At 64.6% G+C, this 57,247-nt stretch carries 51 protein-coding genes, 1 tRNA gene and 1 pseudogene; 25 read left to right on the top strand and 28 right to left on the bottom strand.

Features of this window, described 5'->3' with window-relative positions:
- Nucleotides 1-112 precede the first annotated feature (112 nt).
- From fdxA (J8I29_RS23305) to J8I29_RS23265, 9 genes are all read right to left on the bottom strand, one after another.
- Nucleotides 113-451, bottom strand: coding sequence for a ferredoxin FdxA (gene fdxA / locus J8I29_RS23305; RefSeq protein ID WP_105865397.1), 339 nt, complete (start codon nt 449-451; stop codon nt 113-115).
- A gap of 146 nt (nt 452-597) precedes the next feature.
- On the bottom strand, nt 598-948 hold the full coding sequence (gene fdxA, locus J8I29_RS23300) for a ferredoxin FdxA (RefSeq protein ID WP_209433477.1): 351 nt from the start codon (nt 946-948) through the stop codon (nt 598-600).
- 71 nt (nt 949-1,019) lie between these two features.
- Complete coding sequence (locus J8I29_RS23295) at nt 1,020-3,020, bottom strand: CocE/NonD family hydrolase (protein ID WP_209433476.1); 2,001 nt, start codon at nt 3,018-3,020, stop codon at nt 1,020-1,022.
- Between the two features lie 71 nt (nt 3,021-3,091).
- Entirely contained in the window at nt 3,092-4,717 is a 1,626-nt protein-coding gene (locus J8I29_RS23290; protein ID WP_105865399.1) for an ABC transporter ATP-binding protein, read from the bottom strand.
- Between the two features lie 10 nt (nt 4,718-4,727).
- Nucleotides 4,728-5,561 (bottom strand): ABC transporter permease, encoded by an 834-nt coding sequence (locus J8I29_RS23285; RefSeq protein ID WP_105865400.1) that lies wholly within the window; start codon nt 5,559-5,561, stop codon nt 4,728-4,730.
- Nucleotides 5,562-5,570: 9 nt separating this feature from the next.
- Nucleotides 5,571-6,521 carry an ABC transporter permease gene (locus J8I29_RS23280; RefSeq protein ID WP_105865401.1) on the bottom strand — a complete coding sequence of 317 codons (951 nt, stop codon included), beginning with the start codon at nt 6,519-6,521 and terminating at the stop codon, nt 5,571-5,573.
- A gap of 127 nt (nt 6,522-6,648) precedes the next feature.
- Entirely contained in the window at nt 6,649-8,223 is a 1,575-nt protein-coding gene (locus J8I29_RS23275) for an ABC transporter substrate-binding protein (RefSeq protein ID WP_181161369.1), read from the bottom strand.
- Between the two features lie 292 nt (nt 8,224-8,515).
- Entirely contained in the window at nt 8,516-9,829 is a 1,314-nt protein-coding gene (locus J8I29_RS23270; protein ID WP_209433475.1) for an ammonium transporter, read from the bottom strand.
- A 50-nt stretch (nt 9,830-9,879) separates the two neighbouring features.
- Complete coding sequence (locus J8I29_RS23265; RefSeq protein WP_068293571.1) at nt 9,880-10,218, bottom strand: P-II family nitrogen regulator; 339 nt, start codon at nt 10,216-10,218, stop codon at nt 9,880-9,882.
- Nucleotides 10,219-10,508: 290 nt separating this feature from the next.
- Here J8I29_RS23265 and J8I29_RS23260 point away from each other — a divergent pair, with 290 nt between their 5' ends.
- On the top strand, nt 10,509-11,267 hold the full coding sequence (locus J8I29_RS23260; protein ID WP_209433474.1) for a thermonuclease family protein: 759 nt from the start codon (nt 10,509-10,511) through the stop codon (nt 11,265-11,267).
- A gap of 21 nt (nt 11,268-11,288) precedes the next feature.
- Nucleotides 11,289-12,740, top strand: a complete 1,452-nt coding sequence (locus J8I29_RS23255) for a M48 family metalloprotease (RefSeq protein ID WP_209433473.1) — start codon at nt 11,289-11,291, stop codon at nt 12,738-12,740.
- A gap of 12 nt (nt 12,741-12,752) precedes the next feature.
- On the opposite strand, the gene J8I29_RS23250 is transcribed toward J8I29_RS23255, so the two are convergent.
- Both J8I29_RS23250 and J8I29_RS23245 read right to left on the bottom strand, forming a co-directional pair.
- Nucleotides 12,753-13,607: an amidohydrolase family protein gene (locus tag J8I29_RS23250; RefSeq protein WP_209433472.1), complete on the bottom strand. Its 855-nt coding sequence runs from the start codon at nt 13,605-13,607 to the stop codon at nt 12,753-12,755.
- 93 nt (nt 13,608-13,700) lie between these two features.
- Nucleotides 13,701-15,188, bottom strand: a complete 1,488-nt coding sequence (locus tag J8I29_RS23245) for an aromatic amino acid lyase (protein WP_209433471.1) — start codon at nt 15,186-15,188, stop codon at nt 13,701-13,703.
- Between the two features lie 114 nt (nt 15,189-15,302).
- Between J8I29_RS23245 and gloB the strand changes: the two genes are divergently transcribed.
- From gloB to J8I29_RS23195, 10 genes are all read left to right on the top strand, one after another.
- Nucleotides 15,303-16,070 (top strand): hydroxyacylglutathione hydrolase, encoded by a 768-nt coding sequence (gene gloB, locus J8I29_RS23240; protein WP_209433470.1) that lies wholly within the window; start codon nt 15,303-15,305, stop codon nt 16,068-16,070.
- 80 nt (nt 16,071-16,150) lie between these two features.
- Nucleotides 16,151-16,585 carry a cupin domain-containing protein gene (locus J8I29_RS23235; protein WP_209433469.1) on the top strand — a complete coding sequence of 145 codons (435 nt, stop codon included), beginning with the start codon at nt 16,151-16,153 and terminating at the stop codon, nt 16,583-16,585.
- Nucleotides 16,586-16,654: 69 nt separating this feature from the next.
- A complete protein-coding gene (locus tag J8I29_RS23230) occupies nt 16,655-16,885 on the top strand; it encodes an AbrB/MazE/SpoVT family DNA-binding domain-containing protein (protein WP_105865410.1) in 231 nt (76 codons plus the stop codon).
- 5 nt (nt 16,886-16,890) lie between these two features.
- The gene (locus J8I29_RS23225) at nt 16,891-17,292 is read left to right on the top strand and encodes a PIN domain-containing protein (RefSeq protein WP_209433468.1); all 402 of its coding nucleotides are present in this window, start codon (nt 16,891-16,893) and stop codon (nt 17,290-17,292) included.
- Nucleotides 17,293-17,502: 210 nt separating this feature from the next.
- Nucleotides 17,503-17,601, top strand: a complete 99-nt coding sequence (gene kdpF, locus J8I29_RS23220; RefSeq protein ID WP_209433467.1) for a K(+)-transporting ATPase subunit F — start codon at nt 17,503-17,505, stop codon at nt 17,599-17,601.
- 189 nt (nt 17,602-17,790) lie between these two features.
- Complete coding sequence (gene kdpA, locus J8I29_RS23215; RefSeq protein ID WP_209433466.1) at nt 17,791-19,500, top strand: potassium-transporting ATPase subunit KdpA; 1,710 nt, start codon at nt 17,791-17,793, stop codon at nt 19,498-19,500.
- A 130-nt stretch (nt 19,501-19,630) separates the two neighbouring features.
- Nucleotides 19,631-21,682: a potassium-transporting ATPase subunit KdpB gene (kdpB, locus tag J8I29_RS23210; RefSeq protein ID WP_209433465.1), complete on the top strand. Its 2,052-nt coding sequence runs from the start codon at nt 19,631-19,633 to the stop codon at nt 21,680-21,682.
- A gap of 152 nt (nt 21,683-21,834) precedes the next feature.
- Nucleotides 21,835-22,437, top strand: a complete 603-nt coding sequence (kdpC, locus tag J8I29_RS23205) for a potassium-transporting ATPase subunit KdpC (protein ID WP_209433464.1) — start codon at nt 21,835-21,837, stop codon at nt 22,435-22,437.
- A gap of 76 nt (nt 22,438-22,513) precedes the next feature.
- The gene (locus J8I29_RS23200) at nt 22,514-25,180 is read left to right on the top strand and encodes a sensor histidine kinase KdpD (protein ID WP_209433463.1); all 2,667 of its coding nucleotides are present in this window, start codon (nt 22,514-22,516) and stop codon (nt 25,178-25,180) included.
- A 129-nt stretch (nt 25,181-25,309) separates the two neighbouring features.
- Nucleotides 25,310-25,990: a response regulator gene (locus J8I29_RS23195; protein WP_209433462.1), complete on the top strand. Its 681-nt coding sequence runs from the start codon at nt 25,310-25,312 to the stop codon at nt 25,988-25,990.
- Nucleotides 25,991-26,313: 323 nt separating this feature from the next.
- On the opposite strand, the gene J8I29_RS23190 is transcribed toward J8I29_RS23195, so the two are convergent.
- Nucleotides 26,314-26,913, bottom strand: a complete 600-nt coding sequence (locus J8I29_RS23190; RefSeq protein WP_209433461.1) for a LysE/ArgO family amino acid transporter — start codon at nt 26,911-26,913, stop codon at nt 26,314-26,316.
- A 240-nt stretch (nt 26,914-27,153) separates the two neighbouring features.
- Here J8I29_RS23190 and J8I29_RS23185 point away from each other — a divergent pair, with 240 nt between their 5' ends.
- From J8I29_RS23185 to J8I29_RS23175, 3 genes are all read left to right on the top strand, one after another.
- A complete protein-coding gene (locus J8I29_RS23185) occupies nt 27,154-28,038 on the top strand; it encodes a LysR family transcriptional regulator ArgP (protein WP_209433460.1) in 885 nt (294 codons plus the stop codon).
- Between the two features lie 91 nt (nt 28,039-28,129).
- Complete coding sequence (locus J8I29_RS23180) at nt 28,130-29,167, top strand: aldo/keto reductase (RefSeq protein WP_245197280.1); 1,038 nt, start codon at nt 28,130-28,132, stop codon at nt 29,165-29,167.
- A 281-nt stretch (nt 29,168-29,448) separates the two neighbouring features.
- Nucleotides 29,449-29,859: a hypothetical protein gene (locus tag J8I29_RS23175; protein ID WP_209433459.1), complete on the top strand. Its 411-nt coding sequence runs from the start codon at nt 29,449-29,451 to the stop codon at nt 29,857-29,859.
- A 38-nt stretch (nt 29,860-29,897) separates the two neighbouring features.
- Here the strand turns inward: J8I29_RS23175 and J8I29_RS23170 are convergent, their stop codons facing one another.
- Both J8I29_RS23170 and J8I29_RS23165 read right to left on the bottom strand, forming a co-directional pair.
- Entirely contained in the window at nt 29,898-30,629 is a 732-nt protein-coding gene (locus tag J8I29_RS23170) for a haloacid dehalogenase type II (RefSeq protein ID WP_209433458.1), read from the bottom strand.
- 194 nt (nt 30,630-30,823) lie between these two features.
- The gene (locus J8I29_RS23165; protein WP_105865426.1) at nt 30,824-31,360 is read right to left on the bottom strand and encodes an HNH endonuclease; all 537 of its coding nucleotides are present in this window, start codon (nt 31,358-31,360) and stop codon (nt 30,824-30,826) included.
- 421 nt (nt 31,361-31,781) lie between these two features.
- Here J8I29_RS23165 and J8I29_RS23160 point away from each other — a divergent pair, with 421 nt between their 5' ends.
- Together J8I29_RS23160 and J8I29_RS23155 are read left to right on the top strand one after the other, a co-directional pair.
- Complete coding sequence (locus J8I29_RS23160; RefSeq protein WP_209433457.1) at nt 31,782-32,111, top strand: hypothetical protein; 330 nt, start codon at nt 31,782-31,784, stop codon at nt 32,109-32,111.
- A gap of 278 nt (nt 32,112-32,389) precedes the next feature.
- A complete protein-coding gene (locus J8I29_RS23155; protein WP_245197278.1) occupies nt 32,390-33,814 on the top strand; it encodes a DHA2 family efflux MFS transporter permease subunit in 1,425 nt (474 codons plus the stop codon).
- Nucleotides 33,815-33,836: 22 nt separating this feature from the next.
- Here the strand turns inward: J8I29_RS23155 and J8I29_RS23150 are convergent, their stop codons facing one another.
- On the bottom strand, nt 33,837-34,745 hold the full coding sequence (locus J8I29_RS23150) for a hypothetical protein (protein ID WP_209433455.1): 909 nt from the start codon (nt 34,743-34,745) through the stop codon (nt 33,837-33,839).
- Nucleotides 34,746-34,894: 149 nt separating this feature from the next.
- Complete coding sequence (locus tag J8I29_RS23145; RefSeq protein ID WP_105865430.1) at nt 34,895-35,314, bottom strand: DUF983 domain-containing protein; 420 nt, start codon at nt 35,312-35,314, stop codon at nt 34,895-34,897.
- A 158-nt stretch (nt 35,315-35,472) separates the two neighbouring features.
- On the opposite strand from J8I29_RS23145, the gene J8I29_RS23140 reads away from it, so the two are divergent.
- The 3 genes from J8I29_RS23140 (at nt 35,473) to J8I29_RS23130 (ending at nt 40,495) form a co-directional block, all read left to right on the top strand.
- Complete coding sequence (locus J8I29_RS23140; RefSeq protein ID WP_209433454.1) at nt 35,473-36,894, top strand: PLP-dependent aminotransferase family protein; 1,422 nt, start codon at nt 35,473-35,475, stop codon at nt 36,892-36,894.
- Nucleotides 36,895-37,242: 348 nt separating this feature from the next.
- The gene (locus J8I29_RS23135) at nt 37,243-38,415 is read left to right on the top strand and encodes a DUF2778 domain-containing protein (RefSeq protein WP_245197276.1); all 1,173 of its coding nucleotides are present in this window, start codon (nt 37,243-37,245) and stop codon (nt 38,413-38,415) included.
- Between the two features lie 592 nt (nt 38,416-39,007).
- A complete protein-coding gene (locus J8I29_RS23130) occupies nt 39,008-40,495 on the top strand; it encodes a nucleobase:cation symporter-2 family protein (RefSeq protein ID WP_209433453.1) in 1,488 nt (495 codons plus the stop codon).
- A gap of 86 nt (nt 40,496-40,581) precedes the next feature.
- On the opposite strand, the gene J8I29_RS23125 is transcribed toward J8I29_RS23130, so the two are convergent.
- The 6 genes from J8I29_RS23125 to J8I29_RS23100 all read right to left on the bottom strand — a co-directional run bounded on the left by J8I29_RS23125 (nt 40,582) and on the right by J8I29_RS23100 (nt 46,649).
- A complete protein-coding gene (locus J8I29_RS23125) occupies nt 40,582-41,487 on the bottom strand; it encodes an aminoglycoside phosphotransferase family protein (RefSeq protein ID WP_209433452.1) in 906 nt (301 codons plus the stop codon).
- Between the two features lie 197 nt (nt 41,488-41,684).
- Nucleotides 41,685-43,064 (bottom strand): porin, encoded by a 1,380-nt coding sequence (locus J8I29_RS23120; RefSeq protein WP_209433451.1) that lies wholly within the window; start codon nt 43,062-43,064, stop codon nt 41,685-41,687.
- Nucleotides 43,065-43,427: 363 nt separating this feature from the next.
- The gene (gene arsK, locus J8I29_RS23115) at nt 43,428-44,618 is read right to left on the bottom strand and encodes an arsenite efflux MFS transporter ArsK (protein WP_105865435.1); all 1,191 of its coding nucleotides are present in this window, start codon (nt 44,616-44,618) and stop codon (nt 43,428-43,430) included.
- Between the two features lie 19 nt (nt 44,619-44,637).
- Nucleotides 44,638-45,045 (bottom strand): arsenate reductase (glutaredoxin), encoded by a 408-nt coding sequence (gene arsC / locus J8I29_RS23110; RefSeq protein WP_209433450.1) that lies wholly within the window; start codon nt 45,043-45,045, stop codon nt 44,638-44,640.
- Nucleotides 45,046-45,241: 196 nt separating this feature from the next.
- Entirely contained in the window at nt 45,242-45,730 is a 489-nt protein-coding gene (locus tag J8I29_RS23105; protein ID WP_209433449.1) for a heme-degrading domain-containing protein, read from the bottom strand.
- A gap of 148 nt (nt 45,731-45,878) precedes the next feature.
- Entirely contained in the window at nt 45,879-46,649 is a 771-nt protein-coding gene (locus J8I29_RS23100) for a DUF899 domain-containing protein (protein ID WP_209433448.1), read from the bottom strand.
- 439 nt (nt 46,650-47,088) lie between these two features.
- Here J8I29_RS23100 and J8I29_RS23095 point away from each other — a divergent pair, with 439 nt between their 5' ends.
- A complete protein-coding gene (locus J8I29_RS23095; RefSeq protein ID WP_245443631.1) occupies nt 47,089-48,438 on the top strand; it encodes a M20/M25/M40 family metallo-hydrolase in 1,350 nt (449 codons plus the stop codon).
- A gap of 72 nt (nt 48,439-48,510) precedes the next feature.
- Here J8I29_RS23095 and J8I29_RS23090 read toward each other — a convergent pair whose 3' ends face one another.
- A complete protein-coding gene (locus J8I29_RS23090; protein WP_105865440.1) occupies nt 48,511-50,046 on the bottom strand; it encodes a BCCT family transporter in 1,536 nt (511 codons plus the stop codon).
- A 520-nt stretch (nt 50,047-50,566) separates the two neighbouring features.
- On the opposite strand from J8I29_RS23090, the gene J8I29_RS30110 reads away from it, so the two are divergent.
- A complete protein-coding gene (locus J8I29_RS30110; protein ID WP_245197274.1) occupies nt 50,567-50,719 on the top strand; it encodes a hypothetical protein in 153 nt (50 codons plus the stop codon).
- A 523-nt stretch (nt 50,720-51,242) separates the two neighbouring features.
- Nucleotides 51,243-51,557, top strand: a pseudogene (locus J8I29_RS30335) (DsbA family protein); the annotation flags it as partial.
- A 33-nt stretch (nt 51,558-51,590) separates the two neighbouring features.
- Here the strand turns inward: J8I29_RS30335 and J8I29_RS23070 are convergent.
- From J8I29_RS23070 to J8I29_RS23060, 3 genes are read right to left on the bottom strand one after another with little or no spacing between them, the layout of a single operon-like run.
- Nucleotides 51,591-52,325 (bottom strand): SDR family oxidoreductase, encoded by a 735-nt coding sequence (locus J8I29_RS23070; RefSeq protein ID WP_209433445.1) that lies wholly within the window; start codon nt 52,323-52,325, stop codon nt 51,591-51,593.
- A 39-nt stretch (nt 52,326-52,364) separates the two neighbouring features.
- A complete protein-coding gene (locus J8I29_RS23065; RefSeq protein WP_209433444.1) occupies nt 52,365-53,219 on the bottom strand; it encodes an oxidoreductase in 855 nt (284 codons plus the stop codon).
- A 51-nt stretch (nt 53,220-53,270) separates the two neighbouring features.
- Nucleotides 53,271-53,645 carry an Atu4866 domain-containing protein gene (locus J8I29_RS23060; RefSeq protein ID WP_245197273.1) on the bottom strand — a complete coding sequence of 125 codons (375 nt, stop codon included), beginning with the start codon at nt 53,643-53,645 and terminating at the stop codon, nt 53,271-53,273.
- 132 nt (nt 53,646-53,777) lie between these two features.
- On the opposite strand from J8I29_RS23060, the gene J8I29_RS23055 reads away from it, so the two are divergent.
- Both J8I29_RS23055 and J8I29_RS23050 read left to right on the top strand, forming a co-directional pair.
- On the top strand, nt 53,778-54,686 hold the full coding sequence (locus J8I29_RS23055) for a LysR family transcriptional regulator (RefSeq protein WP_209433443.1): 909 nt from the start codon (nt 53,778-53,780) through the stop codon (nt 54,684-54,686).
- 182 nt (nt 54,687-54,868) lie between these two features.
- Nucleotides 54,869-55,753 (top strand): class I SAM-dependent methyltransferase, encoded by an 885-nt coding sequence (locus J8I29_RS23050; protein ID WP_209433442.1) that lies wholly within the window; start codon nt 54,869-54,871, stop codon nt 55,751-55,753.
- A 207-nt stretch (nt 55,754-55,960) separates the two neighbouring features.
- Here the strand turns inward: J8I29_RS23050 and J8I29_RS23045 are convergent, their stop codons facing one another.
- Nucleotides 55,961-56,950 carry a DUF808 domain-containing protein gene (locus J8I29_RS23045; RefSeq protein WP_209433441.1) on the bottom strand — a complete coding sequence of 330 codons (990 nt, stop codon included), beginning with the start codon at nt 56,948-56,950 and terminating at the stop codon, nt 55,961-55,963.
- A 220-nt stretch (nt 56,951-57,170) separates the two neighbouring features.
- A tRNA-Met gene (locus J8I29_RS23040) sits at nt 57,171-57,247 on the bottom strand.

Raw genomic sequence — 57,247 nt, 5'->3', positions numbered from 1 at the left:
GCATGCCCGCAGGCACCTCGACGGCGGCTTGCCCCCAAGGCCCTGAAAGCGGGCGGTGAGGCCGCCCGCGCAGTCGTGTCGAACCGGCTCGGATATGGCCCGGATCCAGCGGTTAGGCGTCGCCCTGGCCCGGTTCCGGCGAGAGCAGCGGCAGCTTGTCCGGCTTGCCGTCCCACTCCTTGGAATCAGGGAAGCTGTCGCGCTTGACGGTGATGTTGGGCCAGCTCTGCGCGAATTTGGCGTTCAGTTCGAGCCAGGCCTCCAGGCCCTTTTCGGTATCGGCCTTGATGGCATCCGCCGGACATTCGGGCTCACAGACACCGCAATCGATGCATTCGTCGGGATGGATGACGAGAAAATTCTCCCCCTCGTAGAAACAGTCCACCGGGCAGACTTCCACGCAGTCCATATATTTGCACTTGATGCAGTTCTCAGTGACCACGTAGGTCATGCCAGAAAATCCCGAAAGTTTATAATCTTGCTAAAACTGCCTAGCCGAACTGTGCCGACGGTTCAAGGCGCGCCTGCACAGAGCAGCCATTCGCGGCGGTAGAGGCTTGCCTGAGTTCACCACAGCCAAGACGCCCGGCCTGTCCTCTACCCGGCCTGTCCTGCGTCTCCGGCGCCCGGCCGAGGCGATAACAAGGCGAGCTTGCCCGGCCTGCCGTCCCACTGCCTGGCATCGGCCGCGGGCTCGCGCCGCACGGTGATCTCCGGCCAGAGATGGGCATACCGTGCGTTCAATTCAACCCAGGCCTCCAGCCCGCTCTCGGCACCGGAGCGGATGGCATCCGCCGGACAGGCCGGTTCGCAGATGCCGCAATCGATGCATAGCAAGGGGTCGATAACGAGCATGGTCTCGCCTTCCCGGAAGCAATCCACCGGGCACTCGGTCACGCAATCCATATATTTGCATCTGATGCAGTTCTCAGTGACCACGTAAGTCATGGCGGCCATTCCATTCAGGAGGGGTTCCTAATGGAATGGCCCGATATGGCGCGCCCAAGGCGCAATTGCGGTCACAAGAGATCGCGCGGGATTTTCTCATACCAGCGGCGCTCGGCCGCCATCTCGCCATTGGCCGAGGCCTTGAGTTCACCCTCCAGGATGAAATCGGTGGCGGTCGCCTGCATCGCGGTCTTCACCTCGATGCGGATCTGCCAGCCCTCGCGCCCCATCTGATAGCTCTCGGTGAGGCGGTAGCGCGCACTGAGAGGATCATCGCCCCTGACGGTCAGCTCGCGCCGGAGGCTGTGGGAGAGCGTGGTGTCGATCTCGTCGAAGCGCAGCACGCCCTCGCCGAACAGCCCGCCCTCCCCTTCCGTGACATAGGTCGCCGTGTCAGTGAGGAGGTCGAGCGAGGTGGTGCGCGCCATCCGTCCCTCTGCGACCTTGGTCGTCGGCGTACGGGCCGCGCTCAGCGCCGGTTCGAAGGCAATGACGACGTCATCCGCGCGGGCCCTGCGCACGGGCAGGGTTAACCGGCCGGGGCAGCGCAAGGTGAGCGTCACCGGCTCGGGTACCGGCCAGATCAGCGGCCAATAGGCCGTGGACAAGGCCAGCCTGAGGCGATGGCCCGGCGCGAGGGCATAGCCGCAATCGCTGAGCTTGAGACGGATGGGATGGAAGCGGCCGGGTACCAGGGCTTCGGGCTCGGCATGGCTGTCGCGATGGGTCAGGTTGAGCACCCCATAGGCGATACGGCGCGAGGAACCATCCGGGGCGACGTCGCAGAGCCGGGCGCAGAGCTGGGCTAGGGGCTTGTCGGAGGCGAGCTCCACCTCGATCTCCGGCGCGCCGAGCAATTCAAGCCGTTCGGTCAGGACCTCGCCATCGAAGCAGCAGGAGAAGGCATCGTCATGGCGCTGATCGGCCGGTTCCTCGCCGGCGACGCCGGTGCCCATCCATTCGCCTGCCGCCGCTCCCGTCCAGGCCGGCGAGGTGAAGGCGATTTCGCTGGCCCGGCCGGGCTCGGCCGCCAAGGCGCCCGGCGCCAGATGGACGGCCCTGGCGACGATCTCCGGCGACGGCCATGTCGTCTCGCCGACAAAGCGGCCGGGCACCGGATCGCGATGGCCCGGCGGTGTCCACTCCTCGACGAAGGCCCGCATCATCGGCTCGGCCATGATGCCGCGATCCACCCCCTTCAGCCAGTGATCCCACCAGCGCGTGGCCTCCTGCAGGAAGCCGATGGCCGGCCCCGGCACGCCGTCCTGCGGATAGATATGCGCCCAGGGCCCGATCAGGCCGAGCCTGGGCACGGTGAGCCCCTCGAGCAGGCGGGGAATGGCATTGGTATAGGCATCGCCCCAGCCGCCGACAGCAAAGACGGGACATTGCACAGCCGAGAAATCCTCGCAAATCGAGCCGTGCCGCCAATAGGCGTCGCGCCTTTGATGCGCGAGCCAGAGCGCCGGGAAGAAGGGCAGATGATCGAGGCGATGCTGCCATTGCGCCCGCCAGGCCTCGCCGACCAGCGCCGGATCGGCCGGCCGGGCCTGATAGGCCAGCATGATCGAGCCCCACCACAGATTGTCGTTGAGCAGGGTGCCGCCCATGAAATGGATGTCGTCGGCATAACGGTCGTCGGTGGAGCAGACGGTGATGACGGCCTTGAGGGTCGGCGGGTTGAGCGCCGCGACCTGCAGGCAATTGAAGCCGCCCCAGCTCTTGCCCATCATGCCGACGGAACCCGTGCACCAGGGCTGGGCCGCCAGCCAGGCGATCACCTCGCAGGCGTCATCGAGTTCCCGCTGCAGATATTCATCCTCGAGCAGGCCGTCGGACTCGCCGCTGCCGCGCATGTCGACGCGGATGGCGGCATAGCCATTGGCCGCAAACCAGCCATGCATTGGCTCGTCCCGCCCGCGCGTGCCGTCGCGCTTGCGATAGGGAATATATTCGAGGATCGCCGGCACCGGCCTGGCTTCGGCATCCTCGGGCAGCCAGAGGCGCGCGGCCAGCCGAGTGCCGTCGGCAAGGGGAATGAAGAAATGTTCGATCGTGCGGACAGGGGACATTGGAAAATACTTCAAGAAAAACGAACGAAAAGGGCCGGTCCGAAGACCGGCCCTTTCAGCGAACCATTGGATCACGCCACCTTGCGGCTGGCGAGAATATTGTCGAGCCAATGCGTATCCATCTCCGGCACGGAGCTGATCAGCTTCTCCGTGTAGGGATGGAAGGGCGGTGCGAAGATATCCGCCGTGGGCCCCTGGGCGATGATCTCGCCCTTGAACATCACCGCCGTGCGATGGGCGATGCGGCGCACCGTGCCGAGATCGTGGGTGATGAAAATATAGGCGAGGCCGAGATCGTCCTGCAGCTTCTTGAGGAGCTTCAACACGTCCTCCGCCACCAGCGGGTCGAGAGCGGAAGTCGGCTCGTCGCAGATGATCACCTCCGGCTCGGCGGCCAATGCGCGCGCAATGCAGACGCGCTGCTTCTGGCCGCCTGAGAGCTGTCCGGGCCGGCGATCGGCGAACTCCTCGGGCAGGCCTACCTGGCGCAGCAATTCGAGCACGCGCTTGCGCACGTCTCCTGCAGAGCGGTTGAAATAGAAGCTCACCGGCCGCCCGATGATCTGGCCCAGGGTCTGGCGCGGATTGAGCGCGACGTCCGGCATCTGATGCACCATCTGCAGGCGCCGCAGGATGTCCTTGCTGCGCTGGGGCAGCGCAGGCGGCAGGGTCTTGCCGTTGAGCGAGACGTCACCTTCCCAGCGCGGCAGCAGGCCGACGACGATGCGCGCGATCGTGCTCTTGCCGGAGCCGGACTCGCCCACCACCGCCAGGGTCTCGCCCTTCGCAAGCTTGAACGAGGCATTCTTGACGATCGCAACCGGGCCGTAGCCGGCAGTGACGTTCGTCATGGAGAGTACCGGCTCGGCCCCCTCTGGCGGGGCGGTGAGCTGGAGATGCTCGGCCTCGCGGCGCTCATTCACCAGGGCGCGGGCATAATCGGTCCGCGGAGCCTCCAGCACTTGCTTGGCCTCGCCGACCTCGACGGTCTTGCCGTGGCGCAACACCATGATGCGGTGGGCGATCTGCGCCACCACGGCGAGGTCATGGGTGATGTAGAGGCCGGCCGTCCCGAATTCCCGGATGAGGTCGCGCAGCAGAGCGAGCACCTCGATCTGGGTGGTGACGTCGAGCGCCGTGGTGGGCTCGTCCAGCACGATCACATCGGGCCGGCAGCTCATCGCCATCGCGGCCATGGCACGCTGAAGCTGGCCACCCGAGACCTGATGCGGGTAGCGGTCGCCGATCGTGTCGGGATTGGGCAGCTGCAGGATGCGGAAGAGCTTGCGGGCATAGGCTTCCGCTTCCGGCCGCGTCATCACGCCATGCACGACCGGCGCCTCGCAGACCTGGTCCATCAGCGTCATGGCCGGGTTGAAGGAGGCGGCGGCGCTCTGAGCGATATAGGCGATGCTCTTGCCGCGGAAGTTGCGGCGCTGCGCGGCGGTGGAGGCGCGCAGTTCGGTGCCGTCGAGCTTGATCGAGCCGCCGGTGATGCGCATGCCGGCGCGGGCATAGGCCATCGACGCCAGGCCGATGGTGGATTTGCCGGCACCGGATTCGCCGATGAGGCCGAGGATCTCGCCCCGCCGCAGTGTCACATCGACATTGTCGACGAGAACCCGGCCGGTGATGGTCTCGACCTTGAGCTTTTCGAGCTCGAGGATCAGGTCGGAAGAGGTTTTGTTATCTGCCATCTCAGCCCCCTTACATTTCCGCCTGCGCGCCGGACGGGCGGGCATCGATCGACAGGAACCAATCGACCACAAGATTGATGCCGATGGTGAGGAGAGCGATGGCGGCAGCAGGATAGAGCGCCGCCGCCCGCCCGAGCTTGAGGCTGGTGATGTTGTCGCGCACCATGCCGCCCCAGTCCGCATATGGCAGGGGCACGCCGAGGCCGATGAAGCTCAGCGCGGCGATGAACAGAAAGTTGAAGCAGAAGCGCAGGCCGAATTCCGACATCAGGGGAGCGGCGGCATTGGGCAGGATCTCGCGCCAGACCACCCACCAGATGCCCTCGCCGCGCAGCCTGGCCACCTCGACGAAATCGAGCGAGGCGAGATTCATGCCGAGCGCGCGGGCGAGGCGATAGACGCGGCTAGAGTCGAGGAAGGCGATGGTCAGCACCAGCGACGTCAGGGTCTGGCCGAAGATCGACAGGATGATCAGGGCCCAGATCAGCAGCGGCACCGACATCACGATGTCGACGGTGCGCGAAAGCACGGCATCGATCCAGCGCCCGGTCACAGCGGCCACCAGACCGAGCGTGATGCCGATGGCGAAGGACAGGATGGTGGTGACGAGTGCGATACCGATGGTGAGGCGGGCACCGTAGATCAGGCGCGTGAGCATGTCGCGGCCGATCTGGTCGGTTCCCAGCCAGCTCGTCGCTGAAATCGTCGCCCAGGTCTTGCCGACGGTCTGCGTCTCCGAATAGGGCGCAAGCCAGGGACCGGCGACCGCGATGACCACGTTGAGCGCAATGATAAACAGGCCGATGACGGCGGTGAGCGGCGCCTTGTGTCCGAAAATGACCATGCTGCTCTCCTACCGGGGATGCCGCAGACGCGGATTGAGGATGATCGCCAGCACGTCGGCAATCGTATTGAGGATGATGAACACGGCCGCAAACAGGATGCCGCACGCCAGAATCGCCGGCACGTCACGCTTGGTCACTGCGTCGATCATGTATTGGCCGACGCCGGGATAGGTGAACACTTTCTCGATCACGACCACGCCGACCACGAGATAGGCGATGTTCAGCGCCACCACCGAAATGATCGGCGAGGCCGCGTTCGGCAGCGCGTGCTTGGTGACGACGCGGGCACGCGTCAGGCCCTTGAGGAAGCCCATTTCGACATAGGGCGTCGACATGATCGACAGCACCGAATTGCGTGTCATGCGCATCATATGGGCGGTGACCAGGCAGGTCAGCGCCACCGCCGGCAGGAAGGTCACGTAAAGGCGGGTGAAGAAGCCCATGTCGGGATGGACGGCCGCCAGCGGCGGAAACCAGCGCCAATAACCGGCAAAGAGCAGGATCAGCACGCCGCCGATGAAGAACTCCGGCAGCGAGATGGCGATCAGCGCCAGCACATTGGCGGCCCTGTCAGCCAGACGCCCTTCGGTGATGGCGCAGGTGATGCCGGTGATCACCGCGAGCGGTACGGCGATCACAGCGGCATAGCAGGCCAGGAACAGCGTGTTGGTGAAGCGCGGCCACAGATCGTTCACGATGACGTTCTGGTTGGTATAGGACCGGCCGAAATCGAAATGGGTGATGATGTTCCACAGCCAGCTCAGATAACGCTGCCAGGCCGGCACATCGAGGCCGATGCTGCGTTCGAAAGCGGCCTTGGTTTCCGCCGTTGCAGCCTGGCCGAGTACGGCATCCGCCGCATTTCCCTGCAGATTGAGGGTTAGAATAAACAGAATGAGGGAGATTGCGAAGAGCGTCGCCACCCCCTGGACGATGCGCCAACCAATAAGACGTCCCACAATGTGCCCTTTCGACCTGTTGCCGACGGAGGCCGGGCACGCTGCAGTTCCCCCCGCGCGCGCCCGTCATTCCGCAGTTTGAAAGGTAGGGGGCGAGACGCCTCACGCGTGTCGCCCCCAAGAGTTCTCAGGCGAACCAGCCCTTTTCGGCGACACGCTGGTCGCACATGTCGTAGCGCGGGTGCGGAGCCGTTCCCATGATCTTCTTGGAGTAGGCATCGAGATAGTCGCCGACCGCGTAGCAGACCATGCCGCCATCGTCGTGGATCATCTTCTGGCATTCGGCATAGATCTGAGCGCGCTTGGCTTCGTCGGTTTCGACGCGGGCGGAGATCAGGAGCTTGTCGAATTCCGGCCGCTTCCAATGGGTGTCGTTCCAATTGGCGGTGGACAGGAAGGTCTGGGAGAGCTGCAGATCGATATTGGGACGGCCGCCCCAATAGACAGCGCAGAACGGCTCCTTCAGCCAGATGTTCGACCAGTAGCCATCGCCCGAAACGCGCGTGACCGTGAGGTCGATGCCCGCCTGCTTCATGGCTTCCTGGTAGAGCAGGCCCGCATCGGTCGCGCCATTATAGGCACCTTCCGAAACCTTGAGCTCCAGCTTGGGGCTGCCGGCCTTCTTGTAGTGGAAAGCCGCCTTCTCCGGATCGTAGGGCGTCTGCGGCACATCCTTGGCATAGTATTTGTGCGACGGGCTGATGGTGGTGTCGTTGCCGACGGTGGCATAGCCCTGATAGACGGTGTCGACGATCTTCTTGCGGTCCATGCCATATTTCAGCGCCCAGCGCAGGTCGGCATTGGTATAGGGATCGGTGTCACACAGCGCCACGAAGGCGAAGCGGTTGCCGGTGCCCTTGCTCTGCACCACGCTGACGTCGGGCGAGGAGGTCACGATGTCCATGGTCTTGGCGTCGAGACGGTTGATGGCATCGACCTGGCCCGAAATCAGGGCCTGCAGGCGCGACGCTTGATCCTGGATGTATTGCAGCTCGATCCCGTCGAAATTGCCGCGGCCGGGCTTCCAGTAATTGCCGGTGTTCTTGGTGACCACGCGCACGCCGGGCTCGAACACTTCGAGCTTGTAGGCGCCGGTGCCGACCAGCTTGGAGAAGTCGCTGTAGCCGTTGGGCACGCACAGGACGTGATAGTCGGAAAGGTTGTAGGGCAGGTCGAGATTGCCCTCGGACAAGGTGATCTGGATCTGGTTGGCGCTGAGCTTCTTGACGTCGGTGATCGAGCTCAGCAGATCCTTCGCGGCCGATTTGGTATCGCCGCGATGCAGGTTGATCGAATAGATCGCATCATCGGCGTCGAGCGTCTTGCCATTATGGAAGGTGACGTCCTTACGGATGTTGAAGATCCATTCCTTGGCGCCGGGCTTGTATTCCCAGCTTTCGAACAACTCGCCCTTGGGCAGGCCGTCATCGCCGATTTCGACGAAGCCGTTGCAGATCTGGTAGCCGTAGGAGATCGGCACGGAATCGGCATAGGTGCGCGGATCGAGACTGTCGGAGGCCGAACCGCCCTCCATGCCCAGCTTCAAGGTGCCGCCTTTCTTGGGGGTGTCGGCCGCCAGGGCCGACCCGCCGAGCGCTCCCAACCCGCCGAGGCTCAGGCCGAGCGCCGCGGCGCTCTTCATCAATTCGCGGCGGTCGAGAATGAGACCCGACCCTTGCTGCGTGAAGTTCTTACCCGTCATGTCAATGTTCCCTGCGGCTCGCCTGATGGAATTTGCGCTCGTTGCCCGAGCGTTCGACCTGCCCACTATCGTGTCCTGCAAGCCGCTGTGCAAGAGACCTACAAACGACATCAAATGACAGCAGGGCGACGTTCCTTCATTTTCGTGAAGCTTGAATCAGATGGGATTTGGAGATTTGAGCGTGAGGTAAAGCCGGAATTTCACCGGAGACGATCGATTTTCTGCCATTCCGGGCAAAAAACGAAATCCCCGGCCGTAGGCCGGGGATCGCATCCGTGTCGTACAGTCAGGCTCAGCTGTGATAGGCGCGTTCACCATGTTCGACGATATCGAGGCCTTCGGCCTCCGTCTGGCGGTCGACACGCAGGCCGACGACGAGGTCGACCAGCTTGAACAGGATCGCCGAACCGATGCCCGTCATCGCCACGGTGAAGGCAACCGCCTCGACCTGCACCCAGAGCTGGCTGCCCATCGTCACGCCTTCGGCATAGCCGACGCCGCCCAGCGAAGGCGAAGCCAGCACGCCGGTACCGAGAGCGCCGAGGATGCCACCGATGCCATGCACGCCGAACACGTCGAGGCTGTCGTCATAGCCGAAGGCATTCTTCACGGTCGTCACGAAGAAGAAGCAGACGATGCCGGCGATGAAGCCGAGCGCGATGGCGCCGGCCGGGCCGACGAAGCCGGCTGCGGGCGTCACGGCCACCAGGCCGGCGACCGCGCCGGAGACGGCGCCCAGCATCGAGGGCTTGCCATGGGTGAGCCATTCGATCAGCGACCAGCCGAGGATCGCGCCGGCCGTGGCGACGAAGGTGGTCATCATGGCAAGGCCCGCGCTGGCGCCCGCCGAGAGCGCCGAACCGGCGTTGAAGCCGAACCAGCCGACCCACAGCAGGCCGGCGCCGACCCAGGAGAGGGTGAGCGAATGGGGCGGCATCTGCTCCTTGCCGAAGCCGGTGCGCTTGCCGATCATCAGGCAGCCCACCAGGCCGGCAACGCCGGCATTGATGTGCACGACGGTACCGCCGGCGAAATCGAAGGCGCCCAGCTTGAACAGCCAGCCCGTGGACTGCCACACCGAATGGGCGACCGGGATGTAGATGAAGGTGACCCAGAGCAGGCAGAACAGCACCACGGCGGAGAACTTCATGCGCTCGGCGAAGGCGCCGACGATGAGGGCGGGCGTGATCGCCGCGAAGGTCATCTGGAAGCAGACGAACACATATTCAGGAATGGTGCCGCTCAGCGTGTCCTTGGTGATGCCGGCGAGGAAGGCCTTGGAGAAGCCGCCGAAGAGCGGACCGCCATCGCTGAAAGCGAGGGTATAGCCATAGAACACCCAGATCACCATCACCACCGAGGCGACGATCAGCACCTGCATGAGGATGGACAGCATGTTCTTGGCACGCACCAGGCCGCCATAGAACAGGCCCAGGCCCGGCGCGATCATCATCAGCACCAGCGCGCAGGATACCAGCATCCAGGCCGTGTCGCCGGAATTCAGCGTCGGCGGCGGCGCTGCGGTCTGGGCGAGAGCGGGGCCCGCAAGCAGCCGGGCGCCCATGAGGGCCATGAAGGCGGATTTGAGGAAACGAAGGGAAGTCATCTGGAAAGGATCCTGTCTCATGGGAGTCGAGGGCATCGGCGGCGGGGGACCTAGAGCGCGTCGCCGTCGCGCTCGCCGGTGCGGATGCGCACCGCCGTTTCGATCGGCATCACGAAAATCTTGCCGTCGCCGATCTGGCCGGTCTTGGCGGCTGCGGTGATCGCGTCGATCACCTTGGCGACGAGTTCGCTCGGCACCGCGACCTCGATCTTCAGCTTGGGCAGGAAGCTCACCGCATATTCGGCGCCGCGATAGATCTCGGTATGCCCCTTCTGGCGGCCATACCCCTTCACCTCGGTCACGGTCAGACCGTGCACGCCCAGACCCGTGAGCGCATCGCGCACCTCCTCGAGCTTGAACGGCTTGATGATGGCCATCACTATTTTCATGTTGTCCTATCCCCTATGGCGCCTTGCGGTCTGGCGATGGCGCCAGGAGCCGCGAAGGCGCGTCAAAACAAAGAGTTGGAGCACTGAGCGTCTCGTTCGACACGCGCCTTGCTCCAGGGAACCGCGGCTCGGGTTCCGGATCGAGCTTCGCCGCAAGATGAGCAATCGGACGAAAGTCGCGTTGCGGTCGAACACGCTCTTTCAAGCCGCGTGCCAACTGCGAAACGACATGCTAAGATCATGAAAAATCACGACAAAAATTACCTCTGCTCAATGTGAGGGCCACTCGCTTGCCATGGTCTGCGCAAATTTTAGGCACAATGGCCGCCGTTGCGATATTTTCGAGCAATCTGCACGCGGCATTGGCTGATCCCTGCGCCGTCCCGGCGGAAGCCGGCGAGAATGTGACGATTGCCGGCAAGAGCGGTGACGGTCATATTCTGCTCGCGGACGGTCGCAGGATCCGGCTTGCGGGCGTGGATCTTGCCTCGCTGCGGCTGCCCGATCTTGCCGGCACCGTCGCGACCCTGGTGGGTTCGGCGACGCCAGACAGGCATGGCGCGTTGCGCGGAGCTCTCTATCTCGAGGGCCGCGACCTCGTGGCCGATCTCACCGCCCGCGGACTGGCGCGCATTCGACCTTCCGTTGGGGAAGAGGCGTGTTACACAGAATTAATGACTGCAGAAGACAATGCCCGTCGGGCTCGGCTTGGCCTCTGGGCCGAACCGGGCTATGCAGTCGCCGATGCGGTGACTCCCGAGGCCGTTGCCCGCCACGCCGACGGCTTCGTCATCGTGGCGGGACGCGTGCTGCATGTTGGAGTGACGAAGACGACCGTGTGGATCGATTTCGGCAAAATCTGGCGCGAAGACGTGACTTTGGCGATACCCGCCAAACAATGGCCACGTTTCGAGGCAACCGGTCTCACCGCCACTGCCCTCGAGGGCAGCTATGTCAGGGCCCGCGGCGTCGTGACGATGCGCGACGGGCCCCGCATCGAAATTACCGAGCCGGCGGCGATCGAACAGGTCGCGCCGGTGTCGCCGTAGGAGGAGTGGAAGCTGGACGAGATGCTGGGGGGCGCGGCAAGACAACCGAACTGGCGGTGGGTTTGTGCCCTGGCGCTCGCGCTCGGCCTGTCCTCTTGCGCCACCGTGGGCGACAACGAGGCGGGCGATCCTTCGCGCGCCACGCCGGCAGCCCTTCCCGCAGACGCTCCGCGCGTCATCGCTCCCCCCAACGCGGAGGACCGCGAAAGCGCCCGCGTCCTGGCTTCCTATGGCGGCGCCTATCGCAACGCCGCCCTGGAGCGCTATCTCGACGATCTCGTTCAGCGTCTCGCCGCCCAGTCCGATCGGCCCGACATTCCCTACAAGCTGACGGTGCTGAACGCCTCGTCGATCAATGCTTTCGCCCTGCCCTCCGGCCGGCTCTACGTGACACGCGGCCTGCTCGCGCTCGCCAATGACGATGCCGAAATTGCTGCCGTGATCGCCCATGAGATGGCGCATGTCTCCGCGCGCCATGCCGCCGCGCGCGCCGATCGCGAGCGTCAGTCCCTGGTCGTCTCCAAGGTGGCCAGCATGGTGCACAATCCCGGCCTGGTATCCTCGAGCCAGAACAGCCTGGCCAGCTTTTCGCGCCAGCAGGAGTTGAACGCCGACGAGATCGGCATCCGCACCATCGCCAAGGCCGGCTTCGATCCCTATGGCGCGGCGCGCTTCCTGACCTCGATGCGCCGGCAGGTGGAGGCGCGTTCGCGCCAGACCACGCCGGACTTCCTGTCGACCCATCCCTCCACGCCCGAACGCATCGCCAAGGCCAACACCGAGGCGGCCCAGTATGGCGCCCCCGGCTCGGGCGAGCATGACAAATTCCGCTATCTGTCGGTGATCGACGGGCTCACCTATGGCGAGGATCCCGCGCAAGGCTATGTGCAGGGCCGCATCTTCTGGCAGCCGCGCCTGGCCTTCACCTTCATCGCGCCGCCCAATTTCACCCTCGACAACACGCCGCAGGCCATTCTCGGCATCGATGGCAACGGCCGGGCGCTGCGTCTCGACACGGTCAAGACCAAGGATGGCCAGTCGCTGTCCGACTATCTCGCCTCCGGCTGGATCAGCGGCGTGGATACCTCCTCGGTTTCCACCCTGCGCATCAACGGCAACGAGGCGGCAACCGCCCTCGCCCGCGGCACGGACTGGAGCTTCCGCCTCTATGCCATCCGCTTCGGCAGCGACGTCTACCGCCTGATCCTGGCGGCGCGCGACCTCAATGCCGCGACCGACGCCCTGTTCCAGGAAACCGCCAACAGCTTCCGGCGCATGACCCCGGAAGAGCAGCGCAATGTACGCCCCGAGCATATCGATATCGTCACCGTGCGCTCGGGCGACACGCTGCAATCCCTGGCGGCCCGCATGGCCGGGCCGCAGGATCAGCTCGAGCGCTTCCTTGTGCTGAACGGCTTCGACGAAACCAGCCCGCTCAGGCCGGGCGACCGGGTCAAGGTCGTCACGCAGTAGCGGCGCGCGGCCTCATCCGAGCCGATAGAACGCCGCCGCATTGTCCCTGAACAGCTTGCGCCGCTCCGACGGCGAGCAGTCATGCACGATCTCGTCGACGACATGCACCCAGTCGGGATAGGTCCCCGCCAGTTCCAGCACATGCCAATCCGAGCCGAACATCACGCGCTCGAAGCCGAAGCTTTCTAGGGCATGCTCGACATAGGGCGTGATCTCCTGGCGGGTCCAGGTACGGTGATCGGCCTCCGTGCACACGCCGGAAATCTTGCAATGGACGTTGGGCAACGCGGCGAGCCGCTTCAAATCGGCACGCCAGGGGTCCATCTCGCCCGCCTTGATCGCCGGCTTGCCGATATGATCGAGCACGAAGCGGACATCCGGGCATTGCTGCACCATGCGGATCGCGTTCGGCAATTGGTGGTGCAGGATGCAGATGTCGAAGGAAAGATCATGGCGGGCCAGCAGCTTGAGGCCGGCCAGGAAATCGGGCCGCAGGCAGAAGTCCGGATCGGACTGGCCCTGGATCAGCCGCCGGATGCCTCGCAGGGGCTTGTGTTGGCGCAGTTGCTCGAGATCGGCCTCGACCGCCACCCCCTTTTCGAGCGGCAGGTTCGCCACCATGCCGCCCAGCCGCGGCTCGGCCGCCGCAAGCTCGCTGACCCAGGCGGCTTCGGCCAGATGCTGGCCGGCATCGACATCGACCTCCACGAAGACGAAACGCTCGACCTCGACCGGCTTGGCTGCAGCGAACACATCCGCCGGCTCAGCCTTGGAGCGCAGGCCGGTGATGCCCTGCGTCCAGGCATAGCCGAGACGTGCCGGATCGAGCAGATGAACGTGACTGTCGATGATGGGGTAGTCGAGCATGATGTCAGGGCCCGGATGGCGTTGATCGTTTTGATTGGCTTCAAGCTATTGCCTGACAAATAGACGGTCAACCAGCCGGAATGCCGGTCAGCCTCACCACCCCCGCGCCCGGATCGCATCCGCCAGCCGGGAGACGTCCGGGCCGCTCGGACGGTCTTCCTCCAGGCGCTCGACATGGGCGCGGACGAAATCGCGGATGCGGGCGGTGCCCTCGCCCAGCGTCACAGAGCCGCGCAGATCGATGCTCTGGGCCGCCACCACCAATTCGCAGGCCGCCAGCACCAGGAGGCGCTCCGCGCTCTCGCCCAGCTTGGTCACCGCTGCCGGCGCATTGGCGGCATGGTCCTCGACGCCATCGGCCGCATGCAGCAAGGCCAGGGTCGCCGGCTGCGCCCGTGCCCGGATCTCGCCTTCCAGCGCGCCGATCGCCTTCTGCAGCGTGGCAAAGCCGGTGCGGCTCTGGCCCATCGGCGTGAGAAAGCGCGGCTGGTCGGAATAGACGGGCGACATCAGCTTCAGGGCCCGCTGGGCGGAGATCGTCGCCGCATGGGAGAGGGCCTGCGAAAGCGCCTCGAAGCGCAGCGTGAAGCCGGTCATGTCGAAATTGCCGTTGGACACCAATTGCCCCTCGACGATCACCGGATTGTCGCCGGAATGGTTGAGTTCGAGCAGCACCATCGCCTCCGCCTCGGCGAAGGCGGTGCGCGCGGCGCCATGCACCGGCGCGACGCAGCGGAAGGACAACGGGTCCTGAACGCGCCGGCTCGCCTTGTTGTCGCCAAGCGGGCCGCCGGCCAGCAAGGCATAGATCATGCGGGCCGCCTCAAGCTGGCCGGGGGCCGGTCGGGCGGCATTCACGGCCTCCGACAGCGGCGTGATGTTGGCGCCGAAGGCTTCCATCGACAGGGCCGCGGCACGGTCGAGCGTATCGAGCGCCAGGCGCGCCTCGGCGAGCACCAGGGCACCGCGGCCGGTAGAGGCGGCATTGGCCACCACCAGCGCATGCCCGTCCTTCGGCCCGATCGGCACTGGCTGCAGCCCGGCGCGGCGCAAGGCCTCGGCGCCGTCCAGGCGTTCGCCACGATATTCGGCCTGACCTTCGCCGAGCAGTGCCAAGGCCATATGGGCAAGCGGCGCGAGGTCGGCGGCCCCGATCGAGCCGATCGTCGGCACGATGGGATGAAATCCGGCATTGAGGGCCGCGGCCAGCGCCTCGACCACCGCCAGGGATACCCCGGTCCGGCCGACGCTCATGCCGGCGATGCGGGCCGCCATCATGGCCCTGACCTCGGCGACCGGCATTTCGTCGCCCACCCCGACCGCGCGTGCAAAGGCGACGCGCCGCTGGAAGGCTGCGAGATCGTCAGCGGAAAGCCGGGTGTCGACGCCCGCGCCAAGCCCGGTGGTCAGCCCATAGACCGGCTTGTTCTCCGCGATGGCCTGCTCGATCACCGTGCGCGCCGCGCCGATGCGCTCACGCGCACGGCGCGACAACACGACCGGACGGCGGTCGGCGGCGATGGCGGCCAGCGCATCGATGGTCAGGGGCGCATCGCCGATCACCACGGTTTCGCCGGACATGCCTTGAACTCCTTCATCACCGTCGGTCCGCGCCATCGTTTGCGTGACCTCGCATCGCCAATCGCATAGAAGGAGTCGCATCTCCAAGGAAATGTGCATGCCGCGAGGGTGAGAATGAGCGCGCTGATCGAACTGTTCTTGTGCCGGAGCGACAATTTCGGCGTGCTGCTCCATGACGAGGCGAGCGGACGCACCGCGGCCATCGACGCGCCGGAGGCCGAAGCGATCGAAGCGGCGCTCGAGCGGCGCGGCTGGCGGCTCACCGACATCCTGGTCACCCATCACCATGCCGATCACGTCGAGGGCATCGAGGCGCTGAAAACCTCCTATGGCTGTCGGGTGGTGGCGGCGAAAGCCGATGCCCACCGCATCCCCGCCGTCGACGAGACTGTCAGCGAAGGCGACACCGTGGATGTCGGCTCGCTCGTGGCCGAGATCATCGATACGCCCGGTCATACGGTCGGCCATATCGCCTACTGGTTCAGGCAGGAGAAGCTGCTGTTTGCCGCCGACACCCTGTTCTCGCTGGGCTGCGGCCGGCTGTTCGAAGGCACGCCGGCCGATATGTGGCGATCGCTCACCAAATTGCGCGCCCTGCCCGACGACACCCGGCTCTATTGCGGGCACGAATACACCCTCGCCAATGCACGCTTCGCCCTCACGGTCGATCCCGCCAACGAGGCGCTGGCCCGGCGAGCCGCCGAGGTCGAGGTCCAGCGCGGCGCCCACCGCTTCACCCTGCCCGTCCTGCTCGGCGCCGAGAAGCGCGAAAATCCCTTCCTGCGCGCCGACGACCCCGGCATTGCCGCGCAGCTCGGGCTGGCGGGGGCGGATCCCGTCGCCGTGTTCGCCGAACTGCGCGAGCGCAAGAACCACTTCTGACAGACTCGCGGGCTCGCGGGCACCCGGGCCCTTGCTTCCGCCAGGAGCCCCGGATATCGGCTTTTTTCGAGACAGCAGAAATGACCATGACGACTGCCGCCGACATCATCACCCTCCTCGGCATGCAACCCCACCCCGAAGGCGGGCATTATGTGCAGACCTTCCAGGACTCACCCCACCACGGCGACAGGCCGGCCTCGACTGCGATCTATTACCTGCTCCAGGCGGGCGAGCGCTCGCATTGGCACCGGGTCGACGCCGCCGAGATCTGGCATTTCCATGCCGGCTCTCCACTGGCCCTCGACCTTTCGGCCGACGGCGCGACCACGGAACACCTGATCCTCGGCACGGATCTCGCCGCCGGCCAGCGGCCGCAGGGCGTGGTGCCCAAGGGCGTTTGGCAGGCAGCCCGCAGCCTCGGCGACTGGACCCTGGTCGGCTGCACCGTTGCCCCCGGCTTCCGCTTCGAAGGCTTCGAGCTGGCCCCGCCGGACTGGGCGCCGAGTCTGCGATAGCTTGGGGCGAGGTTGACAGGCTACCGAGACCCTATACATACTATGGTATGTATATCCGGAGCCGTATTCATGCAGGTCGCTAAATGGGGCAATAGCCTGGCTGTTCGCATTCCTGCCGTAGTCGTCGAGGCGCTCCAGCTGAAAGAAGGCGACGACATCGAAATCCGTATCGCCGACGAGCGGCAATTGGAAATTGCCCGCAAACCTGGCCGCGAGGAATTGCTGCGCAGGTTGCGCGCTTTTCGCGGAAGATTGCCCGCGGATTTCACATTTGACCGCGATGAAGCCAATGCGCGATAGCGCCGATGCCCGGTGATTTCTTCGATACGAATATTCTGCTCTATCTGGCATCGTCGGATACGAGCAAGGCGGACCGTGCAGAAGAACTTCTCCTCACGGGCGGCACGATCAGCGTTCAGGTCTTGAACGAAATCGCCAATGTGACCCGCCGTAAACTTACCATGTCATGGCAGGAAACTCGGCAATTCCTGTCGCCTTTGCGCAGCTTATTACAGGTTATACCCAACACCGTCGAAATCCACGAGACCGGGATCGACCTGGCCGAACGCTATAAGCTCTCGGTCTATGACGCCATGATCGTCGCGGCAGCCCTGATAAATGACTGCGACAGGCTGTGGTCCGAGGACATGCAGAACGGCCTGTTCGTCGAAGGGCGCCTGCGCATCGTCAATCCATTTCTGCCTTAATCTCGTTTTGGGCTCCGGCGTCCACCCCAATCCTTACACTTTCCTTATGCCCGGGCTCGATAATCGCAATCGAACCCTGACGCGCTTTGGTGGCAAACCACATCCATGCCCAATCGGGTTGGAGTTTGTCATGCTAGATCTTGCCTATATGGCGCTGGGGCTCGGCGGCCTGCTGCTGATGGTCATCTATGCCCGCGTCCTCGACAGGCTGTGAGGCGCATCATGTTCGATCCCCTCATAGGCCTGCTCGTGGCCATCCTGCTCGGCGCCTATCTCGTCTTCACGCTGGTGCGCCCCGAACGTTTCTGAGCTGCGTGGCTTCACCGCCCTCCCGTGCCGGCTGCCCCCGCGCCGGTGCGCGGCGGGGGCGGGACCGGCTCATCGGGAAACGGTCCCGCCTCCTGCGCTTTCTCGCTTTTCCGGGCCCAACGCCGATTTCTCCAGGGAACCCTTCCCGCGAGAAATTCAGCGGGGCCCGTGCTCTTTTGGAGAACTTCCATGTCCTTGAACGGATGGCTTCAGATCATCCTTCTGTTCGCTTTGGTGCTCGCAGCGGTGAAGCCACTGGGAGCCTATATGGCTCGTGTCTTCTCCGGTGAGAGGACCTTCCTCTCGCCTATCCTGACGCCGGTCGAGAAGGGTTTTTACAAACTTTCCGGGATTGATCCGGTCCGGGAACAGGGATGGCTCGCCTATACACTCGCCATGCTGTTCTTCAGCATGGCAGGATTTGCCTCGCTTTACGCGATCCTGCGGCTGCAGGCCTATCTGCCGCTCAATCCGCAGGGTTTTGGCAATCTGACGCCGGATCTGGCTTTCAACACGGCGGTGAGCTTCGTCACCAACACCAACTGGCAGAACTATGCGGGCGAAAGCACCATGAGCCATTTCAGCCAGATGGCCGGGCTCACGGTGCATAATTTCGTCTCGGCCGCCACCGGCATCGCCCTGGCACTGGCTCTCACCCGGGCCTTCATGCGCTCGGGCGGCCAGACGCTCGGCAATTTCTGGGTCGATCTGACCCGGTCGTCGCTTTACATATTGCTGCCGATCGCCGTCGTCGTCGCCCTGGCTTTCGTGGCGATGGGCATTCCCCAGACCCTGCAGGCCAGCGTCGACGCCACCACGCTGGAAGGCGCCAGGCAGACCATCGCCATGGGGCCGATGGCGAGCCAGGAAGCGATCAAGCAGCTCGGCACCAATGGCGGCGGCTTCTTCAACGCCAATTCCGCCCATCCCTTCGAGAATCCCACCGCGCTGGCCAATTACCTGTCGATCTTCTCGATGCTGTCGATTTCGGCGGCGCTCGTCTATGCGTTCGGCCTGATGGTCGGCTCCCGCCGCCAGGGCTGGGCCCTGCTCTCGGCCATGGGCGTCCTCCTGATCGCCGGTGTCGCCGTGGTCTATTGGGCGGAGACGTCAGGCAATCCGATCCTCGCACATCTCGGCCTCGATCCGGCCCTCGGCAATATGGAAGGCAAAGAACTGCGTTTCGGCCAGGCGATGTCGGCCGTCTTCGTCGCCGTCACCACGGGCCTGTCCTGCGGCGCGGTCAACGCCATGCATTCCTCGCTCACACCGCTCGGCGGCCTGATCCCGATGTTCCTGATCCAGCTGGGCGAAGTGCTGCCCGGCGGTGTCGGCTCGGGCCTCTACGGCATGGTCGTCTTCGCCATTCTCAGCGTGTTCATCGCCGGCCTCATGGTCGGTCGCACCCCGGAGTTCCTCGGCAAGAAGATCGAATCGCGCGAGATGAAGTTCGCCGTGCTGGCGATCCTGATCCTGCCCACCGCGATTCTGGGCTTCACCGCGATCTCCGCCATGGCGTCTTTCGCCCTGTCGCAACTCGGCAATGCCGGCCCGCACGGCCTCAGCGAGCTTCTCTACGCCTACTCCTCGGCAGCGGGCAACAATGGCTCGGCCTTTGCCAGCCTGTCGGGCAATACGCCCTGGTTCAACACCACCCTCGGCATCACCATGCTGCTGGGCCGTTTTGCCTATGTGGTGCCGGTGATGGCAATCGCCGGCTCCCTGGCCGCCAAGACCAGGGTACCCGCCTCGGCCGGTACCTTCCCGACACACACGCCGCTTTTCGTCGGCCTGTTGGTCGGCATCATCCTGATCGTGGGCGGCCTGCAATTCTTCCCGGCCCTCGCGCTGGGGCCGATCGTCGAGCATTTCGTCATGCTCGCGGGAAAAACGTTCTGACCGCAAAACCTTCTGAGGCCATCCCGGGCCGTACCGGCTCGGGACACCTTCAGCCACTTTTTCATACCGCATTTTCGTCACGCGAACCTGCATCCGCTTCGTTCGAAAATGCTTTCCGGGAACGGCTGTCATGTCTTCCAAACCTACATCCCCGTCCATGTTCGACGCGGCCATCCTGCTGCCGGCGATCAGGGATGCCTTCGTCAAGCTCGATCCCAGGCTGCTCGTCCGCAACCCGGTGATCTTCGTCACCGAGGTCGTGGCGGCCCTGGTCACCGTGCTCAGCCTGCGTGACGCCTTCGCCGGCGCCGGCGCCGGCTTCAGTGCGCAGATCGCCGCCTGGCTGTGGTTCACCGTATTGTTCGCCACCTTCGCCGAAGCCGTGGCCGAGGGGCGCGGCAAGGCGCAGGCCGAGAGCCTCAAGCGCACCAAGTCCGACCTCAAGGCCAAACGCATGCCTTCGGCGGCGGCCGAGCTGGGAAACTTCCAGGTGATCGATGCCACCAGGCTCAGCGTCGGCGACATCGTCATCGTCGAAGCCGGTGACCTCATTCCCGGCGACGGCGAGGTGATCGAAGGCGTGGCGTCGGTCAACGAGAGCGCCATCACCGGCGAATCCGCCCCCGTGATCCGCGAATCCGGCGGCGACCGCTCCGCCGTCACCGGCGGCACGCAGGTGCTGTCGGACTGGATCAAGGTGCGCATCACCACCCAGCCCGGCTCTTCCTTCATCGATCGCATGATCGCGTTGGTCGAGGGCGCCGAGCGCCAGAAAACCCCCAACGAGATCGCCCTGTCGATCCTGCTCTCGGGCATGACGCTGATCTTTCTGATCGCCGTGGTCACGCTGTGGGGCCTTGCCGGCTATTCCGGCACGCTGCTCTCCATCACCGTGCTGGTGGCGTTGCTGGTCACCCTCATCCCCACCACCATCGGCGGCCTGCTCTCGGCCATCGGCATCGCCGGCATGGATCGCCTGATCCGTTTCAACGTGGTGGCCACCTCGGGCCGCGCGGTCGAGGCTGCCGGCGACGTCGATACCCTGCTGCTCGACAAGACCGGCACCATCACCTTCGGCAACCGCATGGCGACCGAATTCCTGGCCGTCCCCGGCGTCAGCGAGCAGGATCTGGCCGAAGCCGTGCTGCTGGCGAGCCTTGCCGACGAGACCCCCGAGGGCCGCTCGATCATCGCCCTTGCCCAGAGCGACTATGGTCTTGCCCAGCCGGACCTGACAGCCAAGGCGATCACCACGATCGCTTTCGCGGCCCAGACCCGCCTGTCGGGTATCGATATCGACGGGCGTTCCATCCGCAAGGGCGCGGTCGATGCGATCGTGAAGTTCGCCGGCACCACGCTGGAGGCCGCCCCTGCCGCCTTCCGCCAGGCGGTGGAGAAGGTTGCCCGCACGGGCGGCACGCCGCTCGGCGTTACCGACGGCAGCCGCATTCTCGGCGTCGTGCACCTCAAGGACGTGGTGAAGCCCGGCATCAAGGAGCGCTTTGCCGAACTGCGTTCGATGGGCATCCGCACGGTGATGGTGACGGGCGACAATCCGATCACCGCCGCTGCGATCGCCTCGGAGGCCGGCGTGGACGACTTCCTGGCCGAAGCCACGCCGGAGGAGAAGCTCGCCTATATCCGCAAGGAACAGACCGGCGGCCGCCTCATCGCCATGTGCGGCGACGGCACCAATGACGCCCCGGCGCTGGCCCAGGCCGATGTCGGCGTCGCCATGCAGACCGGCACCCAGGCGGCGCGCGAGGCGGGCAACATGGTGGACCTGGACTCCAGCCCCACCAAGCTGATCGAGATCGTCGGCATCGGCAAGCAATTGCTGATGACCCGCGGCTCGCTCACCACCTTCTCGATCGCCAACGACGTCGCCAAATATTTCGCCATCATCCCGGCCCTGTTCATCGCGACCTATCCCGAGCTCGGCGCCCTGAACGTGATGAACCTGGCTTCGCCCCAGTCGGCCATCCTCTCGGCGGTGATCTTCAACGCGCTGATCATCATCGCCCTGATTCCGCTGGCCCTCAAGGGCGTTGCCTACCGGCCGGTCGGCGCGGCGGCGCTGCTCAGGCGCAATCTCCTGGTCTACGGCCTCGGCGGGCTGCTGGTGCCGTTCATCGGCATCAAGCTGATCGACCTCGTCGTCGCCGCCCTGCACCTGGTGTGACGGCGATGCGCACGAGAAGCGGATGGAGCGTGGCCCGCTGGCTCGCTCTGTCCGCGCCGAACCGATCCACGGCCCGCACACCGTCCCTCCTCGCAGGGAGGGCTCCCGCCTTCCGAGGCAATCCCGTTTTCGCTCTCCAAGGGAGCAAACCCATGCTAATCCATCTTCGTCCCGCCATCGTGATGATGGCCCTGTTCACCCTGCTGCTGGGCATTCTCTATCCGCTGGCCATCACCGGCATCGCCCAGGTCGCCCTGCCCGGCCAAGCCAACGGCAGCCTGATCACCAGCAACAATATGGTGATCGGCTCGTCCCTGATCGGCCAGAATTTCACGTCGGATCGCTATTTCCAGGGCCGTCCCTCGGCGACCTCGGGCACCGATCCCAACGACGCCAGCAAGACGGTGTCCCAGCCCTACAATGCGAGCAACTCGACGGGCTCCAATCTCGGCCCCACATCGAAGGCCCTGGCTGACAGGGTCGCCGCTTCGGTCGAGGCCCTGCGCAAGCAGGGCGTGACCGGCGCCGTTCCCGCCGACGCGGTGACGACCTCGGCTTCCGGCCTCGACCCCGACATTTCGCCGGCCGATGCCGCGCTGCAGATCCAGCGTGTCGCCAAGGCCCGCAATCTGCCGGAGGCGGACGTGAAAGCCCTGGTCGACAACCACACGTCAGGCCGGCTCTTCGGCGTGATCGGCGAGCCGCGCGTCAATGTTCTCGCGCTGAATCTGGCGCTTGATGCTATGAAGAAGTGAATTCTTCGGTGTGCCGTCTTCAGACCGGCATTTTCTTCAACATGCCGGCCGAAGACCGGCACACCATATCACCCCCATGCCCAGTCCCCCCGACAAACGTCCCGATCCCAACGCCCTGCTGACCCTGGCGGGGCGGGAAGGACGCGGCCGGCTCACCGTCTTTCTCGGCGCGGCGCCGGGCGTCGGCAAGACCTATGCCATGCTGTCGCGGGCGCGGCGGGAAAAGCAGGCCGGCGTCGATGTCGTTGTCGGCATCGTCGAGACGCATGGCCGCAGTGAAACGGCCGCCCTGACCGAGGGGCTCGAGATCCTGGCGCGGCGGACGGTCGACTATCGCGGCCGCGAGCTCGAAGAGTTCGACATCGACGCGGCGCTCGCCCGCCGGCCGCGCCTGATCATCGTCGACGAGCTTGCCCACACCAATGCCCCGGACAGCCGCCATCCCAAGCGCTACCAGGATGTCGAGGAGCTGATCGGCGCCGGCATCGATGTATGGACGGCGCTGAACATCCAGCACCTGGAAAGCCTGGTCGATGTCGTCTCGCGCATCACCGGGGTGACGGTGCGCGAAAGTGTACCGGACAGCGTGATCAAGAAAGCCGACGAGGTCATCGTCGTCGATATCACGCCCACCGAACTGATCCAGCGCCTGGAGGACGGCAAGGTCTATCTGCCCGACAATGCCAGGCGCGCTGCCGACGGCTTTTTCAGGCCGGGCAATCTCACCGCCTTGCGCGAGCTCGCTTTGCGCCGCACGACCGAGCGCGTCGACGACCAGATGCTGGCCTATCTGCGCCAGAATGCCATCGAAGGACCGTGGGAAACAGCCGACAGGCTGATCGTCTGCGTCGGGTCCGACAAGTTTTCCCAGCAGGTCGTGAGAGCGGCCGGCCGGCTTGCCACCGGGCTGAATGCGGACTGGCTGGCCGTGACCGTCGAGCGCCCCGGCCAGGAAGTCGGCGGCGAGGCGCTTGCCGAGCTCGAGGCCAATCTGCGTCTGGCCGAGCGCCTGGGTGCGGAAGTCAGGCGCCTCAACGGCCACGACTATGTCGGCGAAATTCTGAGATTGGCCCGCGCCGAGAACGTCACCCAGATCGTGCTCGGCAGCGGCAGGGCGAGCTGGTGGCAGCGCGCCACCGGGCGCTCCCTGGCCGACGATCTCCTGCACCGCTCCGAGGAGATCAACGTCACCGTCATCACCAACACCGTGACCGAAGCCCCTCCCGCCCGGCAATGGTGGCGCCGGCTCGTCCTGCAGCCTTCCCTGGCCGGTCTCGCCATGGCCGTCGGCTGCGTCGCGGCGGCAGTCGGCATCGGTGTCGGCCTCAGGCATTTCGTCTATCTGCCCAACGCCTCCATGCTCTTCCTGATGGCGGTGCTCGCCAGCGCCCTCACGGTCGGGCGCTGGAGTGCCATCACGGCGGCGGTGCTGTCCTTCTTCGCCTATAATTTCTTCTTCATTCCGCCGCTCTACACCTTCACCATCGCCGAGCCGCACGAGGTCTTCGCCCTCGCCGTGTTCCTGATCGTGGCCGTGGTGGCGGGCGACCTCGCCGGACGGGTCCGCGAGCGGGCGGAGGGCGAAGGGCGGCGGGCCGCCAACATCATGTCGCTCTACGAATTCTCCCGGAAACTTTCCGGCATCACCAGCCTGGACGACGTGCTCTGGGCGGCCGTTGCCCATGCCCAGGCGACGCTGCACGGACGCGTCGTCATCGCCGTGCCCCAGGAGGACGAGCTCGCCGTTGCCGCCGCCTGGCCGCCGGACATCAGCCTGGATACAACCGACATGACGGCGCTGCGCTGGGCCTTTGAAAAGAGAGAGATCGCCGGCCGGGGAACCGGCACCCTGCCCAACATCGCCTTCGAGTTCAGGCCGATCCTCACCCCGAACGGCGCCGTGGGCGTGCTCGGCCTGGCGCAACCGGAGGGCGCCGAGCCGCTTTCCCCGGTCGAGGAGCGCATTCTCGTCGCCATCCTCGACCAGACCGCCATCGCCATCGACCGGGCCAAGCTCGCCAAGGAGAATGTGCGCACCGCCGCGCTCGAGGAAAGCGAGAAGCTGCGCAGCGCCCTGCTCTCCTCTCTCTCGCACGATCTGCGCACACCGCTGGCCTCCATTACCGGCGCCGTCACCACGCTGCGCCAGCTCGGCACCAAGATGAACGAGGAAAGCCGCGACGATTTGCTCGCCTCCATCGAAGAAGAGGCAGCCCGGCTGAGCCGCTTCGTCGCCAACCTCCTCGACATGAGCCGCCTGGAAGCCGGCGCCCTCAATGCGAGGCGCGATTTCCTCGACGTCGCCGACGTCGTCCGTACCGCCGTCGATCGCGCGCGGAAAGCCTTCCCCACCCGCCTGATCGAAACCAGCCTGGCGGCCGACCTGCCGCCGGTGCGCGGCGACCAGGCCCTGCTCGGCCAGGTGCTGTTCAACCTGCTCGACAATGCCCATAAATATGGCGGAGACGATACGCCCACCGCCGTGTTCGCCCGGCGCGAGGACGACGAGGTGGTTGTTACCATCACCGATCAGGGCAAGGGCATTCCCCCCGATGATCTGGAGAGAATCTTCGGCAAATTCTACCGGCGCGGCAAGGTCGACGGACGCGCGCCGGGCACCGGCCTTGGCCTGTCGATCAGCCGCGGCTTCATCGAGGCGATGGGCGGCACCATTACCGCCGAGAGCCCTGCCGTGCGCAAGCGCGGCACCCGCATTGTCATCCGTCTGCCGGCCGGGGCATGATGGTGTGTACCTTTCCGCTGTGCCGATCTCCAGACCGGCATCGATACCGTTCCTGCGCCGATCTGGAGATCGGCACCCCCCAGCACGGACGGGCAGACCCGCCCCCGGTTCCGTCGAAAGTTCCTTCGCATGCACATTCTGGTTGTCGACGACGAGCCGCAGATCCAGCGTTTTCTCAAACCGGCGCTCATCGCCGCCGGCTACGAGGTGACGCCGGCTGTCAACGGCGCCGACGCCATGCGCCTGATCGCCACCGCCGCGCCGGATCTCGTCATCCTCGATCTCGGCCTACCCGACATGGACGGCAAGGACATCATCGCCAAAGTGCGTGAGTGGTCGAAAGTACCCGTTATCGTGCTGTCGGCGCGCGACCGGGAGACCGAGAAGATCGCCGCCCTTGACCTCGGTGCCGACGACTATGTCGAGAAGCCCTTCGGCATCGGCGAATTGATCGCCCGCATCCGCACGGCCCTGCGCCACAAGGCGCAGGACGAGGGCAACACCACCCGTTTCGAGAGGGACGGCCTTGTCATCGATACGCTGAAACGGCTGGTGAGCCGGGACGGCGAGGCCATTCGCGTCACGCCCAAGGAATACGATCTGCTTGCCATGCTGGCACGCCACGCCGGCCGCGTCGTCACCCATCGCCAATTGCTGACCTCGGTGTGGGGACCGGCGCATGCCGAGGACCTGCATTATCTGCGCGTCTTCATCGGCCAGCTCAGAACCAAGATCGAGCGCGACCCCGCCAATCCCCGCATCATCCAGACAGAGCCCGGCATCGGCTATCGCCTGAAGGACGAGGAGTGAGCGCGGGGGGCGGTTTGAGGACCGGCCCCTTTCAAGGTATTGAGAACTGAAGTCGAGATAGGGCAGCGTAACCCCTCATCCGCCTGCCGGCACCTTCTCCCGCAAGGGGAGAAGGAGATCTATTTCGGAAAACGCAGCGCTTGCCGCTCGCCTTCTCCCCTTGCGGGAGAAGGTGGTGCGAAGCGCCGGATGAGGGGTCACGCTGCCCCATCCCAACCTTTCTCGATTTGCCCGAGACGTATTGAAAGAGAGGTCTTCACACTGACCTGTAACCTCCGTGCTTGGCGGCAAACCAGCCGGTTTGAGCACCGGCCCCAATCCGTTCACATCACCAGCTTCAGCGCCAACCCGCACATGGTCATGCCGATCAGCCCGTCCAGCACCCGCCAGGCACCGGGCCGGGCGAAGAGCGGGCGCAGAAGGCGCGCGCCATAGCCGAGCGAGAAGAAGAACAGGAAGGAGGCGCTGACCGCACCGGCACCGAAGGCCAGCTTGGCACCCTGATATTGCGTGGAGATCGAGCCGAGCAGCACCACCGTGTCGAGATAGACATGCGGGTTGAGCCAGGTGAAGGCGAGGCAGGTGGCGAGCGCCGGGCCAAGTCCAAGCCCCACACCATCGGCCGGATCGAGCCCGCCATGATCGGCAAGCGCCGAGCGGAAGCTGCGCAGGCCGTACAGGATGAGGAAGGCGGCGCCGCCATAGCGCATCACCGGCTCGATCCAGGGCACGGCCACGCCCACCGCCTGGAAGCCGGCGACACCGATGCTGATCAGCACGGCATCGGACAAAGCGCAGACGAGGCAGACCCAGAACACATGTTCGCGCCTGAGACCCTGCCGCAGCACGAAGGCGTTCTGCGCCCCGATCGCCACGATCAGGCTGAGGCCGAGCAGGAATCCGGATATGAGCGCGTTGGTCATGGTCTTTCCTTGTGTCATCCCGCGCGCGGTGCAGCATGCAATGATGCGCCGCAGACGCGGGACCGCGTTCAGAACACCCCTTTGACCGCGCCCGATCCCGTGTCTGCGCCGCACCGCTTCGCGCTGCGACGCGCACGGGATGACAGATAGGGAACCGATCGCCGGGACGGCGTTTGACTACACGCGCCGGGAGAATTAGAAAATTTAAATAATCTATCCCTGGATTAGGAAAATTAATCCATGCTGGACTATGCGCTGCTGGAAGCGCTGGCCGCCGTGGTGCGTACCGGTTCCTTCGACAAGGCGGCGCAGGAGATCGGGGTGACGCCCTCGGCGATCTCGCAGCGGGTCAAGCTCCTGGAAGAGCGCCTCGGGACCGGCCTGGTCGTCAGGGGACAGCCCTGTACGGCGACGCCGGCCGGCAAGCGGCTTTGCCGCCACGCTGAGGAAGTCGGCCTGATGGAGCATGCACTGCGCGGCGAACTCGGGGGCCTGGTGCCGCCGGGGCCCGCCCCTACCGTGCGCATCGCCGTCAATGCCGACAGCTTGGCGACCTGGTTCCTTCCCGCCCTGTCCGGCCTGGAGGGACGCCTGTTCGACCTGGTGCTCGACGATGAGAGCAACACCGCCGAGTGGCTGCGCCGCGGCGAGGTCAGCGCCGCCGTTGCCACTGCACCGGGGCCGTTCCAGGGCTGCGGCAGCCGCGCACTGGGCGTGCAGACCTATGTCGCCACCGCCAGCCCCGGCTTCGTCCGGCGCTGGTTTCCCGAAGGCCTGAGCGAGGAGGCGCTGCGGCAAGCCCCCTGCCTCACCTTCGACATCAAGGACGCCCTGCAGGATCGCTGGCTGGCCGAGACCTTCGGCCGGCCCATCAGCCGGCCGAGCCATTGGATTCCCTCCTCCCGCGGCTTCGTCGACGGTGCCCTGGCCGGGCTCGGCTGGGGCATGAACCCGCTATCACTGGTAGAGCCCTATCTCGACGAGGGATCCCTCGTCGCCATACACCCCGGTTCGCGCTTGCTGGTGCCGCTCTACTGGCATTGGAGCCGCGCCGTGGAGAAGGGCCTCAAGGATATCACCGCTTCCATCCTGCGCACCGCGCGGGCAAGGCTGCAACAGCCATAATAGTGCCGTCGCCTCTGGACAGGGCAGCGTTTGCCACTACCATTGTCGGACAAATCAGAATCCACCTTCAAGACTTTAGGGACGGAAATCCATGCAGCTCCCCATCATGCCCGGCAATGCCGCGCCACGCCGGCTCGGCAGGACCTCCGTCATGCTCACACCCGTCGGCCTCGGCGGCGGCCCGATGGGGGACATGTTCGAGAACCTCGACGAGGATAAGGTCCGCGCCACCTTCAGGGGCGCCTGGGACGCCGGCATCCGCTATTTCGACACCTCGCCCTGGTATGGCCGCGGCCTCAGCGAATTGCGTTTCGGCGAGGCGCTGCGGCAGAGGCCGCGCTCGGACTTCATCCTCTCCACCAAGATCGGCCGTACCTTCCACCGGCCCAAGGACGTCGATAATTTCAAGGGTCCGTTCTGGTATGGCGGCCTCTCCTTCCAGGAGCGCTTCGACTATACCTATGACGGCGTGATGCGCGCCTATGAGCAGAGCCAGATGCGGCTCGGCATCAATCGCATCGACCTCCTGCTCATCCATGACCTCGACGTGCCGCATGTCGGCTCGGCCGACCTAGTGGCCCAGCATTTCCTCGATCTGGAGCGTTCGGGCTGGCGCGCGCTCGAAATGCTCAAGCACTACGGCGAGATCCAGGGCATCGGCGCCGGCGTCAACGTGCTCGGCACTATTCCCGAAATGCTCAAGCGCTTCGACCTCGATTTCTTCCTGGTCGCCATGCCCTACACGCTGATCGACCAGGGCCCGCTCGACCTCGAATTCCCGCTCTGCGAGGAGCGCGGGGTCGGCGTGGTGATCGGCTCGCCCTTCGCCTCCGGCATCCTCGCCACCGGCGCCGGCGTGCCCACGCCCTATTATCGCTACACGCCGGCCGCCCCGGAGATCATCGAGAAGGTGCGGCGGATCGAGGCCGTCTGCGCCGCTCACAACGTGCCGCTGAAGGCGGCCGCCTTCCAGTTCGTGCTGCGTCACCCGATCGTGGCGAGCGTGATCTCGGGTGCCGTCACGCCGGAACAGGCCGCCGAGAATGTCAGCCTGCTCGGTGTTGCCATTCCCGACGCCTTCTGGAGCGATTTGCGCCAGCAGGGCCTGATCGATACGAGGGCGCCGTAAGGGTGCCAAAGGCGGCAAGGCCGGAACATGACGAACATATGCCGCTGCGGCTTACGCGGGGCACGCGTGGTGAAATCGTACTTTGTTCGGATAGGCTAGGGCTCCGACGCATCGGGCGTGGTTACTATTGCCTCGCAGGACTTCGTTTGGAGCCTCGCAAAAGGCGATCTATTGTTCCGTCCCGGGGGGATCAGAAACGCATAGTGCCAGGAAAAATAGGATCCTCGCGACAGATCTTCCTCGGAGAAGGCCTTTTCGTGTCACCAACAGCGAAAGCGCAAATGACCTTAACTCGCCCCTGCGCGGATTGGCTCATTCCCGATGACCTAGAGGCAATTGTCTCGAAGGATGAAGTTTGGGAAAGCGATCGCTGGAGCCCTATTGCCCTGTCCGTATTGGGCGCCACAATCTATCATGGTCGGCTCATTCCGCTTTCCTGGCAAATTCAGTTTTCCCCCTACGGTCCGGAGTTTGAAGAGGCGAATCATCGCTTCGCTGCGGCCACGGGCGGCAAACCGGATTCATATCGCTGGAGTGAATTGGTTGTGAACGCGATGACGACCAATGCCCCTAAATTCGTCCCGGAGATACATACGGAAGATACGGAATTGGCGACATGCGTCATATGGGTTGAATCAGAGTCTGCCTGCAAAGCCTTGCTCAAGACCGTCTGGGAGATGATTTACCGTTAGATCGGCAGCGTAGATTGTCGAAACGAATGGGCGTCACATCAGGATTGCGAGCCGAGTGCTCTTCTATGCGCCTCGGCCAACGCGTCGAGGCTGTGAAAGTGAAAATCCGGTTCCGGCACACCCTCGACCACCAAGGTGGCGCCGCCCTGCTGGCCGGCCCGGCGGTCGATCCAGGCCCGTGCCAGGCCGATCCGCGCCGCCGGGACGTGATCGTGGTGCAGGCTCTGGGCGGTGTGCAGCACATCGGCCGGTTCGAGGCCGAACTGCAGCGACAAATGCTCGAGCAGATAGCTGAAATTGCGCGGATCGGGCTTGTAGGAGCCGACATCCTCGGCGGTGTAGACCGCATCGAAAAGGCCACCAAGCTTGGCGTTGCTGGCCGCGAAGCTGCGGCGGTCGACATTGGAAAGCACGACCAGCCGGTAGTGCCGCTTGAGATAAGCCAGCGCCTCCGCCGAATCCGGAAAGGCCGGCCAGTCCGGCACGGAAGCCCCGAAGCGCTCGTGCAGGTCGGCATGGACGGCAATGCCCCAGTCCTGCGCCAGCTGGGCATGGGTGACGGCGAGCAGGGTCGAATAGAGCAGCGAGGGCGTCTGGAGTTCCTGCTCGGTCTCGCGGCGGGCGAAGGCGGCGAGCGCTTCCTCGCGGCCGATGGTACGCCGGGCGGCGCTGAGCAGGGGCTGGAGCGCATTCCAGATCCCGGTTTCCCAGTCGATCAGCGTGCCGTAGCAATCGAACGTCAGCACCTTGAAATCGGTCAGTTCCGGCATCTTCCTCTCCTAGAGCAAAGCGCGTTCAAGCGTGAACGCTTATTTGCTTTAACTCGTTGTTCTGACGCGTCTTTGCGATTCTTGGTGACTCCGTCTAATCGCAAAACGCTATAGAAGGCAATTTCGATCGATCAAGCCATGATCGCGCAAAAAGAGGGCGGTGTCGCCACCGCCCTCTTCCGGATCGACAATCCTCACGAAACCAGTTCGCTGTCCCAGTAGAGATAGTCGACCCAGCTTTCGTGCAGATAGTTGTGCGGATAGTGCCGGCTGGCCTCCAGGAGTTCCCAAGGAGACGGCCGCGCGGGCTTGCGCAAGGGCTTCATGTCCATGCGGTCCGCCTTACGGGCATTGCAGTCGCCGCAGGCCGCCACGATGTTCTCCCACGAGGTGGCGCCACCCTTTGAGCGGGGAACCACATGCTCGAATTGGAGATCGCGGGCTTGGAAGCCATCGCCGCAATATTGGCAAGTGAAGCCGTCGCGCAGGAACAGGTTGAAACGGGTGAACGGCACCGTGCGCTCCACCTTCTGATAATCGCGCAAGGCGACCACGGAGGGCAGGCGCATCGTCGTCGACGGGCTGCGCACCACGGCATCATATTCCGCCACCACGCTCACGCGGTCGAGAAACACGGCCCTCAGCGCATCCTGCCACGACAGCAGCGACAGCGGAAAATACCGCAAGGGTCTGAAATCGGCATTCAATATCAAAGCGGGGTGGGACGACATGACTACCTCAACGCTCGACTCCTGGAGTTAACACTGGCTGGAGGAATGGATGGCCGGTTGCCCGGCCGGCGGCCAAAGCGTTTTGCGATTTCCCGGGAGCGCCAGGAAACGCAAGGACGCGTCTAAACAAAGGGCTAGAGCAAACGAGCGTTCAGCCTTGAACGCGCCTTGCTCTAGTTTCGCTGTCTGACTCCCGGCCAGCCCCGTTGGCTGGTCTAGCTGGACAGTTGTCCGGCAACGAAAAGACGAAAAGATGACAGCACGATGATGTGCACGCGGGCCAACGGCCAAGCCGGAAACGCAGCTCGGACAGGCCCATGCGCATGCCTGCTGCTCGGTGCATGTGGAGTGTGCCGTGGGCGTACATACCCTCCTGCCATCAAGGCGGAGGGGACGCCCTGCCGCCGGTTCAGAGTCTCGTGTGATCCTGCGCCAGTCGGGCGACGATCATACGGTTCGCGTTCGACAGGTCGCTGCCGGCACCCTCGCACTGACTGCGGACACTCATGCCCATGCCCGGCATGAAGGCCGGCAATGGGAAGGCGTCATCCGCAAAAGCAAAGATGTTGAAACGGGTCGGCAACGGCATGTCCGGCGCTTGAGGGAAGAGGCCCATCCCCTTCCCGATAAACAGGCTTATGCCGCCCGAAAACGACAAAAATCAAGCGCGAAAGCATCGTTCATTCGCGAAAACAGCAAAATTTTCGAAAGAATCTTACTCTTTTTTGAGAAGAACGATCCCTCGGGATAATGTCTTATACATTTGGATAAGATCTTGGTCCGTGGTCAGCAGGAGCAAGCGAGCCCCAGAATGGGCGTGCATCTCACACAGTGCGATTCAGCTATGCGAAACTATATGTTGTCTCTCCCTACTTTTGCCATTTCGTCAGAACAAAAGCATGCCTATAACCAACCAAGCGTCATGACCGGCATTCGAGTCGGCCACCATTTTGGCCCGCCCCTCGGGACGGGCCTTGTCATGAATTGCCTGCTCCAATGTCCGAAGTGACCGCCGGCCCGATGCCTCGAATGGCACGGCCCAATTTCAGAACCACCGCGCTGATCATTGCCAGCGCCATGTTCATGGAACAGCTCGACGCCACCATCCTGGCGACTGCCCTGCCGACCATGGCGAACTCCTTCGACGTTTCGCCGGCGCATATGAGCATCGCGCTGACCTCCTATCTGCTCAGCCTAGCCGTGCTGATCCCCGCCAGTGGCAAGATCGCCGACCGCTACGGCGCCCGCAGCGTGTTCTCGATCGCCATCGCCGTGTTCATGCTGGGCTCGATCCTGTGCGCCTGGGCGCCGACCCTGCCCGTCCTGGTCGCCGCGCGGCTTCTACAAGGCGCTGGCGGAGCGATGATGGTGCCGGTTGGGCGCCTCGTGCTGCTGCGTACCGTCGACAAATCGGACCTCGTCTCCGCCATGGGCTGGCTGCTGGTGCCGGCGCTGATCGGCCCGATCCTCGGCCCGCCGGTCGGGGGCTTCATCGTCACCTTCCTCGACTGGCGCTGGATCTTCTACATCAACATCCCGATCGGCCTGCTCGGCCTGGTGCTCACCCAGATCTTCATTCCCAACATGAAGGAAGACAAGCGCGAGCCCTTCGACATGAAAGGTTTCGTGCTTTCGGGCATTTCGCTCGCCTGCCTGCTGTTCGGCTTCGAAATGACCAGCCGCGGCAGCGCCGGCGAAGCGCCGCTCGCCATCGCTCTCCTGGTGATCGGCGTCGTCAGCGGTGCCGTTTATGTCGTCCACGCCCGCAAGCCGCGCGACTTCGCCCCGATCCTCGACCTCAGCCTGATGCGGGTGCGCACCTTCCGAATCTCGCTGGTCGCCGGCTCGCTGTCGCGCATCACGCAAGGCGCCCAGCCCTTCCTGCTGCCGCTGATGATGCAGATCGGTTTCGGCATGTCGGCGGTGGAGAGCGGCCTGCTCACCTTCGCCACTGCTTGCGGCTCCATGCTGATGAAGGCGGCGGCCAAGCCGATCCTCAAGCGGTTCGGCTTCCGCACCACGCTGATCTGGAACAGCGTGTTTTCCAGTCTGCTCTACGCAGCCTGCGCCCTGTTCCGCCCGGACTGGCCGCATTGGGCCATCTTTGCCGTGCTGCTGGTCTGCGGGTTCTCGATGTCGCTGCAATTCACCGCCTACAACACCGTGTGCTACGACGACATTCCGCCGACCCGCACGTCCTCGGCCAACAGCTTCTACACCACCTTCCAGCAATTGATGCTGTCCTTCGGCATCTGCGCCGGCGCCCTCGCCTTGACCGGCTCCAAGCTGGTGCTGGGGCATGAGCACGCCACGCTCACGGACTTCTCGATGGCGTTCCTGTTCGTCACCGCGATTTCCCTGCTGGCTTCGCCGGTGAACGCCAAGCTGCCCTACAATGCCGGGGCTTCGATGAGCGGTCATCGCAACCGGCATGAGGCCGAGCAGCCGACCTGACGAGGCCTGCGTCCCGGGATCGTCAGGCCACCGGACTTTCGCGGCGATAAGGCTCGAGGGCGTCGAGGCCCAGGAGCTCCGTCAGCCTGGTGCCGTCGCTGACGCGCCGGAACCAGCCGGGCGCCATCCAGGGGGCGTCGCCATCGACATTGGGGGCGCCGCGTCCAGCCTCGACATCCTCGATCCAGAGCGTTCTGGTTTCCAGCGAAATACGGGTGAAATCGGTGCTGTTGGGCACGCCGGCATGGGCATGCGCGCTGGAGAAGGCGATCACCTCGCCCGGTTCGATCACCACCGGCTCGACGGATCCGACATCCACGGACCCGTTCAGATGCGGAATGGCGTCGTCGGCATCGACGGCATGGCGGCCCGCTATCTTGGCACGGGCCAGCACGGCCTCGAGATCGAAGGAAGCGCTGGTATTGGGCACTGCCCGGCTCCACAGATCGGGATAGATCGCGAAAGTGCGCCCGGCCGTGATCGGATAGATCGGCGCCCACCAATTGGTCTGCGCATAGAGGTTGGAGCCCCAGGTGTCGCGGTGAAAGGCGATGGTGGCGGTGCTGCGGGCCCTCGGCAGGTTTGCGGCGGGCTCCTGATGAGGCTGGAAGCGCAGATGCAGCCGGTCGCGCGCGAGCTTTTCCGGATCGAGGCCGAGCGTTGCGAAGACCTCGCTCCACAGACGCTTGACCTGCTGGGATTGGACGAACGCCTTCTGCAGCCGGGAAAATTCCTCGACCTGCCGGTCATGGCTTAGATGGCGATGAATCTCGGGCGGCCGGTGCGGAAAAAAGGCCTCTTCCAAGAGGCCTCGCGTGAAGGCTACCAAGGCCTGCATCGGCGAGAGTTCGCCGAAGCGGACAATCTCTCCGGCATAGATCCGGTCATGGAAATCGCGCGGCGAGAGCGGAACGGCCAAGGACGAATACATAAGGCGAGCCCCTCTGTTTCACGCGTCGAGCCTAAAGCGTCTTCCAGAAAGGCTGACAGACCTTTCGATTAGGAAAACGCGTCAAAACAAAGAGATAGAGAAAGTGCGCTATTCTGGCTCATTGCAACCGGGTGAGGCAACCAGGCCCGTCAGCTCTGCCGGGCCAGGCGTGGCGGCTCGCCCAGGGCTTCGTCCGGCGGCACCAGGCGCCCCTCCTCCGCTTTGTTGATATATTGGCTCGCCACCAGCACGCCCTTGATCGGGCGCAGGATGGGAATGCAGGACAGCAGCAGGAAAGGCAGCGTGGTGACGAAATGCACCCAGAGCGGGGGCTCGAAGCTCAGTTCCATCCACATGCCGAAGCCGGTGGCCGGAAAGGCCATGGTCATCATCACGAAGAAGGCAGGCCCGTCCGCCGGATCGGCAAAGGAATAATCGAGCCCGCAGGCATTGCATTTGGGAGCGAGCGTCAGGAAGCCGTTGAAGAGCTTGCCCTGTCCGCAGCGCGGGCAGCGGCCGCGCATGCCGCAGCGCCAGATCGATTGCGAAGCTGCCGATTGCTGTTCCATCGAAGGGCTCCTTCGTCCCGACAGAATGTATGGATTGAAATTCCATACAAATATGGGTATCCTGCCATCAAGAATCAAGAGGATCGGCCCGATATCGAGAAATTTGACGATTTTTCTGGGCCGATTGGCACGCCTTTTGTAATATTGTAGGCATACAAATGCAAGACAATTCGACTGCGGCATTCTGGCTTCCCGCCGAACTGGCCCGCGACGCGCCCAAATATCTCGCCATCGCCCAGGCGCTGTCGGCGGACATCCGCTCGGGACGCCTGGCGCCGGGCGTGCAATTGCCGCCGCAGCGCCAGCTCGCCAAGGCGCTCGGCGTCGACCTCACCACGGTGACGCGGGCCTTCAACGAGGTCCGCCGCGCCGGGCTGGTGGAGGGCAATACCAAGCGCGGCACCATCGTCAGCCCATCCCGGATCGCGCCTGCCCGCGTCGTCGTCGACGAGTCCCGCCCGGCCGAGGCGATGGCCCTGATCGATCTGAGCATGAACATGCCGCCCCAGCCGGCCGAGGCCGGACTGCGCGAGGCCATCGCCGACGGTGTCGCGGCCGTCCTCGCCTCTCCTCATGCGCTGGCGCGGCTGCATTATCAGGACAATGCCGGCATTCCCGGCGACCGTGCAGCCGGCGCGCATTTCCTGGCGTCCCGTCTCGGGCCGGTCGCACCCGAGCGGCTGGTGGTGACCTCGGGCTCGCAGGCGGCCCTGTTCGCCGTGGTGTCAGCCCTGCTCGAGCCGGGATCGGTGCTGGCGGCGCCGGAAGTCACCTATCCCGGCCTGCGCTCCGTGGCCGCCCGCTGCGGCGTGAGGCTGGCGGCGGTACGCACCGACGGTGACGGCCTCCTGCCCGACGATTTCGAGGCGCTCTGCCGGACGAACCGGCCGAAAGCGCTCTATTGCGTGCCGACGCTCGACAACCCGACGACCGCGACCTTGCCCGCGGGCCGCCGGCAGGCCCTGGTCGCCATCGCCCGCAAGCACGGCATCGCCTTCATCGAGGACGACGCCTATGGCGCGCTGCCCGAACACGCGCCGGCCCCGCTCGCAGCCCTCGCCCCCGAGCGGAGTTGGCACATCGCCACGCTGTCCAAATGCGCGACACCCGCCCTGAGGCTGGCCTATGTCGTCGCACCGGGGCAGGCGGAGGCGCTCGAAATCACGGCCCAGACCCGGATCATCAACCTGATGGCGCCCCCGCTGATGGCCGGTCTGGCGACCGTCTGGATCAAGGACGGCACGATGGCCCGCCTGACGGCCGCGATCCGCCGCGAGAACCACGCGCGCCAGGCCATCGCCGCAACGGCGCTGAACGGCTTTACCTATCGTGCAGCCGCCGATGCGCACCATCTCTGGCTGAGCCTGCCATCGGCCTGGATCGGGGCCGATCTCAGCGCGGTCGCGCGCAAGGCCGGGCTCGCTTTGGTCGGCAGCGCGGCCTTCGCCGTCGGGGCCCCGCCGGCGGCGCTGCGCATCTCGCTCGGCGCCGCGCCGAGCCACGAGGCCCTGCGCCAGGGCCTCAACACGCTGGCGGCCCTGCTTTCGGTGCCGCCGGAGGGCGTGCCGGGAATCGTCTGATCCGACATCCGCGTTTGCATGAAGGGCGCCGCTGACGCGGAGTGTCAGCCCCCCGCTGACATTCGGAAACGAAGCATTTGCCGGCCACCAGGATGTCGGCCCGCTCCATCATCCGATGGATCTGCGAGGCTGACACTCCCAGGTGCTCAGCCAGCCATCCGCACAATCGCGCGAACGGGACAGTCCGGGCCCGAGCGTAAAGGGTTTGGTTACCAAGATTGGGCAAAGATTTGCGGGTCGATCGGCGGATCGACGGTGCGAGGCGTTCCTCCTCGCCGGCAACCGCATTCAGTACCCACCCGAAGGTCCTCGCGCCGCAAGGCGCCTGACCGTCCGGAAGCGAGTAACATGACCCACGCCCGTCCCACCGGCAGCTATGTCCGAGGCCGCAGGCCTCGCCGGAATACCGCCGGCTGGATGGCGCTCGCCGGGCTGTGCTTCGGGACCGTTGCCGCAGCCTGGACGGCGGTCGCGCTGGTGGCACCCTCGATGGTCTCCGCTTCCAAACCCACCCATCTTCATCTGCGTGCCGAAGATCCCTCCGCCCCCAAGGCCCTGGTGCAGGCGGGCGTGCTGCGGCCGGCACCGCGGCCGCCGGAACACGAAGCTGCCGCCGCTACGCCCGCACCGGCAGCCGGCAATACCGGTCCCGAAATCGCGGAAGGCGTGCGCCTGCCTGCCGCAGGCGGACGCATTCACCCGTCCGCACCCGTAATGGCCAGCCTGATGTCCTTTGCCCCGGATGACGACGGCACGCACGAGGCTCTCCCGGTCATTCGTTCCGTGCAGACGGTCGCGGCCCTGCCCTCGCCACCGGCGGAACAGGCGGCTCCGGATGTCGTCGTCACCGGCAGCCTGCCCGATGCCGCTGCCGAAACCCTGCCCTTGCCGCCGATCCGTCCCGCCGGCGATAGCCCGATCGACACCGGCCTGGCCGGAAGCGATCCGGCCGATCTCGTCCCGCTGCCGCCCACCCGTCCGGCCATTCCCCTGACGGCCCTGGCCTCCATCGCGCCTGATGAGGGGCGCCCCCTCGACCGGCCCGCCATCGAGCCGCCCCTGTCGCGTCCGATGGCCGGCAATCGCACCGCCATCTACGACATCTCCGCCCGCACGGTGTTCATGCCCAATGGCGAGAGGCTCGAAGCCCATTCGGGACTCGGCCCCTATCTCGATGATCCCGCCTCGGTGCATGTGAAGAACCGGGGCGCCACGCCGCCCCAGACCTATGACCTCAGGCCGCGCGAGGCCCTGTTCCATGGCGTTGCCGCCCTGCGCATGATCCCTGCCAACGGCTCCGGCACCGTGCTCGGGCGCGATGGCCTGCTGGCGCACACCTACATGCTCGGGCCGCGCGGCGATTCGAATGGCTGCGTGTCCTTCAAGGACTATGCCCGCTTCCTGCGCGCCTATCGCAACGGCGAGGTCAACAGGCTGGTGGTCGTCACCGGCAACGGCAAGGCGAACAGCCAGATCGCCTCGCGCAACAAGAGCCGCTGGTGGTTCGCCTCCGGGCGCTGATCTTCCCGGAGCCCCTTGCGGCGCGGGAAAAGCGGCAATCGACCGGGGGCTTCGAACGAAAGCACCGGAATAAAGAAGCGGTTACGCTTCAGCGTTTTTTGCCTTAACATCGCAGCTTGTCGTTCAATCTGACAGATCCGGCTCGCACCCTGGTTGCGCCAGTCGAGTAGCCGCATCGTATTCACGCCAATGCGGCAATATTCGCGGTAGCCTGCCTGCCACGCTACACAGGCATTATCACATCTGGCGCGGAAGTCTTTCCGATTGGGGCTTACTTCCAGCGGCCTCTACCCTGATGGATCATAGCTGCAATCAATAGAGCTAATTCAATTCTTCGGGTGCATGCTGGCCAAGGGAGACCGGAACGCTGCACTCCTTCGCCTGAGGCCCCTGAAAGGGCGCGGCACCCTATTCGCTACGTCATGTCTGTTTGCCATTGCCTGCGCCTTCGCGCGGACGATGAACAGCGGGCCAGGTCCCCGTTTGCTTGCGGGCCATTCCCCGCACGGGCTGGCCGGCCATCGCGGCGCGGCCCGCCCCCGTCTGGTCCGGGAATTGCATTCGACAAGAAAGCATGAAGGAGGAAACCGGCTTGAGTTCAACATCCATCGGCACCGCCGCCCCTGCGTTGCAGCGCCCCGAAGACGAGAATCTGGGCATCGGCGCCAACCTTGCTTATGGTCTGCAGCACGTCCTGACCATGTATGGCGGCATCGTTGCCGTGCCCCTGATCGTCGGCCAGGCGGCCGGCCTGGCGCCCGAAGAAGTCGGCATGCTGATCACCGCCTCGCTGTTCGCGGGGGGCCTGGCCACCATCCTGCAGACCCTGGGCCTGCCCCTGTTCGGCTGCCGGCTGCCTCTCGTGCAGGGCGTCTCCTTTGCCGGCGTCGCGACCATGGTGGCCATCGTCGTCAGCCCCACGGGCGGCGGCCTGCCGGCCGTGCTCGGCGCCGTGATGGCAGCCTCCCTGCTCGGGCTTCTCATCACGCCGGTGTTCTCCAAGATCACCCAGTTCTTCCCGCCTCTCGTCACCGGCATCGTGATCACCACCATCGGCCTCACGCTGATGCCGGTGGCGGCGCGCTGGGCCATGGGCGGCAATTCCAAGGCCGCCGATTTCGGCAGCGTGCCCAATATCGCGCTCGCGGGCGCCACGCTCGGCATCGTGCTGCTCCTGAGCAAGCTCGGCAATGCCGCCATTTCGCGCCTGTCGATCCTGCTGTCCATGGTGATCGGCACCGCGGTCGCCATGGCCTTCGGCATGACCGATTTCTCCAAGGTTGCCACCGGCGCCACCGCGGCCCTGCCCAGCCTGTTCCATTTCGGCTGGCCGACCTTCGGCGTCGCCGCCACCGTCTCGATGTTCATCGTCATCATCGTGACCCTGGTCGAGACCTCGGCCGATATTCTGGCGGTCGGCGAGATCATCGGCACCAAGGTCGACTCGCGCCGTCTCGGCGACGGCCTGCGCGCCGACATGCTCTCCTCGACCCTGGCACCGATCTTCGGCTCCTTCACCCAGAGCGCCTTTGCCCAGAATGTCGGCCTGATCGCGGTCACCGGCATCAAGAGCCGCTTCGTGGTGGCGACCGCCGGCCTCATCCTGGTGACGCTGGGCCTTCTGCCGGTGATGGGGCGGGTGATCGCGGCCGTACCGCCCGCAGTTCTGGGCGGCGCCGGTATCGTGCTGTTCGGCACGGTGGCAGCCAGCGGCATCCGCTCCCTGTCCAAGGTCGACTACGCCAACAACATGAATCTCATCATCGTGGCGACCTCGATCGGCTTCGGCATGATCCCGATCGCCGCACCGCAATTCTACGAGCACTTCCCGTCCTGGTTCGTCACCATCTTCCATTCCGGCATCAGTTCGGCCGCGCTGATGGCGATCACCCTGAACCTGGTGTTCAACCATCTGAGGGCCGGCAATTCCGATCGGCAGTCGGTGTTCGTGGCCGGCATGGAGCGCACCTTGCGCTACCAGGATATCTCCATGTTGCATGAGGGCGACTATTTCCTCAACGGCAAGCTCTATGATGCCAATGGCAATGAGGTGAAAGTCGAGGGCCCGAGCCACCACTGATACCGGGGGCGCAAAGCTTGACCTGTCATTCCCGGCGCCGCCGCAGGCGGCGGGAAGGGGATGACAGGCCCGACTGCCGGGGTCGCTCAATCACGATCGCTTGCGGCATGCTCCTGCAGCACGGTGGCGATCACCTCCCGGGCCGGCCGCTCGGTCGGCAGGGTGCTGCCATGGCCGCAGCAGATGAGCAGCGCCTTCCACAGGGCCCAGCCGCGGGCGCGGGCCCAGATGCCGTGGTCAAATCCTGCCTGCTCCGCCAGTTTCGCCTGGAAAGCGGCGCGGCTTTCGCCCCGCAGGAAGGTCCAGGCGATCACCAGGTCGCAGGCGGGATCGCCGATGGCACTGCTGCCGAAATCGATCACGGCGCTCAACCGTCCCTCGTGCAGCAACAGGTTGCCGACGGCGATATCGCCATGCACCCAGACGGGAGGCCGCTGCCACCGCGCCGCCAATGCCGCCTCCCAGACCCGACCCGCCGCAGCGGCATCGATCTCGCCTGCGAGCTGGTCGAGGCAACGCCGCGTCTCGGCGTCATAGAAGGAAAGCGCGCCGCCGCGGTGAAAATTATCCACGCCGGCGGGCGGCCCCTCCGGGGGCGCGCGCTGCAGCGCCAGCAGGAACTGCGCGAGATCGACGGCGAATCCGATGGGATCGGCGAGTTGCTCGAACACGGTCGGCTCGCCCTCGATCCAGCGATAGACCGACCAGGGATAGGGATAGCCCTCCGCCGGGCGGCCGAGGGCCAGCGGGGCCGGGATCGGCAATGGCAGGTGTGGAGCCAGCCGAGGCAGAAAGCGCCACTCCTTCTCCACCTGCGGCACATAGGGGGCGGCGGTCGGCAGGCGCACCTTCTTGTCGGTGCCCAGGCGGAAGGTGGAATTGTCCCAGCCATTGCGCTCGACCGGCCGGACCGGCTGATCGGCCCAGTCCGGAAACTGGCGATCGACCAGACGGCGCACCAGCTCCGTTTCGATCGTCAAGCGGGCAGCCATTCTCCGTCCTTTCGAATCGCCCCGACCTCGGCATTCAAGCAATCATACCACCCGCCCGCAAATGCCTTGGTAGTGGACGCCCGTATGAATGAGCAGGTCACATGAATGAAAAATGGCCCGGACGAAGCCCGGGCCATCCAGTTCGTGGTCTTGGAGTTAAACAACGCCTGTCTGGCCGACCAAGACCGGACAGTTCGTCAGAAAGTGCGCTTCAGGCGCACACCGGTCTGCCAGGCACCGGCGCTGGCACCAAGACTCTGGCTGGCGTTGGAAAACTCGACTTTGGAATGGGTGTAGGCGACTTCGCCGGCCACGGTCAGGCCCTTGACGATCGTGTAGGTCAGATTGCCGGCGATCGTGTATTCCTTGGCGCTATAATCGAACTGGGAGAGCAGATTATCGCCCTTCATGTCGATATAGCTGCCAACCAGATTGGCGTTCAGGACGGGAGTGATGTTGCCGCCGAGTTCCGCCACGATTGACCAACCCTTGGACGTACCGTTGCTGGTCACCACCTGCCCCGTACCGACGGTCGGGAACAGATCGCCAGGCCCCGTGCCGAAGAAGGCATTGTTGGCGCCAAGATAATCGAGGGCTCCCCTGGCATATTGGCCTTCAACCACGAAATGCCCGCCATCGATGAACGGCAATTTGATCAGCGCGCTGCCGCCGACCGCATAGCCCCACTTGTCATCGTGGCCAATGGTGAGCGTCTGGGTGGTTCCGCCGGCCGTCAGAGTCGTCTCCGTCGCGGTGCGCAGTTGATGCAGGGCGCCCTGCACCGCCAGCGATCCCCAGCTCTGGTCGAAGCGCAGCTGGGCCACGACGTCGGGAACCTGCTGCCCCCCCTGATAGCGCCCGATGCTTACCGGGCCGGCACCCTGTTGGGACGCGACGGCCTGGAGAAGAGCCGTTCCGATCCAATTGTCGACGCGATGGTCGCGACCGTCCTCGATCGACAGGGTGGCCTTGAAGCCGCCGCCGAACTCCGCGGTGTAGGCGAGCAGGTTGACGGTGTTGCTCTCGGCATAATAGGGCGCCCAGATGGTGTCGCCAAAATCATTGTCGTAAAAGCCGAAGAAGGAGTGAGCATAACCCGCCGTCAGGCCACCGAACTGGATGAAGGCCTTGTCGATCGAGAAACGGTTGCCGTTGTAAGTGCCGCCACGTCCCTGACTGCTGATCGGATGCGAGTCGGCATTGATCTGGAAATAGGAGCGCAACAGGCCCCATTCGGTCTCGGTGCGAGCGTCGAACCAGATACGTCCCTGGGTGTTGAAGGCGGAACGGTCGTCATTTCTGCCGAATTTGGCCGAACGCAAACGCTGGGTGTTGTTGCCGTTTACCAGGCGATAGCCCGAATCCCCGCCGAAGACGCGGTAGTCGGCGCGGATTTCACCACCGATCTTCAGGCAGGTGTCGGTGCCGGGAATATAAAAGAAGCCCGGGCCGAAGGCCGAGCAAACCTTCACATATTCAACGGCTTCGCCCTTGGTCATGGGCAGATCGGCGGCCTGGGCAGCGCCGATTGCGGCGATGCTGGCAACTGCGCCGAGCAGGAGGGGTTTAAGAGACATCGAAACGACCTTCCAAGATTATCTTATTGACTTCCGGCACATAGCTCCTCCTTGCCGTCGGTCCGGGCTGACGGTTGCACAAGCTGTATGTCGGGATGGACTGCGTTGGGCGAACCCAACCATAGGTTGCATATACTTCTCTAATTCGCGCAATAAGATTCCCCCTGCCACGGAGGGAAAGCAGAAGATTTATGGTATCATGTTGCCAATCCGTCACAGCGGTCCGGCATGCAGGTACCGGAGAATTGTGCTGTACTGCATTGCGGTTGCCGGGCAAGGCGAACCAGGCTGGAGGTATTAAGGAACCATGATGGGAATTGGCGTCCTTGGACGGTTTCCCTGCAGTTTCGCCGGCGATGTCTGTCAGCCGGGGCGCCCCACCAGAAAGCGGATCGCCAGGAAGGACACTCCGCCCAGCCCGCCCATCAAGGCCGTCACCGCGAGCGACAGGCCGGCGCCGATGGAGGTCAGCGCAAAGGCGAAGGCAAAGGGCGCCATCGCGGCCACGATCAGGCGGGCGGCCATCACCTTGCCCTGCAGCGTGCCATAGCCCTCGCTGCCGAACAAAGCCAGCGGCAGGGTGCCGATCACGATGCTGAACAATCCGTTGCCGAGGCCGAACACCACCGCAAACACCATCGCACCCGTGGTGGAGGGCGCGGTAAGGGCAAGCAGCGCCACGGAAGCCGGCATCAGGGTGGCCGCAATCAGCGCCAGGCCTATCGGCGGCAAATTGCGCCCGAACACCATGTTGACCAGGCGGCTGAGCACCTGGGACGGGCCGAACAACGTGCCGATCACCGCCGCCGACGCGCCGAGCCCGAGGCCCGACAGCAGCGGGATCATGTGGACCAGGATGGCCGCAACCACCAGCGAGAGCGCGGCAAACCCCACGATCATCAGCCGCAAGCCCGCCTGGCGCTGGGCAGGCGCGAGCAGCCCCGTCACGGCCGGCTGCTGGCCGACCGCCGCGCCGCCCTGCTTCGACAGGCCAAGCGAAAGCCAGACATAGAGGGGAAAACAGACCGCGAGATTGAGGCCGGCGAACACGAGATAGACGCCCTGCCAGCTCATCCGCTCATGCAGGGCGGTGGTCACCGGCCAGAACACGGTGGAGGCAAAACCGGCGATCAAGGTGAGATAGGTGATGCTGCGCTGGGCCGCGCGAGGCCGGATCTGCACCAGGAGGGCGAAAGCGGCGCCATAAAGCACCAGGTTAGAGGCCGTCTCCATCACGATCAGCGCCGCCACGAAGGCCACGCCGCCGGGCGCCCAGGCACAAGCGGCCAGTGATCCCGCAGCGGCGAGGGAGCCGACCGCCATCACCCGGCCTGCCCCGATCATGTCGATCAGCCGGCCGACCCAGGGCGCCGTGGCGCCGCCGATCAGCAGTGCGACAGAGAGCGCACCGAATACCCATTCCGTGGTCCAGCCCAGGCCCTTCGCCATATCGGCGGCCAGGATGCTGAAACTGTAATAGAGCGTGCCATAGCCGATGATCTGGGTGACACCCAGGGCGATGATGGCCGCAAGGGGCGAGCGTTCCGCATGCATGGTTCGGGGCGTGCCTCGATCAGGTCCGGCGATAGGTCACGACGTCGCCATCCTCCTTGACGAAGCGCGCGACCGGCTGGTCGAGGAGGTCGAGCACCGCTTCGGAAGGGCGGCACAGCCGTGTGCCGCGCGCCGTCTCGACGATGGGCCGGTTGATCAGGATCGGGTGCGCCAGCATGACGTCGATGATCTGCTCGTCGCTCCATGTCGGGTCGCCCAGGCCGAACTCAGCGTAAGGCGTGCCTTTCTCGCGCAGCAGGTCACGCGGCTGCATCGCCATGGCAGCCAGCAAGGCGACGAGCTTGTCCCGGGAGGGCGGTGCGCCGAGATACTCGATCACCACCGGCTCCTCGCCCGACTGGCGGATCATGGCGAGGGTGTTGCGCGAGGTGCCGCAGGCCGGGTTGTGATAGATGGTGACGCGCATCGCGGGGGCTTTCGATCGGAACCGCGGAGCTGGCGTCGACGCTGCTCCGACAAAACACCCATCGCATGGGCGCGGCCTGTGGCTCAAGGCCCTTGCCCTGCGCCAAGGTGCCGCCAGACCGTGCCGGATCGCGACCAGGCTGTCCCCGAGCGTGATCCGGGGTCAGGCCGACACCGGGTCGCGGTCTGGAGGAGCGCTACAGCGCCTTTTTGCCGAAGCGCTGCTCGAGGAAGCGGGCGATGATCTCCACCACCAGTTCATGGTCGGCCTGCTGGGGCAGGCCCGATATGGTGATGGCGCCGACTGGGCCGGTGCCCTCCACGATGATGGGAAAGCTGCCGCCATGGGCGGCATATTCCTTGGGATCGACCATGAAGCGATCATGGAAGGAGGGTCCCCCCGGCGGCGTCGACTGGCCCATATAGAAGGAGGAATGCCCGAACCGATAGACCACTGCCGATTTGCGCGCGATCCACTGGTCATTGTCCGGCGACGTGCCGGCCAGGGCGGCATGAAAGAGCTGCTGGCGGTTGCGGCTAACATCGATCGCCACCGGCAAGGTGCGCTCGCGGGCGATGCCGAGCGCCAGCGTGCCCAGATCGATGGCGGTGTCGTTGTCGAAGGCCGGAAAGGTGAGCACCGCCTCCTGGCGCAGCAATTCGCTCAGCGTGATCTCGTTGGGCATATCGGCCTCCTTGCCGCGCGATCATGCGGATGCCCGCCGCCCCTGGCAAGACGGCAGGCAGAGTCCCGCACAGGCAAGGCATAGATCGGCGCGCCGATGCCGTTCCCTTCCTCGATGGAAAGGAAACCACCCCCACCGACCACCGCCCCTATTTACGGAAGGCCGCCTCACCCGCATCCGAGACCTCCACCCAACGCTTGTCGGGTGCCGCGCCTTCGACATAGGCATCGTTCCAGTTCCACCATTTGTAGGGCGGCGTCTGCGGATAGCCTTCGGGCGAGTCCTCCCAGGATTCCTGGCGGCCGAGCGGGGTAATGTCGAGATAGTTCCAGGTGCCGCCCATCTGCTCGTCACCGCGGTTGTTGACGAAATAGGTGCGGAAGATCCTGTCGCCGTCGCGGTAGAACACATTGGTGCCGTGCCATTCGCCGACGCCGAAATCCCAGTCGAAATCGTCGAGCACGGTGTACCAAGGCATGGTCCAGCCCATGCGCTGCTTCAGCCTGGCGATGTCGCCCTGCGGGGCCCGCGAGAGGAAGACCAGCGTGGTGTCGCGGGCATTGAGATGGGCGAGATGGGCGACCTGGTCGGCCACCATCGAGCAGCCCCGGCAGGCATGATCGGGCCAGCCGAACACGCCCGGTTCGAAGAAGGCGCGATAGGCAATGAGCTGGCTGCGGCCCTCGAAGAGCTCGGCAAGGCTGGCTCGCCCCTGCGGCCCTTCGAAGACATAGGCCTTCTCCACCGCCATCCAGGGCATGCGGCGGCGCTGTGCCGCCAGGGCATCGCGGGCGCGGGTATGCGCCTTTTCCATCGCCAGCAGCCGCCCATGCGCCGCGTGCCACTCCTGAGGCGATACCACCGGCGGCGTATGCATGCCTGAAGCCTCGTTTCGTCCGTTTCCGGCTGATGCCGTCATCGCAAATCTCCTTCTCCGGGCGCCTGTCGCGCCTCGTGCGCGGGGTGCACAGGCACGCCGCTGGCTTGTCATCGGTGAGAAGAGAGTGCCACCGGAAGGCGCAGAGGTGGGAGTAACAAGTGTGGCGGCATTCGGCGGCAGGGCGGTCGTGTGCAGTAGGGAGGGGTGCTCAGCCGCCAGACGACGGCCTACCTCGCACCACCACGGCCGAGACAAGCGTGTTGTACCGATTTACCGCCGCTTGTCGCAGAAGATTTTTGGGTTAGGGTGAGCAAGAGAGCCCCGGGAAGAGGAGCAAGATCCACAAAAAATCAGAATACCAAGAGGAAAAGTTATGAAATTGGGTCCACCTATTCTTTCAGTTTGCCTAGCAGTTTTTGGTGTCGCCACCCTTATAGGTTCAACCTCCCCACTTGCAGCGCAAGAATCCGACAAGACCGTGGAGCTTCTTCAACAGCTTCTGCGCTTCGACACGTCCAACCCGCCGGGAAGAACGCTGGAGGAAGTCACCTACCTCAAAAAGGTCTTCGACGATGCCGGCATCGACAATGAGATCATCAAGACGCCCAAGGACGGAGTGGCTCATTTCATCGCCCGTCTGAAGGGCGACGGCAGCAAGAAGCCGGTGCTTCTGGCCGCACACTCGGATGTGGTGCCGGTTGAACGGCACACCTGGAGCGTCGATCCTTTCGCCGGCGAGATCAAGGACGGCTATGTCCTCGGCCGGGGCGCCATGGACTTCAAGGGCGGACAGGCGGTGTTCGTCCAGGCCCTTCTCCAGCTCAAGAAGAGCGGCGTGGCGCTGTCGCGGGATGTGATCTTCCTGGCCGAGGCCGATGAAGAAGCCGGCGACTACGGCACCGACTGGCTGGCGAAAAATCACTGGGACAAGATCGATGCCGAATTCGTCTTGAACGAAGGCGGCTGGATCTTCCAAGACAAGAAGGGCGTCACCCGGCAGGTCAACATCACGACGCGCGACAAGATCTATGCCGGCCTCAGGCTCAAGGTGACGGGTACCCCGACGCATTCCTCGCGCCCGCAGCCCGACAGCGCCGTCGGCAAACTGTCCCGGGCCCTGGCGAAATTGTCGGTATGGGACACCGAGCCCACCCTCACCGGCCAGACCAGGGCCTATTTTCAGGCCCTCGCCTCGAGCGCGACCGGGCAGATGAAGCGCGATCTTGAGACGCTGGCCTCCAGCAGCGATGCGTCGGCGCTGAAGAAGGCCGGAAAACGCGTGTCCGCCACCGGCGACTATCCGCTGCTCTGGCATGCCCTGATGCGCAACACGGTGGCGACGACGATCATCAAGGCCGGGGTGAAGGAAAACGTCATTCCCGGGACGGCGGAGGCCTATGTGAATGTGCGCCTCGTTCCGGGCTCGACGCCCTGGGATGTGCGGAGCCAGGTCGAGAAGGCCATCGCCGATCCGGCCATCAAGATCAGCGTCGACACCACCCTGTCGGAAGCCGACGCCAAGGCCTATTACAAGAAGCGCACGGAAGCCCAGGCATCCCCGACCGACACGCCTCTGTTCAAGGCTCTCGAAACGGCCGGCAAGAAGACATGGCCTGAAGCCACGGTGGTTTCGGCCCTGTTCGAGGCCGGCACGGATGCTTCCGCCTGGCGAGACCGCGGCATCCCGACCTACGGCATCTATCCCTACCCGCTGGACAATGAAACGCTGGAGCGCATGCATGGCAATGACGAGCGCATCGCCGTCAAATCCTTGAAGGAAGGCACGGCCTTCATTTACGACACGCTGGTCGGCGTGGCCGCGAAGTAGCCGCGGGCTGGTCTTGCTCACGAAAACGGGCGGGTTCTGCCCGCCCGTCCGCATCCCGCAAAACCGGCCTGCCTATTCGGCCGACTGCACCGCCTTGGCATCGTGCAGGACGGCATGCGTCTCCAGTTCATCCAGCAGCCCCTTCCAGAGCGAGACGCACAGGCCGATCATCACCAGAAGGAAGGGAGCGGCGGCGATGATGGAGGCCGTCTGCAGGCCGGCGAGCCCGCCCATCACCAGAAGCACGCAGGCCGAGGCGCCGGCGAGCAGGCCCCAGAGCACCACGATGCCGGCTTGCGGGTGGGGTGCGCCCCTGCTGGAAAGCATGCCCATCACCACCGAGGCCGCGTCCGCGCCGGAGACGAAGAAAATCGCCACTAGGAACATGGCGATGGTCGAGGTCACCGTCGCCATCGGGTATTGCGCCAGCAGAGCGAACAGCGATACCGGCGCCCCCTGGTCCTTGACCGCCTCGACCAGGCCGCCGGCGCCCATCAGTTCCGAATGAAGGGCCGTGCCGCCCATGATGGTGAACCAGATGAAGGTGACGGCGCTGGGGATCAGCAGCACGCCGACCACGAACTCGCGGATGGTGCGGCCGCGCGAGATGCGGGCGATGAACACGCCGACGAAGGGCGCCCAGGAGATCCACCAGGCCCAATAGAAGATGGTCCAGTTGGCCAGCCATTTGCCGTCGCTGAAGGCGGCAGTGCGGAACGACATCGAGACGAGATCGCTGAGGTAATAGCCGAGCGACTCGATCAGCGTATCGAAGATGAACACGGTGGGGCCGAAGACTGCCAGGAAGAACAGCAGCAGGACCGCGATCACCATGTTCATGTTGCTGAGGAACTGGATGCCCTGGCCGACGCCGGACACCGCCGAGAGGATGAAGAGCACCGAAAGCACGGCGATGATGGAGAGGGCGATGGTTGGAGATTCGCCGGTGCCCCACAGATAGTTCATGCCGGAATTGATCTGCTGGGCGCCGAGGCCGAGCGAGGTCGCGGTGCCGAACAGAGTGGCGATGATCGCCAGCACGTCGATGGTGCGGCCGATCGGGCCGTGCACCCTGTCGCCGATCAAGGGCTGGAAGGCGCTGGACATCAGGGTCGGCAGATCGCGGCGATAGCTGAAATAGGCCAGCGCCAGGCCGACGACGGCATAGATCGCCCAGGGATGCAGGGCCCAATGGAAATAGGCATATTGCATCGCCACGATCGCCGCTTCCTTCGATTGCGGCTGGGCGAGCCCATGGGGCGGCGCACCGAAATGCGACACGGGTTCGGCGACGCCCCAGAACATCAGGCCGATGCCCATGCCGACGCTGAACATCATGCAGACCCAGGAGACCGTGGAGAATTCCGGCTTCTCGTCGTCATGGCCGAGCTTGATCCGGCCGAAGCGGCTGAAGGCCAGGAAGCCTGCGAAGACGAGAAAGAACGCCGTCGAAACGACGAAGCTCCAGCCGAAGGTATGGATGATGCCGTTGAGCGTCGCGGTGGCGACACTTGTCAGGCTGGCGGGGAACAGCGTTCCCCATAATACGAAGCCAACGACAATAATAAGCGCTGGCCAGAAAACACCAGAATCCGATCCACGAAGCATTGCGCGCGACAAGACGATCGTTCCTCCCCCGTTGACGCGGGCGCTTCATCGTCTGCCAGCCGGGATTTCGACGTCCGCGAGTCCCAATAGCCACGCCCCTACGTCATAATGCCCCGATATACCTTTGCAATCCGCCCCAGTACCGACCTCCGGGGTTCCGAATCCGACCCTGGCTCCAGAAAGTCGACGGACTGCGCCACGGAGGCCGGCCTCGTTCAACCGGAATGCGTGTACCCCCTGCAGGCTCTCGCACGTCATGATAGGTGCCGCAGAGCGGACATTCGTTCACGCGAATGCAATTCCCACTGGCAAATCTGTGATTTGAATGCGAGATCGGCGGCGTGGAGAGTGCCGCCGGCCTCACAAGGTAAAGGTCACCAATCGCAGAGTGCGGCACGGAAATGCCAAGATGACATATTCGCGAGAAATGCTTGAGCGTGCACATCGTCACTCAACCAGCCATCGGCAAGAACTAGAAAGAAGTAAGATTTGCGGGTGTTTCTATTGCAGCCAAAACTTCATGGTTGCCAAGATCGAGGAATGGATCGACGACAGCGCGGGAACTGCCCTCTGCCCTGAATGCGGCATCGATTCCGTCATCGGTTCCGCATCCGGCTACCCTGTTGATGACCGAGACTTCCTGGAGGCCATGCACGAGCTCTGGTTCTCGTAACACGCCCTCGCTCCTCGGTTCAAAGGGCCAAAGAGCCTAGCGCAGAGCCACTCTCACGCGAATGCGATTTCCCCGCCAGAAACTGTGATTTGCATGCGAGGCCGGCGGCATGGAGAGTGCCGCCAGCCCGTCGAATCGGGCCGCGGGCCTGGCGCCCGTCAAGGCAAAGCGCGTGTGAGCACGCGATTGCGATCGCAAGGACCCATCATGGCATCTCGGCGTGTCCCGCCCCCGCTTCTCGCGGCCTTCCTGTTCCTCGTCATCGGCCTTCTCAGCCTCGCGCCCTGGCCGGGCGGCGCCCGCGCGGCCTCCGCCGACATCGACGTGAACGACATCATCACCGATCCCTCCTCCCCCGTGCTCGGCAATCCCAAGGGCAAGGTCACCATTATCGAGTTCACCGATTACCGCTGCCCCTATTGCCGGGTGATGCAATCGCGCCTCGACGCCCTCCTGCGCGAAAACAAGGACATCCGGCTGGTGATCAAGGAATGGCCGATCTTCGGGGGAGGCCTCGGTCCATGCCGCCAGGGTGGCGCTCGCGGCCAATTGGCAGGGCAAGTATGGCGCGGTGCATGCCGCCCTCTTCGCCCTGCCGCGCACCATGGACAAGGATGCCGTGCGCGAAGCGGCCGGCAAGGCCGGCGTGGACCTCGTCAGGCTCGACAAGGATCTTGCCGCGCGAGGCCCGCAGATCGACGCCATGCTGGCGAGGAACGACGTCGCCGCCCGCCTGTTCCAGCTCCAGGGCACGCCCGGCTTCGTGATCGGCCATGACGTCTATTTCGGCGCGCTCAGCCTGGAGCAGCTGAGGCGCTATGTGAAGGCTGCGAAATAGCCAAGCTCAATAGCCGGCAAATGAAGCCTTTCCTCAATGCGGGCTCGCCGTCGGCCGCACCACGATCTCGCTGACATCGACGTCGTCGGGCTGGCCGATCGCATAGAGCAGCGAGGCGGCCACGGCCTCCGGGCTGATGGTAACGGCGCGGAACGCCTTCATCGCTTCCCGCGCGGTGGGGTCACCGATCGAGTCGGCGAGCTCGGAGGTGGTAGTGCCAGGCGAGATCACCGTCACGCGGATGCGGTCCGTTTCCTGGCGCAGCCCGTCCGAAATGGCCCGCACCGCGAATTTGGTGGCGCAATAGACCGCGGCGGTGGGCGAAACGTGATGGCCGCCGATCGATGAAACGTTGACGATCTGGCCCGCCCCCTGATCTTCCATGATCGGCAACGCCGCGGCGATGCCGTAAAGCACGCCCTTGATGTTGACATCGATCATCCGGTCCCATTCCGCCACGCGCAGTGCCGCCAGGGGCGAGAGCGGCATCACGCCGGCATTGTTGACCATCACGTCGAGCCGCCCGAAGGCCTGGCGCGCGAAACCGGCGAAGGCGGCGACCTCGGCCTGCGAGGTCACGTCGAGGGCACGTACCCTCACCTCGCCGCCATTGGCCGCGATCGCCGCGGCAAGCTTCTCCAGCCTGTCGGTGCGGCGCGCGCCGATCACCACCTTGGCGCCCGCTGCGGCCAGCATCCTCGCGCTGGCTTCGCCAATACCGCTGCTGGCGCCGGTGATGGCCACGACTTTTCCTGCAATTGCACTCATCTCATGATCCTTCGTTTCATGTCCGCTCGCGGAGCGGCATCAGGCCTTGGCCGGCTCGGGGAAATCGGCGCTCAGCGTCGTCTCGGCCCAGCTCTCGAAATTGTGCCGCAGCGCCTCCAGCCGCTCGCGGGCGATGCGCAGGGCCGGCGCGCCAAGCAGTAGGCGCAGCGGCGGTTCCGGCGCCTCGACCGCCTTGATGATGGCGAGCGCCGCGCGGGCGGGATCGCCGGGCTGCCGGCCGGAGATGGCGCGGGTCTGCTCGCGACGCCGGCCGGCGGTCTCGGCATAGTCGGCGATGACAGTGGTCGCCTCGACCATGGAACGGCCGGCCCAGTCGGTGCGGAAGGCACCCGGCTCCACGATCGTCACCTTGATGCCGAGCGATGCGACCTCCTGCGCCAGCGATTCCGACAGCGCCTCCACAGCGAATTTGGTGGCGTGGTAGTAGCCGGTCGCCGCGAAGGCGACGAGGCCGCCAAGGGAGGAGATATTGACGATATGCCCGCTCCGGCGCATCCGCATGCCGGGCAATATCCTCTTGGTGACGCCGACTAGGCCGAAGACATTGGTCTCGAACTGAGCCCGAATTTGCGCGTCCTCACCCTCCTCGATCGCCGCCAGATAGCCATAGCCGGCATTGTTGACGGCGACGTCGACGCGCCCGAACCGGGCCTCGGCCGTTGCGACGGCTCGGTCGATCGCGCCGGCATCGGTCACGTCGAGTTCGATGGCGAGCACTCGCCCGCCATGGGCGGCGGCAAGATCGGCCAGGGCCTCCGTCCTTCGTGCCGCGAGGACCGCCCACCATCCCCTGGCAAGAACGGCCTCGGCCAAGGCCCGGCCGAGGCCCGAAGAGGCCCCGGTAATGAACCAGACCGGTGTTTGGATTGTCATATCTATATCCTCGCTCTCGATCGGAGCGCGGGGCTCCGGGCCGGCGGCCGCTCAGCGGCGCCGGAACACCATGCCGCCGTGATGCAGCGTGTCGCGGTCGACGAATTGGCCATCCGCGGTGAAGCCGGTGTCGTCCCAATAATCGATGTGGGAGCCGCGAACCTCGTAGCGGCCGCGATAGGCGCTCCTGCGGCTGCCGCGTGCTTCGTCGTAGCGTCCGTTCGGCAGCAATTCCTGGCGGACGTAGCCGTCATCCGTGACCCACATTCCCACATAGGCGTGTTCAGTCATCTTCGCTTCGCTTTCGGTGATCTGCCCCGGGGCGGGAGCCCGCGTGTCCGTGGCCGGTGCCGGGTTCGTTCCTGCCAGCAGGATCGGGATCACCCCATGCATTGCAATCCGTCCGGCAACGCTGCGATGGACCATCGCCATCCTCCTCGCGTCAGGGGCCTGTTTCATGCGCAGCCGACGGTCGGCTTCGCTGGAAAACACCCTAGACCGACCGATTGGAGCGATCGAGTTGCCAATCGGAAATAACCTGGTTAGATTATCTAACCAATGGCAGATATTTTCGAAGGCATCTCCACCTTTATCGCTGTCGCGGAGGCCGGCAGTTTCCGCCTCGCGGCCGAGCGGCTGGGCGTCACCCGCTCGGCCGTCAGCCAGGGCCTGCAGCGCCTGGAGGATCGCCTCGGCGTCGCCCTCGTGCAGCGCACCACGCGCAGCGTGCGCCTGACCGAGGCGGGCGAACAGCTCTGCCAGGCCGTCGGACCGGCCTTGTCGGAGGTGAAGACGGCGCTGCGGGCGGTTCAGGACGAACGCGGGCGCCCGACCGGCACGCTCCGGATCAGCGTCTCTTCGATTGCCGAGACCTTCCTGTCCGGCGCGGCTCTGACGGGGTTCCTGCAGGCCTATCCCGGCATCCGGCTCGACCTTACGGTGACGGATGAGGAAGACGACATCGTGCGGGCCGGTTTCGATGCCGGGGTGCGGCTGGGCGAAGTGATCGAACAGGACATGATCGCCATTGCGGTCTCGGGCGAGCAGCGGCAATTGGCGGTGGCCTCCCCCGACTATCTCGCCCGCCGCGGCGCTCCGCAGCATCCACGCGATCTGCTGGCCCATGACTGCATCGGCTGGCGCGCCCGGCCGGACCTTGCCCCCTATCGCTGGGAGTTCACCGAGAATGGCCGCGACTTCGAGATCGCCGTCGAGCCCAAGGTGACGACCAACGACATGGCCACCATGATTCGGCTGGCCCGCGCCGGTGCCGGCATCACCTTCGGCGTCTACGACACCTTCCGCACCTATCTCGATCGCGGCGACCTCGTGCCGCTGCTCGAGGCCTTCGGCCCCCCCTTTGCCGGCTTCTATCTCTATTACCCGCGCCGCCAGCGCCAGCCGGCGAAGCTGCGGGCGCTGGTCGATCATCTGCGCCTGTGGACACGCCATCACGGCATATCGTGAGATGGACGGTCCAAGACGCTCCGCTTTCGCAAGGTCAGGTCGTTTCGCGGCCGTGCGGATTGGCCAAAGCACTTGCTTCGGTGAATTGACTGGGTAAGCGGGATAAAATTGACGCAGATGCGATTGACAGCCAGACCTAAACCGACAACGTGGAAGCGAATGCTTCTACAGCGCAGGACGAGATGACCAATCCGCTTCAGCAGATTTTCCGCCGTGTACGACCGGCAAAATCGAAAGAAGATATCGAAGAATTCCATTTGACCGATGGATATGTTTTCTCCGAGCCTTCGCCGCAGAATGCCGTCGATTTGATTCCGGGCTGGAATCATGCCTTCCCGTCGGAACTGGGTATCCAGGCGGGCCCCGCCCATATGCACGAGGATGGCAGGATCCATTGGGCCCTCGAACAATTCGGGCCCATTGCCGGCCGGCGCGTTCTCGAATTGGGACCTCTGGAAGCGTCCCACTCCAGGATGCTGGACAGACTCGGTCCGGAGGTCCTCGATGCCGTGGAAGCCAATAAGAAGGCTTTCCTGCGCTGCCTGATCGCCAAGGAGATCTTCAGGCTGCAGCACGCCCGTTTTCACCTCGGTGACTTCGTCAAATGGCTGGAACGAAAGGACCCGCCCTATGACCTCATCGTTGCGTGCGGAGTTCTCTACCACATGGAAGAGCCGCTGCGATTACTCGAGCTGCTGGCGGCCAGGACGGACGCGATCTATGTCTGGACGCATTATTTCGACGAGACATCGATGCCGCCCGAAGATCTCAGGCGGGTGCCGTTCAAGTCACAGAAGCCCCCTTACCAGGAAATTTGCGAAGAAGTCGCGTTTCGCGGCATGACTGTCAGATTGCATGAGCGCAGTTATTACGGCGCATGGAAGAAATCGGCATATTGCGGCGGTCCGGTCAATCGACATTACTGGATGGAGAAGGAAGACCTTCTGGCGGTTCTCGGCCTCCTGGGGTTCGACGATTTGCGCGTCGCCCATGACGAGCCTCAGCACGTCAACGGTCCGGCATTCTCCGTCTTCGCCCGGCGAACGGTTCGGCAGGCTGAGAGATAAAACAAGGTGTTGGGCCGGCGGATTTCATCCGTCGGGGCATCAGGACCAAGCCGAACAAGAACGAGCGCCAAAAGAAAAGCCCCCTGGTGCTCGAGCAGAAATTCCGGGACCGATACATCGCCGAGAGGCCGAGCATCTGTAAGGCGCCCGGCAGGGGGCCGCCGGGACCTGTGGAATGGCCGGGTGGATGAGAACCAGCTCTTGATGTCAGGCGCTGCGGGGCTTCGGCTTGAAGCGGCGCCAGATCGGCGCGACGACATAGCTGATTACCGGAATTGTCACCAGTCCCACGGTAATCCCGGCCAGTCCCGAGCCCGCGGCCTGGACCAGCCATGACACCACTCCGCCGGCTGCCGGCAGGCTGTGCGCGGCCGCTTCGGCGGCCTCGTGGAGAAGATGGCTGAGAGCGCCAAGGCCGTAGGCCTCGAAGCCGTGCAGAATGATGCCGCCGCCGACCCAGATCATCGCGGCAATGCCGACGAGGCCGAGCGCCTTCAGGAAATAAGGCATTCCCACCACGAGCGCCCGGCCCATTGCACGCAACAGCCTGCCCGCAGGCGAAGAAGAGGCAGTCCTGGCCATCGCCACACCGAGATCGTCGGCCTTGACGATGAGGGCGACCGCGCCATAGACCGCGGCCGTAATGCCGATACCGACGACGGCCAGGATAACGGCCTGCGCCACGAAGCTGCTGTCGGGAACGGAACCAAGCGTGATGGCCATGATCTCGGCCGAAAGAATGAAGTCCGTCTTGATCGCGCTCGCGACTTTCTGGTCCTCGAAGGACTGCGCATTGGGGTTGATCGAAGCGAGCTCCGCTTCATGCTGATGGGCGGCGTGGGGCACGACGAGCTCGTAGATCTTCTCCACGCCCTCATAACACAGATAGACACCGCCGAGCATCAGCAGGGGGGTGATCGCTTGCGGTGCGAACAGGCTGAGCACAAGCGAGGCGGGCAGGAGGATCAGAAGCTTGTTCTTGAGCGAACCGGCGGCGATCTTGCCAATGATCGGCAATTCCCGTTTGGCGGCGAATCCGGTGACGTAGCGCGGCGTGACGGCGGCATCGTCGATGACGACACCGGCGGCTTTGGCACCCGCCTTGGCGGCCTGACCGGCAATATCGTCCAGCGATGCCGCAGCGACCTTCGCCAGAGCGGCGACATCGTCGAGAAGGGCGATCAGGCCAAGACTCATGGCACCCCCAATTCAGCTCCAGAGCAGTGCATACTGGAGGGGCGAGCCTGATTTCAAGTCCAGGAGCGTCCTCCCCCTCCAAGATTGTCGCCGGACGCTTGCCCTCGCTCACAGCCCGGACACCAGGCAGGGCCTCGTGTTTCGTCTGCTGGGGCGATGTGTTGCCCAAACAAAAACCCCGCTGAGTCATGAACTCGAGCGGGGTTTTTGTATTGAACGTTGGTTGCGGGGGCAGGATTTGAACCTGCGGCCTTCAGGTTATGAGCCTGACGAGCTACCGGGCTGCTCCACCCCGCG

Source organism: Labrys sp. LIt4, from assembly GCF_017813775.1.
Lineage (GTDB): Bacteria > Pseudomonadota > Alphaproteobacteria > Rhizobiales > Labraceae > Labrys > Labrys okinawensis_A.
The sequence above is the reverse complement of the archived record's forward strand: the minus strand, read 5'-3'. Positions and strand labels throughout refer to the sequence as shown.

Excerpts from the sequence above, each read along its gene's own strand:
- fdxA (WP_105865397.1), bottom strand. The coding sequence starts at position 451 with ATGACCTACGTGGTCACTGAGAACTGCATCAAGTGCAAATATATGGAC.
- fdxA (WP_209433477.1), bottom strand. The coding sequence starts at position 948 with ATGACTTACGTGGTCACTGAGAACTGCATCAGATGCAAATATATGGAT.
- J8I29_RS23295 (WP_209433476.1), bottom strand. The coding sequence starts at position 3,020 with ATGTCCCCTGTCCGCACGATCGAACATTTCTTCATTCCCCTTGCCGAC.
- J8I29_RS23290 (WP_105865399.1), bottom strand. The coding sequence starts at position 4,717 with ATGGCAGATAACAAAACCTCTTCCGACCTGATCCTCGAGCTCGAAAAG.
- J8I29_RS23285 (WP_105865400.1), bottom strand. The coding sequence starts at position 5,561 with ATGGTCATTTTCGGACACAAGGCGCCGCTCACCGCCGTCATCGGCCTG.
- J8I29_RS23275 (WP_181161369.1), bottom strand. The coding sequence starts at position 8,223 with ATGACGGGTAAGAACTTCACGCAGCAAGGGTCGGGTCTCATTCTCGAC.
- J8I29_RS23270 (WP_209433475.1), bottom strand. The coding sequence starts at position 9,829 with ATGACTTCCCTTCGTTTCCTCAAATCCGCCTTCATGGCCCTCATGGGC.
- J8I29_RS23265 (WP_068293571.1), bottom strand. The coding sequence starts at position 10,218 with ATGAAAATAGTGATGGCCATCATCAAGCCGTTCAAGCTCGAGGAGGTG.
- J8I29_RS23255 (WP_209433473.1), top strand. The coding sequence starts at position 11,289 with ATGCTGGGGGGCGCGGCAAGACAACCGAACTGGCGGTGGGTTTGTGCC.
- J8I29_RS23250 (WP_209433472.1), bottom strand. The coding sequence starts at position 13,607 with ATGCTCGACTACCCCATCATCGACAGTCACGTTCATCTGCTCGATCCG.
- J8I29_RS23245 (WP_209433471.1), bottom strand. The coding sequence starts at position 15,188 with ATGTCCGGCGAAACCGTGGTGATCGGCGATGCGCCCCTGACCATCGAT.
- gloB (WP_209433470.1), top strand. The coding sequence starts at position 15,303 with ATGAGCGCGCTGATCGAACTGTTCTTGTGCCGGAGCGACAATTTCGGC.
- J8I29_RS23235 (WP_209433469.1), top strand. The coding sequence starts at position 16,151 with ATGACCATGACGACTGCCGCCGACATCATCACCCTCCTCGGCATGCAA.
- J8I29_RS23230 (WP_105865410.1), top strand. The coding sequence starts at position 16,655 with ATGCAGGTCGCTAAATGGGGCAATAGCCTGGCTGTTCGCATTCCTGCC.
- J8I29_RS23225 (WP_209433468.1), top strand. The coding sequence starts at position 16,891 with ATGCCCGGTGATTTCTTCGATACGAATATTCTGCTCTATCTGGCATCG.
- kdpA (WP_209433466.1), top strand. The coding sequence starts at position 17,791 with ATGTCCTTGAACGGATGGCTTCAGATCATCCTTCTGTTCGCTTTGGTG.
- kdpB (WP_209433465.1), top strand. The coding sequence starts at position 19,631 with ATGTCTTCCAAACCTACATCCCCGTCCATGTTCGACGCGGCCATCCTG.
- kdpC (WP_209433464.1), top strand. The coding sequence starts at position 21,835 with ATGCTAATCCATCTTCGTCCCGCCATCGTGATGATGGCCCTGTTCACC.
- J8I29_RS23200 (WP_209433463.1), top strand. The coding sequence starts at position 22,514 with ATGCCCAGTCCCCCCGACAAACGTCCCGATCCCAACGCCCTGCTGACC.
- J8I29_RS23195 (WP_209433462.1), top strand. The coding sequence starts at position 25,310 with ATGCACATTCTGGTTGTCGACGACGAGCCGCAGATCCAGCGTTTTCTC.
- J8I29_RS23190 (WP_209433461.1), bottom strand. The coding sequence starts at position 26,913 with ATGACCAACGCGCTCATATCCGGATTCCTGCTCGGCCTCAGCCTGATC.
- J8I29_RS23185 (WP_209433460.1), top strand. The coding sequence starts at position 27,154 with ATGCTGGACTATGCGCTGCTGGAAGCGCTGGCCGCCGTGGTGCGTACC.
- J8I29_RS23180 (WP_245197280.1), top strand. The coding sequence starts at position 28,130 with ATGCAGCTCCCCATCATGCCCGGCAATGCCGCGCCACGCCGGCTCGGC.
- J8I29_RS23175 (WP_209433459.1), top strand. The coding sequence starts at position 29,449 with ATGACCTTAACTCGCCCCTGCGCGGATTGGCTCATTCCCGATGACCTA.
- J8I29_RS23170 (WP_209433458.1), bottom strand. The coding sequence starts at position 30,629 with ATGCCGGAACTGACCGATTTCAAGGTGCTGACGTTCGATTGCTACGGC.
- J8I29_RS23165 (WP_105865426.1), bottom strand. The coding sequence starts at position 31,360 with ATGTCGTCCCACCCCGCTTTGATATTGAATGCCGATTTCAGACCCTTG.
- J8I29_RS23155 (WP_245197278.1), top strand. The coding sequence starts at position 32,390 with ATGGCACGGCCCAATTTCAGAACCACCGCGCTGATCATTGCCAGCGCC.
- J8I29_RS23150 (WP_209433455.1), bottom strand. The coding sequence starts at position 34,745 with ATGTATTCGTCCTTGGCCGTTCCGCTCTCGCCGCGCGATTTCCATGAC.
- J8I29_RS23145 (WP_105865430.1), bottom strand. The coding sequence starts at position 35,314 with ATGGAACAGCAATCGGCAGCTTCGCAATCGATCTGGCGCTGCGGCATG.
- J8I29_RS23140 (WP_209433454.1), top strand. The coding sequence starts at position 35,473 with ATGCAAGACAATTCGACTGCGGCATTCTGGCTTCCCGCCGAACTGGCC.
- J8I29_RS23135 (WP_245197276.1), top strand. The coding sequence starts at position 37,243 with ATGACCCACGCCCGTCCCACCGGCAGCTATGTCCGAGGCCGCAGGCCT.
- J8I29_RS23125 (WP_209433452.1), bottom strand. The coding sequence starts at position 41,487 with ATGGCTGCCCGCTTGACGATCGAAACGGAGCTGGTGCGCCGTCTGGTC.
- J8I29_RS23120 (WP_209433451.1), bottom strand. The coding sequence starts at position 43,064 with ATGTCTCTTAAACCCCTCCTGCTCGGCGCAGTTGCCAGCATCGCCGCA.
- arsK (WP_105865435.1), bottom strand. The coding sequence starts at position 44,618 with ATGCATGCGGAACGCTCGCCCCTTGCGGCCATCATCGCCCTGGGTGTC.
- arsC (WP_209433450.1), bottom strand. The coding sequence starts at position 45,045 with ATGCGCGTCACCATCTATCACAACCCGGCCTGCGGCACCTCGCGCAAC.
- J8I29_RS23105 (WP_209433449.1), bottom strand. The coding sequence starts at position 45,730 with ATGCCCAACGAGATCACGCTGAGCGAATTGCTGCGCCAGGAGGCGGTG.
- J8I29_RS23100 (WP_209433448.1), bottom strand. The coding sequence starts at position 46,649 with ATGACGGCATCAGCCGGAAACGGACGAAACGAGGCTTCAGGCATGCAT.
- J8I29_RS23090 (WP_105865440.1), bottom strand. The coding sequence starts at position 50,046 with ATGCTTCGTGGATCGGATTCTGGTGTTTTCTGGCCAGCGCTTATTATT.
- J8I29_RS30110 (WP_245197274.1), top strand. The coding sequence starts at position 50,567 with ATGGTTGCCAAGATCGAGGAATGGATCGACGACAGCGCGGGAACTGCC.
- J8I29_RS23070 (WP_209433445.1), bottom strand. The coding sequence starts at position 52,325 with ATGAGTGCAATTGCAGGAAAAGTCGTGGCCATCACCGGCGCCAGCAGC.
- J8I29_RS23065 (WP_209433444.1), bottom strand. The coding sequence starts at position 53,219 with ATGACAATCCAAACACCGGTCTGGTTCATTACCGGGGCCTCTTCGGGC.
- J8I29_RS23060 (WP_245197273.1), bottom strand. The coding sequence starts at position 53,645 with ATGGTCCATCGCAGCGTTGCCGGACGGATTGCAATGCATGGGGTGATC.
- J8I29_RS23055 (WP_209433443.1), top strand. The coding sequence starts at position 53,778 with ATGGCAGATATTTTCGAAGGCATCTCCACCTTTATCGCTGTCGCGGAG.
- J8I29_RS23050 (WP_209433442.1), top strand. The coding sequence starts at position 54,869 with ATGACCAATCCGCTTCAGCAGATTTTCCGCCGTGTACGACCGGCAAAA.
- J8I29_RS23045 (WP_209433441.1), bottom strand. The coding sequence starts at position 56,950 with ATGAGTCTTGGCCTGATCGCCCTTCTCGACGATGTCGCCGCTCTGGCG.